The organism is Kitasatospora sp. NPDC058444 (genome assembly GCF_042721415.1).
In the GTDB taxonomy this organism is placed as follows: domain Bacteria; phylum Actinomycetota; class Actinomycetes; order Streptomycetales; family Streptomycetaceae; genus Kitasatospora.
This window is the reverse complement of sequence record NZ_JBHXLL010000045.1, coordinates 1-55,452: the sequence shown is the minus strand read 5'-3', so window position 1 is coordinate 55,452 and position 55,452 is coordinate 1. Positions and strand designations below refer to the sequence as shown.

General features: G+C 73.6%; 52 protein-coding genes, 2 tRNA genes and 1 rRNA gene (1 of these 55 only partly in view). 23 read left to right on the top strand and 32 right to left on the bottom strand.

Annotation, left to right across the window (positions count from 1 at the left end):
• From ACFWP2_RS32715 to ACFWP2_RS32665, 11 genes are all read right to left on the bottom strand, one after another.
• Positions 1-845, bottom strand: partial view of a nucleotide sugar dehydrogenase gene (locus ACFWP2_RS32715; RefSeq protein WP_380458250.1) — the 5' portion only. Its footprint begins 490 nt before the window's first position; 845 of the gene's 1,335 nt are visible here — the first part of the coding sequence; its start codon is at positions 843-845; its stop codon lies beyond the left edge, outside the window.
• 61 nt (positions 846-906) lie between these two features.
• Positions 907-1,098: a hypothetical protein gene (locus ACFWP2_RS32710; RefSeq protein WP_380458248.1), complete on the bottom strand. Its 192-nt coding sequence runs from the start codon at positions 1,096-1,098 to the stop codon at positions 907-909.
• Between the two features lie 295 nt (positions 1,099-1,393).
• Positions 1,394-2,398, bottom strand: a complete 1,005-nt coding sequence (locus ACFWP2_RS32705; protein ID WP_380458246.1) for a helix-turn-helix domain-containing protein — start codon at positions 2,396-2,398, stop codon at positions 1,394-1,396.
• Between the two features lie 1,093 nt (positions 2,399-3,491).
• A tRNA-Ala gene (locus ACFWP2_RS32700) sits at positions 3,492-3,565 on the bottom strand.
• Positions 3,566-3,656: 91 nt separating this feature from the next.
• Complete coding sequence (locus ACFWP2_RS32695; protein WP_380458244.1) at positions 3,657-4,661, bottom strand: hypothetical protein; 1,005 nt, start codon at positions 4,659-4,661, stop codon at positions 3,657-3,659.
• A 150-nt stretch (positions 4,662-4,811) separates the two neighbouring features.
• Positions 4,812-5,396, bottom strand: a complete 585-nt coding sequence (locus ACFWP2_RS32690) for a GNAT family N-acetyltransferase (RefSeq protein ID WP_380458242.1) — start codon at positions 5,394-5,396, stop codon at positions 4,812-4,814.
• 38 nt (positions 5,397-5,434) lie between these two features.
• Positions 5,435-6,001, bottom strand: a complete 567-nt coding sequence (locus ACFWP2_RS32685; protein WP_380458286.1) for a molybdenum cofactor biosynthesis protein B — start codon at positions 5,999-6,001, stop codon at positions 5,435-5,437.
• 14 nt (positions 6,002-6,015) lie between these two features.
• On the bottom strand, positions 6,016-6,456 hold the full coding sequence (gene moaC, locus ACFWP2_RS32680; protein WP_380458284.1) for a cyclic pyranopterin monophosphate synthase MoaC: 441 nt from the start codon (positions 6,454-6,456) through the stop codon (positions 6,016-6,018).
• 127 nt (positions 6,457-6,583) lie between these two features.
• Entirely contained in the window at positions 6,584-7,921 is a 1,338-nt protein-coding gene (gene glp, locus ACFWP2_RS32675; protein ID WP_380458240.1) for a gephyrin-like molybdotransferase Glp, read from the bottom strand.
• A 34-nt stretch (positions 7,922-7,955) separates the two neighbouring features.
• Entirely contained in the window at positions 7,956-8,876 is a 921-nt protein-coding gene (gene galU / locus ACFWP2_RS32670) for a UTP--glucose-1-phosphate uridylyltransferase GalU (RefSeq protein ID WP_380458238.1), read from the bottom strand.
• A gap of 51 nt (positions 8,877-8,927) precedes the next feature.
• Positions 8,928-9,863: a GGDEF domain-containing protein gene (locus ACFWP2_RS32665; RefSeq protein WP_380458236.1), complete on the bottom strand. Its 936-nt coding sequence runs from the start codon at positions 9,861-9,863 to the stop codon at positions 8,928-8,930.
• A gap of 63 nt (positions 9,864-9,926) precedes the next feature.
• Between ACFWP2_RS32665 and ACFWP2_RS32660 the strand changes: the two genes are divergently transcribed.
• Complete coding sequence (locus tag ACFWP2_RS32660) at positions 9,927-10,517, top strand: 5-formyltetrahydrofolate cyclo-ligase (RefSeq protein ID WP_380458234.1); 591 nt, start codon at positions 9,927-9,929, stop codon at positions 10,515-10,517.
• 84 nt (positions 10,518-10,601) lie between these two features.
• Here the strand turns inward: ACFWP2_RS32660 and ACFWP2_RS32655 are convergent, their stop codons facing one another.
• Positions 10,602-13,322 carry a penicillin acylase family protein gene (locus ACFWP2_RS32655; RefSeq protein WP_380458232.1) on the bottom strand — a complete coding sequence of 907 codons (2,721 nt, stop codon included), beginning with the start codon at positions 13,320-13,322 and terminating at the stop codon, positions 10,602-10,604.
• 251 nt (positions 13,323-13,573) lie between these two features.
• Here ACFWP2_RS32655 and ACFWP2_RS32650 point away from each other — a divergent pair, with 251 nt between their 5' ends.
• The 4 genes from ACFWP2_RS32650 to mscL all read left to right on the top strand — a co-directional run bounded on the left by ACFWP2_RS32650 (position 13,574) and on the right by mscL (position 18,235).
• The gene (locus tag ACFWP2_RS32650; RefSeq protein ID WP_380458230.1) at positions 13,574-15,058 is read left to right on the top strand and encodes a potassium/proton antiporter; all 1,485 of its coding nucleotides are present in this window, start codon (positions 13,574-13,576) and stop codon (positions 15,056-15,058) included.
• Between the two features lie 294 nt (positions 15,059-15,352).
• Positions 15,353-16,726: an MFS transporter gene (locus ACFWP2_RS32645; RefSeq protein ID WP_380458228.1), complete on the top strand. Its 1,374-nt coding sequence runs from the start codon at positions 15,353-15,355 to the stop codon at positions 16,724-16,726.
• 127 nt (positions 16,727-16,853) lie between these two features.
• Positions 16,854-17,159 carry an FmdB family zinc ribbon protein gene (locus ACFWP2_RS32640; protein ID WP_380458226.1) on the top strand — a complete coding sequence of 102 codons (306 nt, stop codon included), beginning with the start codon at positions 16,854-16,856 and terminating at the stop codon, positions 17,157-17,159.
• A 656-nt stretch (positions 17,160-17,815) separates the two neighbouring features.
• A complete protein-coding gene (mscL, locus tag ACFWP2_RS32635) occupies positions 17,816-18,235 on the top strand; it encodes a large conductance mechanosensitive channel protein MscL (RefSeq protein ID WP_380458224.1) in 420 nt (139 codons plus the stop codon).
• A 60-nt stretch (positions 18,236-18,295) separates the two neighbouring features.
• On the opposite strand, the gene ACFWP2_RS32630 is transcribed toward mscL, so the two are convergent.
• Together ACFWP2_RS32630 and ACFWP2_RS32625 are read right to left on the bottom strand one after the other, a co-directional pair.
• Complete coding sequence (locus ACFWP2_RS32630) at positions 18,296-18,505, bottom strand: hypothetical protein (protein ID WP_380458222.1); 210 nt, start codon at positions 18,503-18,505, stop codon at positions 18,296-18,298.
• A 153-nt stretch (positions 18,506-18,658) separates the two neighbouring features.
• On the bottom strand, positions 18,659-19,630 hold the full coding sequence (locus ACFWP2_RS32625) for a sigma-70 family RNA polymerase sigma factor (RefSeq protein WP_380458220.1): 972 nt from the start codon (positions 19,628-19,630) through the stop codon (positions 18,659-18,661).
• 423 nt (positions 19,631-20,053) lie between these two features.
• Between ACFWP2_RS32625 and ACFWP2_RS32620 the strand changes: the two genes are divergently transcribed.
• Together ACFWP2_RS32620 and ACFWP2_RS32615 are read left to right on the top strand one after the other, a co-directional pair.
• Positions 20,054-20,842, top strand: coding sequence for a phosphatase PAP2 family protein (locus ACFWP2_RS32620; protein WP_380458218.1), 789 nt, complete (start codon positions 20,054-20,056; stop codon positions 20,840-20,842).
• 36 nt (positions 20,843-20,878) lie between these two features.
• Complete coding sequence (locus ACFWP2_RS32615; RefSeq protein WP_380458216.1) at positions 20,879-21,778, top strand: carbon-nitrogen hydrolase family protein; 900 nt, start codon at positions 20,879-20,881, stop codon at positions 21,776-21,778.
• 345 nt (positions 21,779-22,123) lie between these two features.
• Here ACFWP2_RS32615 and ACFWP2_RS32610 read toward each other — a convergent pair whose 3' ends face one another.
• Both ACFWP2_RS32610 and ACFWP2_RS32605 read right to left on the bottom strand, forming a co-directional pair.
• A complete protein-coding gene (locus ACFWP2_RS32610; protein WP_380458214.1) occupies positions 22,124-24,610 on the bottom strand; it encodes an FtsX-like permease family protein in 2,487 nt (828 codons plus the stop codon).
• Positions 24,611-24,873: 263 nt separating this feature from the next.
• Positions 24,874-24,946: transfer RNA gene (locus tag ACFWP2_RS32605), tRNA-Arg, on the bottom strand.
• Between the two features lie 242 nt (positions 24,947-25,188).
• On the opposite strand from ACFWP2_RS32605, the gene ACFWP2_RS32600 reads away from it, so the two are divergent.
• Complete coding sequence (locus tag ACFWP2_RS32600) at positions 25,189-26,727, top strand: glycosyltransferase family 39 protein (protein ID WP_380458212.1); 1,539 nt, start codon at positions 25,189-25,191, stop codon at positions 26,725-26,727.
• A gap of 150 nt (positions 26,728-26,877) precedes the next feature.
• On the opposite strand, the gene ACFWP2_RS32595 is transcribed toward ACFWP2_RS32600, so the two are convergent.
• A complete protein-coding gene (locus tag ACFWP2_RS32595; protein ID WP_380458210.1) occupies positions 26,878-29,358 on the bottom strand; it encodes a D-alanyl-D-alanine carboxypeptidase in 2,481 nt (826 codons plus the stop codon).
• Between the two features lie 298 nt (positions 29,359-29,656).
• Here ACFWP2_RS32595 and ACFWP2_RS32590 point away from each other — a divergent pair, with 298 nt between their 5' ends.
• From ACFWP2_RS32590 to ACFWP2_RS32580, 3 genes are all read left to right on the top strand, one after another.
• On the top strand, positions 29,657-30,397 hold the full coding sequence (locus ACFWP2_RS32590) for a GPP34 family phosphoprotein (RefSeq protein ID WP_380458208.1): 741 nt from the start codon (positions 29,657-29,659) through the stop codon (positions 30,395-30,397).
• A 640-nt stretch (positions 30,398-31,037) separates the two neighbouring features.
• A complete protein-coding gene (locus ACFWP2_RS32585) occupies positions 31,038-31,901 on the top strand; it encodes a helix-turn-helix transcriptional regulator (protein ID WP_359899824.1) in 864 nt (287 codons plus the stop codon).
• Entirely contained in the window at positions 31,898-32,113 is a 216-nt protein-coding gene (locus tag ACFWP2_RS32580; protein ID WP_380458205.1) for a DUF397 domain-containing protein, read from the top strand. Before ACFWP2_RS32585 ends, ACFWP2_RS32580 begins: the two co-directional genes overlap by 4 nt.
• Before the next feature lie 123 nt (positions 32,114-32,236).
• Here the strand turns inward: ACFWP2_RS32580 and ACFWP2_RS32575 are convergent, their stop codons facing one another.
• Both ACFWP2_RS32575 and ACFWP2_RS32570 read right to left on the bottom strand, forming a co-directional pair.
• Positions 32,237-33,352 (bottom strand): ADP-ribosylglycohydrolase family protein, encoded by a 1,116-nt coding sequence (locus ACFWP2_RS32575; protein WP_380458282.1) that lies wholly within the window; start codon positions 33,350-33,352, stop codon positions 32,237-32,239.
• 242 nt (positions 33,353-33,594) lie between these two features.
• Entirely contained in the window at positions 33,595-36,183 is a 2,589-nt protein-coding gene (locus ACFWP2_RS32570; RefSeq protein WP_380458203.1) for a bifunctional FO biosynthesis protein CofGH, read from the bottom strand.
• A gap of 182 nt (positions 36,184-36,365) precedes the next feature.
• Between ACFWP2_RS32570 and ACFWP2_RS32565 the strand changes: the two genes are divergently transcribed.
• Genes ACFWP2_RS32565 through ACFWP2_RS32555 form a run of 3 tightly spaced genes read left to right on the top strand, consistent with a single transcriptional unit; the run spans position 36,366 to position 39,660 of the window.
• The gene (locus ACFWP2_RS32565) at positions 36,366-37,685 is read left to right on the top strand and encodes an outer membrane lipoprotein carrier protein LolA (protein WP_380458201.1); all 1,320 of its coding nucleotides are present in this window, start codon (positions 36,366-36,368) and stop codon (positions 37,683-37,685) included.
• Positions 37,686-37,745: 60 nt separating this feature from the next.
• Entirely contained in the window at positions 37,746-38,798 is a 1,053-nt protein-coding gene (locus ACFWP2_RS32560; protein ID WP_380458199.1) for an ABC transporter ATP-binding protein, read from the top strand.
• Positions 38,785-39,660, top strand: a complete 876-nt coding sequence (locus ACFWP2_RS32555) for an ABC transporter permease (RefSeq protein WP_380458197.1) — start codon at positions 38,785-38,787, stop codon at positions 39,658-39,660. Before ACFWP2_RS32560 ends, ACFWP2_RS32555 begins: the two co-directional genes overlap by 14 nt.
• Here the strand turns inward: ACFWP2_RS32555 and rarD are convergent.
• Both rarD and ACFWP2_RS32545 read right to left on the bottom strand, forming a co-directional pair.
• The gene (rarD, locus tag ACFWP2_RS32550) at positions 39,650-40,618 is read right to left on the bottom strand and encodes an EamA family transporter RarD (protein WP_380458195.1); all 969 of its coding nucleotides are present in this window, start codon (positions 40,616-40,618) and stop codon (positions 39,650-39,652) included. The two genes, ACFWP2_RS32555 and rarD, sit on opposite strands and share 11 nt — an antisense overlap.
• A 171-nt stretch (positions 40,619-40,789) precedes the next feature.
• Positions 40,790-41,638, bottom strand: a complete 849-nt coding sequence (locus ACFWP2_RS32545; protein WP_380458193.1) for an SDR family oxidoreductase — start codon at positions 41,636-41,638, stop codon at positions 40,790-40,792.
• 218 nt (positions 41,639-41,856) lie between these two features.
• On the opposite strand from ACFWP2_RS32545, the gene ACFWP2_RS32540 reads away from it, so the two are divergent.
• Entirely contained in the window at positions 41,857-42,201 is a 345-nt protein-coding gene (locus ACFWP2_RS32540) for a winged helix-turn-helix transcriptional regulator (protein WP_380458280.1), read from the top strand.
• On the opposite strand, the gene ACFWP2_RS32535 is transcribed toward ACFWP2_RS32540, so the two are convergent.
• A complete protein-coding gene (locus ACFWP2_RS32535) occupies positions 42,185-42,952 on the bottom strand; it encodes a TetR/AcrR family transcriptional regulator (protein WP_380458191.1) in 768 nt (255 codons plus the stop codon). The two genes, ACFWP2_RS32540 and ACFWP2_RS32535, sit on opposite strands and share 17 nt — an antisense overlap.
• Before the next feature lie 60 nt (positions 42,953-43,012).
• Between ACFWP2_RS32535 and ACFWP2_RS32530 the strand changes: the two genes are divergently transcribed.
• A complete protein-coding gene (locus ACFWP2_RS32530) occupies positions 43,013-43,306 on the top strand; it encodes a DUF6011 domain-containing protein (protein ID WP_380458189.1) in 294 nt (97 codons plus the stop codon).
• Between the two features lie 49 nt (positions 43,307-43,355).
• Here the strand turns inward: ACFWP2_RS32530 and ACFWP2_RS32525 are convergent, their stop codons facing one another.
• Positions 43,356-45,323 (bottom strand): tetratricopeptide repeat protein, encoded by a 1,968-nt coding sequence (locus ACFWP2_RS32525; RefSeq protein WP_380458187.1) that lies wholly within the window; start codon positions 45,321-45,323, stop codon positions 43,356-43,358.
• 230 nt (positions 45,324-45,553) lie between these two features.
• Here ACFWP2_RS32525 and ACFWP2_RS32520 point away from each other — a divergent pair, with 230 nt between their 5' ends.
• Positions 45,554-46,270 carry a chitinase gene (locus ACFWP2_RS32520; RefSeq protein WP_380458185.1) on the top strand — a complete coding sequence of 239 codons (717 nt, stop codon included), beginning with the start codon at positions 45,554-45,556 and terminating at the stop codon, positions 46,268-46,270.
• A gap of 152 nt (positions 46,271-46,422) precedes the next feature.
• Positions 46,423-46,821 (top strand): hypothetical protein, encoded by a 399-nt coding sequence (locus ACFWP2_RS32515; protein ID WP_380458182.1) that lies wholly within the window; start codon positions 46,423-46,425, stop codon positions 46,819-46,821.
• A 113-nt stretch (positions 46,822-46,934) separates the two neighbouring features.
• Here ACFWP2_RS32515 and ACFWP2_RS32510 read toward each other — a convergent pair whose 3' ends face one another.
• Positions 46,935-47,792, bottom strand: coding sequence for a hypothetical protein (locus ACFWP2_RS32510; RefSeq protein WP_380458180.1), 858 nt, complete (start codon positions 47,790-47,792; stop codon positions 46,935-46,937).
• Between the two features lie 115 nt (positions 47,793-47,907).
• Between ACFWP2_RS32510 and ACFWP2_RS32505 the strand changes: the two genes are divergently transcribed.
• Together ACFWP2_RS32505 and ACFWP2_RS32500 are read left to right on the top strand one after the other, a co-directional pair.
• Complete coding sequence (locus ACFWP2_RS32505; protein ID WP_380458178.1) at positions 47,908-49,257, top strand: tetratricopeptide repeat protein; 1,350 nt, start codon at positions 47,908-47,910, stop codon at positions 49,255-49,257.
• 359 nt (positions 49,258-49,616) lie between these two features.
• Positions 49,617-50,288, top strand: coding sequence for a DsbA family oxidoreductase (locus ACFWP2_RS32500; RefSeq protein WP_380458176.1), 672 nt, complete (start codon positions 49,617-49,619; stop codon positions 50,286-50,288).
• A 40-nt stretch (positions 50,289-50,328) separates the two neighbouring features.
• Here ACFWP2_RS32500 and ACFWP2_RS32495 read toward each other — a convergent pair whose 3' ends face one another.
• On the bottom strand, positions 50,329-50,583 hold the full coding sequence (locus ACFWP2_RS32495; RefSeq protein WP_380458174.1) for a hypothetical protein: 255 nt from the start codon (positions 50,581-50,583) through the stop codon (positions 50,329-50,331).
• Positions 50,584-50,634: 51 nt separating this feature from the next.
• Positions 50,635-50,988: an antibiotic biosynthesis monooxygenase family protein gene (locus ACFWP2_RS32490; protein ID WP_380458172.1), complete on the bottom strand. Its 354-nt coding sequence runs from the start codon at positions 50,986-50,988 to the stop codon at positions 50,635-50,637.
• A 75-nt stretch (positions 50,989-51,063) separates the two neighbouring features.
• Here ACFWP2_RS32490 and ACFWP2_RS32485 point away from each other — a divergent pair, with 75 nt between their 5' ends.
• The gene (locus ACFWP2_RS32485; RefSeq protein WP_380458169.1) at positions 51,064-51,447 is read left to right on the top strand and encodes a hypothetical protein; all 384 of its coding nucleotides are present in this window, start codon (positions 51,064-51,066) and stop codon (positions 51,445-51,447) included.
• A 68-nt stretch (positions 51,448-51,515) separates the two neighbouring features.
• Here the strand turns inward: ACFWP2_RS32485 and ACFWP2_RS32480 are convergent, their stop codons facing one another.
• The 5 genes from ACFWP2_RS32480 to ACFWP2_RS32460 form a co-directional block, all read right to left on the bottom strand.
• Entirely contained in the window at positions 51,516-51,818 is a 303-nt protein-coding gene (locus ACFWP2_RS32480; RefSeq protein ID WP_380458167.1) for a hypothetical protein, read from the bottom strand.
• A 110-nt stretch (positions 51,819-51,928) separates the two neighbouring features.
• Entirely contained in the window at positions 51,929-52,861 is a 933-nt protein-coding gene (locus ACFWP2_RS32475; RefSeq protein ID WP_380458165.1) for a GNAT family N-acetyltransferase, read from the bottom strand.
• A gap of 35 nt (positions 52,862-52,896) precedes the next feature.
• Positions 52,897-53,238 carry a hypothetical protein gene (locus tag ACFWP2_RS32470; protein ID WP_380458163.1) on the bottom strand — a complete coding sequence of 114 codons (342 nt, stop codon included), beginning with the start codon at positions 53,236-53,238 and terminating at the stop codon, positions 52,897-52,899.
• A gap of 105 nt (positions 53,239-53,343) precedes the next feature.
• Entirely contained in the window at positions 53,344-53,598 is a 255-nt protein-coding gene (locus ACFWP2_RS32465; RefSeq protein WP_360353973.1) for a hypothetical protein, read from the bottom strand.
• Positions 53,595-53,960: an ATP-binding protein gene (locus tag ACFWP2_RS32460; protein WP_380458161.1), complete on the bottom strand. Its 366-nt coding sequence runs from the start codon at positions 53,958-53,960 to the stop codon at positions 53,595-53,597. The genes ACFWP2_RS32465 and ACFWP2_RS32460 overlap by 4 nt, the downstream gene beginning before the upstream one ends.
• Before the next feature lie 182 nt (positions 53,961-54,142).
• Here ACFWP2_RS32460 and ACFWP2_RS32455 point away from each other — a divergent pair, with 182 nt between their 5' ends.
• Complete coding sequence (locus tag ACFWP2_RS32455) at positions 54,143-55,030, top strand: helix-turn-helix domain-containing protein (RefSeq protein WP_380458159.1); 888 nt, start codon at positions 54,143-54,145, stop codon at positions 55,028-55,030.
• Positions 55,031-55,041: 11 nt separating this feature from the next.
• A complete protein-coding gene (locus tag ACFWP2_RS32450) occupies positions 55,042-55,242 on the top strand; it encodes a DUF397 domain-containing protein (RefSeq protein ID WP_380458157.1) in 201 nt (66 codons plus the stop codon).
• Between the two features lie 123 nt (positions 55,243-55,365).
• Here ACFWP2_RS32450 and rrf read toward each other — a convergent pair.
• Positions 55,366-55,452 (bottom strand): 5S ribosomal RNA (rrf, locus tag ACFWP2_RS32445); the annotation flags it as partial.

The window sequence follows — 55,452 nt, the reverse complement described above, 5'->3', positions numbered from 1 at the left end:
CCGACGCCGGGGCGGAAGGGGGTGAACCCGAAGGGCTTGGTGGCGGCCGCGTCGATGGTGTCCCACACGTCGACGCCGAGCCGGTGGCAGATCTGCGCGAACTCGTTGATCAGGGCGAGGTTGACCTGGCGGTAGGTGTTCTCCAGGATCTTCGCGGCCTCGGCCTCGCGGGGGGAGCGGGTGACGTGGACCTGTTCGGTCAGCTCGCGGTAGAAGCCGGCCGCCCGCGTGCGGCACTCGGCCGTGAGCCCTCCGACGACCTTCGGGGTGTTGTGGAAGCCGAACCGCTGGTTGCCCGGGTCGACGCGCTCCGGGGAGAAGGCCAGGTGGAAGTCCTCGCCGGCCACGAGTCCCGACTCCTCCAGGGTCTCGCGGATCACCCCTTCGGTGGTGCCGGGGTAGGTGGTCGACTCGATGATCACCAGCTGGCCCGGCCGGAGGTGGTCGCGGACCGTGCGGGTCGCGGAGAGCAGCGGCCCGAGGTCGGGCACCCCGTGGGCGTCCACCGGCGTGGGCACGCACACGGCGATCACCGAGCACTCGCGCAGGTACGCCGGGTCGGTGGTCGCGTCCAGCAGGCCGGAGACGGCGGCGAGTTGTTCCTCGGTCACGGTGTCCACCGGCGGGCTGCCGATGTTGACCTGGGCCACCAGGAACTCGTTGAGGTCCAGTCCCCGGGTGCGGTGTCCGGCCTGCGCCGCCGCCACGGCGAGCGGCAGTCCCGCGTAACCGGTGCCGATGACGGCGACCTCGATGGTGCGGGTGCGGTCCAGGACCGCGGTCCGTCCGCGGCCGGGGGCGAACCGCGCCGCGGAGGCCGGTGGCGCGCTGTCGATCAGATCCATCGCTGGCTCCTCAGCTCCTCGAGAAACGGGGGATTGTGCGCGGGCACGAGGACCGTGCGCGCTACCACCAGCCGTTCTCGTCGAGCGGGGTGGTGCCGCCCGTCTGCGCCGTGGTGGGCTGGCCCGTGGTGGCCTCGGCGGCCGTGACGCTCGGGCTCGCGGGCCGGACGGTGGCCGCGGCGGTGGCCGTCGTCACCCCGGCGACGGTGAGGGCGAGGACGGCGGCGGTACACAGGCGGGCACGTGCAGACATGGGTATCCCCCGTACGGTTGGTCAGGAATTCGAGAGCGAGTCGGTTCCCGGCGTTCGATCCGCCGGCCCCTGTCCGATCTCGCACCACCAATCCTGTTGGACGGGCCCACGTGGATCAACGAATCCGAGCGGCAGCAACCCGTCATGACGGGGCTTTGCCACCCACCCGGTTTGTCTCACGATTCGAGACGGACGGGGGTGCGAACGGGGTCGAACCGTGCTGAACCGCCCGTTCCGGAACAGCGAAAGAGGCGGGCCACCGCAGTGACCCGCCTCCGCCGCTCCGCCCGCCGCGTCAGTCCAGCATCCCCAGCTCCGCGATCCGCATGGCGGCCTGGAAGCGCGTCTTCACGCCGAGTCTGTCGAGCAGAGCCGACACGATCCTGCTGAAGGTGCGCGGAGAGATGCCGAGTTGACGCGCTATCGCCTCGTCCTTGACCCCGTCCGCGAGCAGCCTGACCACCACGAGCTCCTGGCCGTCCAGCGCGACGGCCTGCTGCTCCGACGCGTGCTGCACCGGCGCGTGCTGAACGGGCGCGGCGTTGTGCCAGCAGTAGTCGTAGAACGCGTGCAGCGAGGCGACCAGCTCCTTCCCGTGGATCGCGAACGCCCCCTGGCTGCTGTCCTCCGGGTTGATCGGCAGCACGGCGAGCTCGTCGTCGAAGAGGATCATGCGCAGCGGCAGATACTCGGCGACGCGGACCCCCTTCCCCGGCCGGGCCGCGTCCGCCAGGTACGCCGCCATGTACGGGATCGCCGCGGTACGCCGCTGGTACAACCCCTCCACGACGATGCCCCGGCCCTCCATCTCCTGGTCCCGGAGCAGCATGTCGTCGATCAGCTCCTCGGGCGGCGGCCCGCCGGGGTGCATCGCGCGCAGCCGCGAGCGGACCATGCTCCCGGCGTCGTCCAGGAAGGCGTTGACCAGCGCCGGCGTGCCCAGCGTCTCGACCTCCACCGCCTCCCGGCGCTCGTCCCGCAGGTCCGGGAAGCCGTGCACCACGGAGGAGATGGCCGTACGGATCCTGGCGACGTGCTGGAGGTGCGCGGTGACCAGCCGCTCCTCCGCCGAGAACAGCCGGGACAGCGCCGCCTCCGGATCCACGGTGACGAATCCGCACGGCGCCCCCGGCGACGGGGCCAGCAACCCGGTGGCGCTGAGCCGCTCGCACGCCTCCTCCGCCTCCCCGACCGAGGACCCGGCCTCCAGCGCCACCTCGTCCAGCGACCAGCCCGGATTGCGGTAGATCAGCCCGTACAGCTTCCGGTCCGCCTCCGCCACGTCGTCGACACCACGCACTGCTCTCCCCCTGTTTCCTTCCGCCCTGACTCCGGGCCACATCCCGGCACCCGACTCGGAAAACACATCCTGCCCATGACCGCCGACAAAGGGACCGGAGACCCGGCAGGCACATCCCCCCCTCGTCGAACAAGGAACCCCAAGGCCGCCCGAGCATAACGGTCCACACCCGCGAACGGCGGCTCCCGGGGTATCCGGATCGAACCGGAGGCGCCCTCGACCACCGGAATTCGGTAGGAATCAGGCATCACACCGCCGGCCTCGTCGGCAATCCGCCGACGGCGGCGATTCCCCGCAGCCGCAGCACACGCGCCCGCCGGGCCGAACGGGCGCAAGGTGACGGGCCGTCCCTCCGGGGCGCGCACGGCGGGCGGCCGCCGGCGGCGGCCTCGCCCGGAGGCCCCGTTCCGGGCCACATTCGCCCAGCCCGCGGCATTCGCCGTGAAACACGGCCAAGGCCCCGACTCGGACGTGCCACCCGACGCCGGAATGCCCGCCGACCGAAGGTTCCGCGCGAAAGGTCCCGGGCGAATACCCGCGCGGCGATCCGGGGATTAACCGGGCGGAAAGCAGCGTGCTTCCGTGGATATTCCGAGCTATCCGATCCCCAAAAAGCGGCAAAGGCCGGGACCGGAGGCCGGTCGCCGCCGAAACGGCGTCAGGACGCACGCCCGGGGCCCGCGAGCCCGGCGACGGGCCCACGGGGCCCGCGCGGACCCCGGAGGGCCCCGACGGGCGCGCGAAGGACCGCCGGGCGCACGCGGGCCCATCGGGGCCGCCCATGCGCCCTCCAGGGCCTCCTCACGCCCCTCCGGCTGACGGTCGGGCACCTGCGCACCGTCGAGGCGCACCCGCGTGAGCGCCGCCGACACCCGGGGCCGCGCACCCTCCGGCCCCGCGACCGCTTCCGGCGCCGCCGGGCCCCGCGCGGCCACCCCGCGGGCCGGTGTGACCCTCCTCACAGGCGCCGCGTCCCGACCGGCCGGGGCCCGTCCGGACCCGCCCGACCCGACCGGACCCACAAAACGCGAAATCCCCCCGGGAGTTGCCTCCCGGGGGGATTTCGTCGACCGGCCTGAGCCGATCCGTTGGGTGGAGCTGAGGGGATTCGAACCCCTGACCCCCTCGATGCGAACGAGGTGCGCTACCGGACTGCGCCACAGCCCCAACGAGAAGAAACTCTAGCACCTTTCGGAGGGGGTCTGTGACCACCCCCCGGATCACGGTGCTGGTCGGGGGGTGGCCCGGGGCCGCTCGGCTACTCGTTGGCCGCGCGCGGGCGCGACTCGGGGGCGTGCGGCTCGGCGTACTGGTCGAAGAGCGGGGTCTTGCGGGACTCGGCGGGCCGCCCGGCGGTCCAGGTGCCGGGGGCCGACAGGTCGAGGCCGCGGGAGACCCGGGGGGCGACCGGGGCGGTCACGTAGGTGGGCAGCGGGACGGGCACCGGCTCCCAGGAGTCCGGGCCGGCCGCTCCCCGCTCGCGCATGCCGTCGACCCACTCCTCGTGCTCGGTCGCCTCGGCCACCGCGGAGGCGGAGGGCACCGAGACGGTGACCTGCTCCGGGTCGGCCGCCAGCCGCAGGTGCGGCCGGCGCGTGACCCGCTCCTCGGCGGCGGACGCGGCCGGGGCGGGCTCCGCGGCGGCGGGGGCCTCGGCCGGGGCGCCGCCGGGCTCCGGGGCCGCTGCCCGCTGCTGCTCGCGCTTGCGCAGCCGCTCGGCCGCCTGGGCGGCCCGGACCCGGTCCAGTTTCACCTCGTACCGCTGGCGCTCCAGCTTGCGCAGGTGGCCGATGTACCCGGTGAGGAGGACCGCCGGAACCGCGGGGACCCACAGGAAGGCCAGTCCGGCCACCGCGGCGACCACCGCGCCGAGCGCGAAGGAGAGGAAGAGGACGGTGACCATGCGGCGCCGGCGGGCCAGCAGCCGCGCCCGGCGTTCGGTTCCGGCCCCCGGTTCGGGGGCCGGCCGTTCGGCCGGGCGCCGCACCGGGGGTTCGGGCTCCCGCGCGGGGTCGCCGGAGGCGGTCTCGTCCCGTTCGGGAGGACCGTCGTCGTTCTGTTCGCCGTCACGCGGTTCGTCGCCCAGGGCCCGGGCTGCCCGCCGCTCCAGCGCCGATCGCCCGGCCAGCAGGCGGATGGCGGTGCTGAAGCGTTCCGTCGGGCGCGCCTCGTTGAGTTCGTCCTGCCTGCGGAGCCACATCGGCACCAGATAGGCGGCCCAGGCCCCTACGATGACGGCGTAGATAAGGCCGCTACTGCTCACGATTCACACCGTACGGGCGCCGGGGAAGGCCTGGCAGCAATTTGGCACGGCGTGTCGTGTGATCAAGCTGATTCTCCGACTATTTTGCCGCTATTTGTGGGGGTCCGGTGCCCCGTCGATGCCATATCGATATTTTATTCGAACATGTATTCAATTACTGGCCCCGCGCCCGGAACTGAGCGCCCGCCAGCGCTCCAGCATCCCCTCCGGGACCTCCTCGGCGGTCAGCGCGTAGACGAGGTGGTCGCGCCAGTCGCCGTCGATGTGGAGATAGCGCGGACGGATTCCCTCCGAGCGGAAGCCGAGCTTTTCCACCACGCGCCGGCTCGGGCCGTTCTCCGGGCGGATGCAGACCTCGATCCGGTGCAGTCCGAGGGTGCGGAAGCAGTGGTTCACCGAGAGCGCCACGGCGGTCGGGATGATGCCGCGCCCGGCCACCGCCTCGTCCACCCAGTAGCCGATGTTCGCCGAGCACATCGAGCCCCAGGTGATCCCGCCGACGGTCAACTGGCCGACCAGCCGGCCCTTGTGGAGCACGACGAAGGGCAGCATCCGGCCGGCCGAGGCCTCGCCGCGCAGGAAGCGGACCATCTGCCGGTACGTCGGCCGGGAGCCGGCCGCCTGGCCCGCCGGGCCGGGCGGCACGGTGGCCTCCCAGCGGCGCAGCCAGTCCCGGTTGCGGCGGCTCACCTCCTGCCACTCGCGCTGGTCGCGCGCCCGGATGGGGCGCAGCACGACGTCCCCCTCGTGGAGTTCTACCGGCCAGCCGGCGTTCAGTGCCCGCTCCTGGATGCTGGAGCCCCGGTTGCCGGGGCGTCGGGCCGGGGGTGGTCCCCGCCGCCGAGCTGGTCGACGGCGTGGGCGAGCAGCGGCTCCAGGACGGCCAGGCCGTCCTTGACGCCGCCGGTCGAGCCCGGCAGGTTGACGATCAGGGTACGTCCGGCGAGCCCGGCGAGCCCCCGGGAGAGCGCCGAGGTGGGCACCTTCTCCCGGCCGTACGCACGGATGGCCTCGGCGATGCCGGGGATCTGGCGGTCGATCACCCGGGCGGTCATCTCGGGGGTGAGGTCCATCGGCGAGATGCCGGTGCCGCCGGTGGTCAGCACCACGTCGTAGCCGGCCGCGACGGCCTCGCGCAGCGCGGCCTCCACCGGCTCGCCGTCCGGGACGACCCGGGGGCCGTCGGCGGTGAAGCCCATCGCGGTCAGGCCGGCCACCAGCAGCGGTCCGCCCCTGTCCTCGTAGACCCCGGCCGAGGCCCGGTTGGACACCGTGACGGCCAGTGCCCTCCCGGCGGGCGCCCCGCCGGGAGCGGGCGTCACGCCGGCCGGGGGCGTCACGCCGACCGGGGGCGTCACGCGTCCACCTCCGGGGCGAACCAGTCGCCGCTCTTGCCGCCGGTCTTGCTCAGCACCCGGACGGACTCGATCGTGGCGCCCTTGTCCACCGCCTTGACCATGTCGACGACGGTCAGCCCGGCCACCGCGACGGCGGTCAGCGCCTCCATCTCGACGCCGGTGCGGTCGGCGGTCTTCACGGTGGCGGTGATCTCGACCGCGTCGTCCGCGACGGCGAGGTCGACCTTGACGCCGGAGACCGCGATCGGGTGGCAGAGCGGGATCAGGTCCGGGGTCCTCTTGGCGCCCATGATCCCGGCGATCCGGGCCACCGCGAGGGCGTCGCCCTTGGGCACGCCCTCGCCGCGCAGCAGCTCGACCACCTGCGGGGAGACCCGCACCCGGCCGGCCGCCACCGCGGTGCGCGCCGTGGTGGCCTTCTCGGAGACGTCGACCATCCGGGCCGCGCCCTGGTCGTCGACGTGGGTGAGGCGGTCGCCGGGGGGAGGTGTCGTCACGGGTAACTCCAGGGGCGCGCAGGTCGAATACCGCGCTACCGTACCGTTCCCCGGTCCGGGGGGCCGATCAGGAGTCCAGCAACACCACGTCCACCTCGCCGCCGGCCGGCAGTGCGGTGGTGTCCTCGGGGACGGTGATCAGGCAGTTCGCCCGGGCCAGCGCGCCGACCAGGTGCGACCCGGCGCCGCCCACCGGCTCGACCGTGCCGTCCGCCGCCGAGTAGCGGCCGCGCAGGAACTGCCGGCGGCCGGCCGGGGAGCGCAGCGCCGCCGGGCAGTGCGCGCGGACGACCGGGCGGTGCACGTCGGCGGCGCCGAGCATGGTGCGGATGACCGGGCGGACGAAGAGCTCGAAGGAGATGTAGGCGCTCACCGGGTTGCCGGGCAGGGCGAGCAGCGGCACCCCGGTCGCGCCGCCGATCCGGCCGAAGCCCTGCGGCTTGCCCGGCTGCATCCGCAGCCGCCGGAAGTCGACGCCCCCGTAGGACTCGAAGACCTCCTTGACCACGTCGTACGCGCCGACGCTGACCCCGCCGCTGGTGACGATCAGGTCGGCCCGGCCGAGCTGGTCCTCCAGGACGGCACGCAGCCGTCCGGCCTCGTCCGGGACGGCGCCGACCCGGTAGGCGATGGCGCCGGCCTCCTGGGCGGCCGCGGTGAGGGCGAAGCTGTTGGAGTCGGAGATCTGCCCGGGTCCGACCGGCTCACCGGGCTGGACCAGCTCGCTGCCGGTGGACAGCACCACGACCCGGGGGCGCGGGCGGACCTTCACGGTGGGCCGGCCGATCGCGGCGAGCAGGCCGATCTGGGCGGCGCCGAGCCGGGTGCCGGCCTCCAGCACCCGGGTGCCGGCCGTGACGTCGCTGCCGCGGCGGCGGATGTGCGCGCCCTCGGCGACCGGGCGCAGCACCCTGACCTCCTCGTCCGGGAGGGGCGCGGTCATCGCGGCGGCGGCCACTCCGGTGCCGGTGCCGCCGTCGGTCCACTCGACCGGGGCGACGGCCTGGGCGCCGGGCGGCAGCGGGGCACCGGTCATGATCCGGGCGGCCTGGCCGGGGCCGACCCTGGGCAGCTCGTCGGCGCCGGCGGCGATGTCGCCGACCACCGAGAGCACCGACGGGTAGCTGTCGGTCGCGCCCTCGGTGTCGGCGGTGCGGACCGCGTAGCCGTCCATCGAGCTGTTGTCGAAGGGCGGCAGGTCGCCGTCGGCGGTCACGTCCTCGTCGAGCCGGCAGCCCCGGGCGTCGAGCAGCTGGAGCTCGATCGCGGGCAGCGGGCCGACCGCGGCCAGCACGTCGGCGAGGTGCTCGTCCACCGTCCAGAGGCGGGGGGCCGCCGGGGCCGGGTCCGCTCCGGCGTCGCAGCAGGCGCTGGGCGTGGTGCTGTGCTCGGTGGACCCGGTCATCGGCGACTCGCTCTCTGTCGTGGTCGGTCCTGCGTCAGTCCTGCATCTCGGAGCCGACGAACTCCCGCAGCCAGGACCGGAACTCCGGGCCCAGGTCCTCGCGTTCGGCGGCCAGTCGGACGATAGCGCGCAGGTAGTCGGCGCGGTCGCCGGTGTCGTAGCGGCGGCCCTTGAAGAGCACGCCGTGCACCTGGCCGCCGTCCTCGGCCTCGCGGTTGGTGAGCTCGCGCAGGGCGTCGGTCAGCTGGATCTCGCCGCCGCGGCCGGGCGGGGTCTCCCGCAGCACCTCGAAGACCAGCGGGTCGAGCACGTAGCGGCCGATCACGGCGTAGGTGGACGGGGCCTCGCCGGGCTCGGGCTTCTCGACCAGGTCGGTCACCTGGAAGACGTCCTCGTCGAGGCCGTCCGCCTTGACGGCGGCGCAGCCGTAGAGGTGGATCTGGGAGGGGTCGACCTCCATCAGGGCGACGACCGAGCCGCCGAGCCGCTGCTGCACCTCGATCATCCGGGAGAGCAGCGGGTCGCGCGGGTCGATCAGGTCGTCGCCGAGCAGGACGGCGAAGGGCTGGCCGGCGACGTGCTGCTCGGCGACCGAGACGGCGTGGCCGAGGCCCTTCGGGTCGCCCTGGCGGACGTAGTGCATGTTGGCCAGCTCGACGGACTCGCGGACCCGGGCCAGGCGCTGCTCGTCGCCCTTGCGGACCAGCAGCTCCTCCAGCTCGTAGGCGCGGTCGAAGTGGTCCTCCAGGGCGCGCTTGTTGCGGCCGGTGACCATCAGTATGTCGGACAGGCCCGCGGCGGAGGCCTCCTCGACGACGTACTGGATCGCCGGCTTGTCGACGACCGGGAGCATCTCCTTCGGGGTGGCCTTGGTCGCCGGGAGGAAGCGGGTGCCCAGTCCGGCCGCGGGTACCACGGCCTTGGTCACCGGAACTCGGGAGTTGCTCGTCGTCATGCGTTTACCTTACTCAGGCACGTTTTCGCCCGGCCGGGCACAGGCGGACGGCTAGGACAGCACGTCGCGGGGCCCGGCCACGGTGGCTGGCGTATGGGTCGCGACCGGCTGGGCGAGGGGGTCCCGGCCGACACAGGCCGACACACTACCCGCCTTTTCCGAACGGTCACGCTCGGCGTCTGGTCCGTGATCGGACGGGCAAGCGGCCTGTTCGGAGCGGTCGCCGCGGGGGCGGTCGGTGCGGGAACCGTCGGCCTCCCCGGGGTGGCGGGACGCGAGCCGCCAGCAGTCGCCGCCGGCCGCCCGGGCCGCGGCGAGCGCCGTGTCGGCGGCGCGCAGCAGGACGGCCGCGTGGGTGCCGTCCTCGGGCAGCACGGCGATGCCGGCGGCGGCGGTCAGGCCGTTGCCGGCGGCCGGGCGGGACTCGCGCGGGCCGGAGGACCAGTCCAGCAGCAGGTGCCGGCGGACCGACCAGACCAGCCGCTCGGCGACCTGCGCGGCGCCCTCGGCGCCGGTGTCCGGCAGCACCACCAGGAACTCCTCCCCGCCGTAGCGGCCGAGGGTGTCGGCCCGGCGGATCTCCATCGCGAGCCGCTGGGCGAGGTCGCGCAGCACGGCGCCCGCCCGGCCCCGGCCGTGCTCGTCGACGACCGCGTCGAAGCCGGTGATGGCCAGCATCAGCACGGCGAGCGGGCGCGGTCCCTCGGCCTGCTCGGTGTGCTCGGCACGGCGGGCGCGTTCGATCTCCCGGTCCAGGGTGAGCTGGAGGTGGCGGTAGTTCCACACGCCGGTGAGCGGGTCGCAGGAGGCGGTGCGCTCCAGTTCGGCGCAGCGCTCCTCCAGTTCGGCGATCCGCCCGCGCAGCCGCTGCGCCCCGGCGGCGGCCCCGGACCGCTCCCGTCGTCCGCGCAGTCCGAGGGCGGTGGCGCCGGCCAGTGCGGGGACGCTCAGTGCGGCCAGGGCCTGGACCAGCAGCGGGGTGGTCAATGGGGGGCGCCCCTTCGCGTGTCAGGCTCTGCGCGTCGAGGGTGCGCAGGCCAGGAGGATCGGATGAACGAGGATCGGATGCCCAACGAGAAGGGCGACCTGAGGACACGGCTGCTGACGCGGCGGCGCGAGCTGGCCGCCGAGGAGCGCGCGAGCGCGGCCGGCGCGCTGGCGGCGCACGCCGGGGAGCTGGCCGCCGCGGGCGCCACGGTGGCCGCGTACGTCTCGGTGGGCGCCGAGCCCGGCACCCGGCCGCTGCTGGACGCGCTGCGGGCGCGCGGGGTGCGGGTGCTGCTGCCGGTGCTGCTGGCGGACAACGACCTGGACTGGGCGGAGTACGCGGGGCCCGGGGCGCTGGCCCCGGCCGGCCGCGGGCTGCTGGAGCCGGTCGGCCCGCGGCTCGGGCCGCGGGCGGTGACGGAGGCCGCCGTGGTGCTGCTGCCGGGCCTGGCGGTGGACCGCTCCGGGCTGCGGCTGGGCCGGGGCGGCGGCAGCTACGACCGGGTGCTGGCCCGGCTGGAGCGGGCGGGCGCGCGGCCGGTGCTGGCGGTGCTGCTGTACGAGCACGAGCTGCTGGAGCGGGTGCCGGCCGAGCCGCACGACCGGCCGGTGGACCTGGCGGTGCTGCCCTCGGGGGTTCGCAGGCTGGGGTGACGACCGCGGCGGCGGACGCGGGAGAACGGCGGAGGCCCCGCTCCCTGGGGGAACGGGGCCTCCGCCGGCCGGACGTCACGGGCGTCAGCCGGTGGTGAGCACCAGCTTGTGCTTGGTGGCCTTCTCGACCGCGTCCGGCGAGTAGGCCCAGGTCAGCAGCTTGCCCTTGAGCCAGAGGTCGGTCTGGTCGTTGTAGTTGTCGTGGAAGGCGTGGCCGGAGGCGCCGCCGACGTTGACCCAGCGCGAGGAGTCGAGGTCGTTCAGGTCGACCACCATGCGCATCGACGGGATCCAGTCCACCTGGTAGCCGGCCGCCGCGTTCCAGCCGGCCGCGTCGACCGCCGCCGAGCCGCCGGAGAGCCGGTACGGGCCGCGGTTGAGCAGCTTGTGCACCGCGCCGGAGGCGATCGAGGAGTCGTCGGTGCCGAGGGTCTGCTCGCGCAGCTCCAGCTTGTGCAGGCGGCCCCAGCTCCAGGTGGAGACGTCCTTGCTGAGCAGCGAGGTCAGCTCCTGGCGGGCGTTCTTCATCGCCTCCTGGAGCAGGTTGTCCAGGCCCTTCTGCTCCTTGTGCTGGTCGTCGATGTACGTCCACCACGAGCTGTCGGGCTTATCCAGCTGCTGGCGCACCACCTCGGTCCAGCGGTCGCCGCCGTCCGGCTGGGCCTTGCCCGGCTCGCGGGTGCCGCACTCGGTGACGATCTTGGTGGAGCTGTCCGGCTTGGTGGGGTCGTCCTGCTGGCGGACCAGCAGGCAGTTGTCCTTGGCCCGCAGGTCGGCCGGGAACTTCTGGCCGAAGGCCAGGATCAGCAGCTGGCGCCAGACGCCGTTGTAGTAGGCGGCGGCCGCCGAGTCGGCGTCCTGGTGGAAGTTCCAGTCCTTCAGCAGGTCCTGGGCCTCGCGCACGTACGGGTCGCTGATCGGCTGCTTGAGCAGCAGCGGGACGAGCGTCTTGGCCATCACGCTGGTGTTGTCCAGCTGGAGGGTCTGCATGTCGTCCGGCGAGATCTTGCCGTTGTTCTTGAGCAGGCCCTCGATCTGGTCGGTGATCTCCTTGGCGCGGGTGCCGTACTCCCAGTCCTTGGTCAGGTTGTACTTGTAGCTCGGGTCCACCACGGCCTGGTTGGCGGTGACGATGTAGCCGGCCGAGGGGTTGAGGCTCCAGGGCAGCGCGCTGAAGGGGATCGGGTCCTTCCACTGGTACGCGGAGTCCCAGCCCAGCGAGGGGACGGTGCCGTCGCCCTTGCCGCGGACCGGGATGGTGCCCGGGGCCTGGTAGCCGATGTTCTTGGCGTCGGCGTAGATCAGGTTCTGCGCGGGGACGGTGAAGTCCTTGGCGGCGGCGCGGAACTCGTCCCAGTTCTTCGCCTTGTCCAGCTCGAAGACGGCGTCCATGGTCTTGCCGGGGCTGAGCGCCGTCCACTGGAGGGCGACGCCGTAGCCGCTGGTGCCGCGGTCCGGGGCGGAGGGGCCGTTGGGGGCGTACTTGCCGACGTTCTGCTGCTCGCTGCTCTGGTCGGAGATCAGCGGGGCGCCGGTCTGGGTGGTGCGGACGGTGATGGTGCGGTCCTCTCCGCCGGCGACCTTGATGGTCTCCTTGCGGAGGTCGAACTTCACGTCCTTGCCGTCCACCTGGTAGGTCTCCGGGCCGGTGACCTTCTCCAGGAAGAGGTCGGTGACGTCGGCGCCGAGGTTGGTGAAGCCCCAGGCGATGTCCTTGTTGTGGCCGATGACCACACCGGGCATCCCCGCGAAGGTGAAGCCGGAGACGTCGAACTGGCAGGCCGGGGAGTTCGTCCGGCAGTGCAGGCCCATCTGGTACCAGACCGAGGGCAGGCCGGGGCCGAGGTGCGGGTCGTTGGCCAGCAGCGGCTTGCCGGTGGTGGTGTGCGAGCCGGCGACCACCCAGGAGTTGGATCCGATGCCCTGGCCGGGGCGGCCCAGCAGCTGCGGCATCGAGTCGACCCGGTCGGTCAGGCCCTGCAGCATCGCCTTGGTGGTCGCCGCGCCCTGGGCGGTGGCGGTCGTCCCGGCGGCCGCACCGGACTGCGGGGAGCCGTCGGCGGGACGGTAGTTCTCGCCGGCCACGGCGCCGGTCTTCACGATGGTGCCGTTGCGGGCGTACGGGTAGTCCGGGTACAGCTCGGCGATCTTGTCCGGGCCGAAGTCCTGGGCCAGCAGCGAGCGGTCGATCTCCTCCTGGAGGTTCCCGGAGAGGTTCCAGGCCATCGCCTTGAGCCAGGCCACCGAGTCGACCGGGGACCACTGCTCGGGCTGGTAGCCGCTGTTGACGACGCCGAGCAGGCCGTACTCCAGCGAGGCCTTCGCGCCGCCGGGGTGCTCGGCGAGCCAGGCGTTCACGCCGTCCGCGTAGGCCTGGAGGTGCTTCTTGGTCTCCGGCGACAGCTTGGTGTCGAACTCCTTCTGCGCCACCTGCCGCCAGCCCATGGTGCGGATGAACGCGTCGGTGTCGACCTGGCTGTCGCCGAACATCTCGGAGAGCCGGCCGGCGGTGATGTGCCGGCGGACGTCCATCTCCCAGAAACGGTCCTGCGCCTGGACGTAGCCCTGGGCGCGGAACAGGTCCTCGTCGGTGTCGGCGTACAGCTGCGGGATGCCGTTGGCGTCCCGCTTGACGTCGACGGGCGCGCTCAGGCCCGCCACCTTGACGCTGCCGTCGACCTCCGGGAAGGAGGCGCGGACCGCGGAGACCCCGCGGTAGCCGCCGTAGCCGACACCGGCCACCAGCAGCACGACCAGCACCATCACGATCAGACGGGCGCGCCGGAACTTTTTCGAGCGGGGCATCTGGGTCCTTGCGGTCCTGACTTCGGGGCGGGCGGGCGTGTCCAGGGCCTGCGGCCGTGACAGAGCACCACATTAGGCCGAGTCGGCCGAGCACCGTGAACGGGGGACCAAGCTAAAGATATGGCAAAATGTTAGACTGCGTAACGATCCGCAAGAGGAGCATTGACGACTTCTTAACGGGTCGTCCCAGCAGCGATCCCCCAGCACCACCAGACACCCCGTCCGCCCCTGCCTGCCCGAGGTGCCCCTGCGTGAACGTCTCCCACCTGAACCAGCTCCTGCTTGAGTCCTCCGTGATCCTGCTGTTCGCGGTGGGCGCCGTACGCCTCTCCACCCGATCAGGGCTGCCCAGCCTGCTGATCTATCTGGGGATCGGCGTGGCACTGGGCCAGAACGGGATCGGCATCACGTTCAACAACGCCGAGCTCACCCAGGTGCTCGGCTACGCGGCGCTCGTGGTGATCCTCGCCGAGGGCGGCATCAAGACCAGCTGGCGGGAGATCAAGCCGGTGATGCCGGCCGCGACCGTGCTCGCCACCGTCGGCGTCGGCGTCAGCGTCTTCGCCACCGCCGCCGGCGCGCACTGGCTGGTCGGCCTGGACTGGCGCACCTCGCTGCTGCTCGGCGCCATCGTCTCCTCGACCGACGCGGCCGCCGTCTTCTCGGTGCTGCGGATGGTCCCGCTGCCGCACCGGCTCACCGGCCTGCTGGAGGCCGAGTCCGGCTTCAACGACGCGCCCGTGGTCATCCTGGTGGTCGCCTTCGCCACCACCGGGGAGCTGGACACCTGGTACGTCCTGATCGGCACGATCGTCGCCGAGCTGGCGATCGGCGCGGTGATAGGCCTGGCCGTCGGGAAGATCGGCGCCTACGGGCTCAAGCACGTCGCGCTGCCCTCCTCGGGCCTCTACCCGATCGCCGTGATGGCGCTCACCGTGCTCGCGTACGCCGGCGGCGCGCTGCTGCACGGCTCCGGCTTCCTCGCCGTCTACATCAGCGCGGTGATCCTCGGGAACTCCAAGCTGCCGCACGGCCCGGCCGTCCGGGGCTTCGCCGACGGGCTGGCGTGGATCGGGCAGATCGGCATGTTCGTGCTGCTCGGGCTGCTCGTCACGCCCGAGACCATGGGCGACGCGGTGGTGCCCGCACTGGTGATCGGCGGGGTGCTGGTGTTCCTGGCGCGGCCGCTGTCGGTGATGGTCTCGCTCACCCCGTTCAAGGTGCCGCCCCGCGAGCAGGCGCTGCTGAGCTGGGCCGGGCTGCGCGGGGCGGTGCCCATCGTGCTGGCCACCATCCCGGTGGTGTCCGGCGCGCACCGGGCCGAGGACGTCTTCAACATCGTCTTCATCCTGGTCGTCGTCTTCACCCTGCTCCAGGGGCCGACCCTGCCGTGGGTGGCCAAGCGGCTGCGGATCGACGAGGGCGACATGGGCCAGGACCTGGGCATCGAGTCCGCCCCGCTGGAGAAGCTGCACGGGCACCTGCTGTCGGTCGCGCTCTCCCCCGCCTCGAAGATGTCGGGCGTGGAGATCGGCGAGCTGCGGCTGCCCAAGGGGGCGGCCGTCACCCTGGTCGTGCGGGAGGGGAACTCCTTCGTGCCGGACAAGGCGACGGTGCTGCGCGGCGGGGACGAACTGCTGGTGGTCACCACCGACGAGGTCGGCGAGGCGGCGGAGCGGCGGCTGCGGGCCGTGGACAAGGGCGGCAAGCTCGCCGGGTGGCTGAACGGGCGCTGAGCGCGGGGCCGGAGGGGCGGGCGGCCCCTCCGGCCGGGGCCGGGGGTGGCCCACGGAATCTACGCGCGTAACTGATATGATGGTTCGATCACCTGTCTAACCACCGCTAGACCACCCCCAGCATCTGCCTGACGCAGAGTTGGCGCGACCGCTCGGCGGCCGCGGTCCGGCTCCCGGCCACCACGCCGGACCGGCCCGGTATCTACCCCGGTCGACGCGCGAGAGGACGACTCTCGGCGCCGTCGGGGCTTCACCATGCCCTGCCGCGCTACCAGGCAGCAGGAAGGACCGACCGTGACGGCGCGCCGAACGGTCGACACCGCCGCGGACCTCGCGGCCACCCCCGCAGCTCCGGCCCCCGCCCGCGTCGGGTACGGCGAGCTGCTGCGCACGCCCGGGGCCTGGACGTTCCTGTCCCCCGCCCTCGTCGCGCGGCTGCCGTACGCGATGCTCAGCATGGGCATCCTGCTGCTCGTCGCCCAGACCCACGGTTCGTACGGCACCGCCGGTACGGTCACCGCGGTCGCCGCGGTCGCCCAGGCCCTGATCGGGCCGCAGACCGGGCGGCTCGCCGACCGCTACGGCCAGGCCGCGGTGCTCGTCCCGAGCGTCCTGGTGCACGCGGCCGCCGTCGGCGCGCTGATCGCCCTCGCGCTCGGCCACGCGCCCGCCTGGAGCCTGTTCCTGACCGCCGTCCCGGCCGGTGCCAGCGTGCCGCAGGTCGGCGCGATGGTCCGGGCCCGCTGGGTCGCCACGTTCACCGCGGACGGCGCCTCCGACGCCTCCGCGGCCCGGGTGAGCACCGCCTTCGCCTTCGAGTCCGTGACGGACGAGTTCACCTTCGTGATCGGCCCGATCCTGGCCTCCGGCATCGCCGCCCTCGCCAACCCGGCCACCGCCCTGGCCGCCGAGGCCGCGCTGACCGTCGTCGGCGGCCTGGCCTTCGCCGCCCAGCGGCGCACCGCCCCGGCCCGGATCGTGCCGGAGCCCGGTACCAAGCGCGCCTCGGCGCTCGCCTCCCCCGGCGTCCGACTGCTGGCCGGCACCTTCCTCGGGGTCGGCGCGGTGTTCGGCGGCATGCAGGTGTCGGTGAACGCCTTCGCCGACTCGGTCGGGCAGCACGACGCCGGCGGCACCGTGTACGGGATCTTCGCCGGCGGCTCGATGCTGGCCGGCGTGCTGTACGGCGTGATCGCCTGGCGGCGGCCGGTGCAGCAGCGGATGCTGATCAGCTACGCGCTGCTGGTGCTGGGCTGCTCGGCGCTGTGGGCGATGCCCAACCTGGTCGCGCTGACCGTCGCCGGGCTGATCTGCGGGCTGGCCATCGCACCGACCCTGATCAGCGGCTACACCCTGGTCGAGACGCTCGTCGCGGACGGCGCCAAGACGGAGGCCTTCACCTGGCTGACCGGCGCCATCGGGCTGGGGCTGGCCGTGGGCTCGATGGCCGCGGGCCGGCTGATCGACGGGCACGGGCCCTCGACCGGGTTCCTGGTGCCGCTGGCCGGGGCCGGCGCCGGTCTGATCGTGCTGCTCTCGCTGCGGCACCTGCTGGTGGCGCCGGGGCACGGGGCGGCCGGCGCGGGCGCCGCCGCGGCCGCGGGTTCGGGCGACGTTCAGGCGCAGCACGGCGGTGCCGGGCGGCTGGTGGGCGCGGCCAAGGGCTGAGCGGGGCGGCGGCCCGCGGGCCGGGCCCGGCCCATCTCACACCGGAGTCGCTGGACTGATCCCGCGGAATGCCGCATCATTGACCATCGTTAGCACTCATCAGGCGAGAGTGCCAGGAGGAAGACAAGTGCCCACGTACCAGTACCAGTGCACCGAGTGCGGCAACGGCCTGGAGGCGGTGCAGAAGTTCACCGACGAGGCACTGACCACGTGCCCCGACTGCCAGGGACGGCTCCGCAAGGTCTTCTCGGCCGTGGGCGTCGTGTTCAAGGGCTCCGGCTTCTACCGGACCGACAGCCGCTCGTCCTCCAGCAGCACGGTGAGCGCCGGGTCGTCGTCGAGCCCCTCGACGTCGTCCTCCGCGTCCACGTCCTCCTCGTCGTCGAGCTCCGGCTCCTCGTCGTCGTCCAGCCCGGCTCCGGCCGCGAGCTGACCTCGGCGCCGGGCCATCGGCCCGGGACGGCCCGCAGACCTCGGTCAGGCCCGCCGGCCCCGCTTCCACGCGGGGGCGGCGGGCCTTTCCGCGTTTCCCCCGGGGTCCGGCCGCCCCCGCTCCCCTTCTCCCCCTCTCCCCTTCTCCCCCACCGCGGGGCCCGCTGGGCTTTCCGTCACCTCGGGCGGGTCGGAGTAACTCGTACGGGTGGACGAAGTTGTCCACAGGGGCGGGTTTTCCACAGGCTGGGGAAATCGCTTTCCGAGTTCGCCGGAAACGCTCCATCGTGTGGGCATCCGGTCCGCGACGGGCCGGCCCGCCGACACTCCGGAGGTGCGTCGATGACGACCACGAGCTTCTCCCTGCCCCTGCCCCTCCCGCTGCCCGCGCCCGCCGTACCGCCCCGGCAGGAGCTGCCGAGCTTCCCGCCGATCCGGCGCGGGTGCGGCGGGTGGCACCGCTGGCGCAGTGCGGTACGACGGCGCGCCGGGGCGCCGGTCCTGGTGCTGCTCGCGGTGGCGGCGGCGCTGGCCCTGGGGCCCGCGCGGGCCGGTCTGCCGCCGCCCCCGGGAGGCGCACTGGGCCGGACGGGTTGTCAATCCGGGCCTACGGAAGATCACCCGTAACCGGGAGGCGACTTCGTCGTTCGAGGCGGCATGAAAGGCTTCAAGGAATTCCTGCTGCGTGGAAATGTCGTCGACCTCGCCGTGGCCGTGGTCATCGGCGCGGCTTTCACCAACATCGTCAACGCCTTCGTCAAGGGCGTGATCAATCCGATCGTCGGCGTCTTCGGGACGAAGGACCTCGCGTCCTACAGCTCCTGCCTCAAGGGGCCCTGTGAGCTGAGCCCGACCGGCGAGGTCACGTCCGGAATCCTCATCCTGTGGGGATCGGTGCTCAGCGCCGCGCTCCAGTTCCTGATCACCGCGGCGGTCGTCTACTTCGTTCTGATCGTGCCCATGAACAGGCTGGCGGCCCACCGCAAGACCCTCGCCGAGAAGGCGGCGGACCTTGAGGCCAAGGAGGTCACCCTGCTGACCGAGATCCGCGACGCGCTGGTCGCGCCGCTGCGCTGACCGACGGACGCCGGTCGGCGCCCGGTCCCCGTTCCTCAGTTCCCGTCCGGTTCCCGTTCCTCAGTCCCCGTGGTGCGGCGGGCGCTGGCTCAGGTACCAGTCCAGCCCCCGTCCACCGCTCTCCGCCGCCCCGGGGCGGGCACCCCAGCCCGCGTCGGTGTCGTCCCTGGACTGCTGGTCCAACGGGTCCCGGAAGACCAGCCGGGCCTTGGCGGCCTCGGCCTTCCGGGGCTCCTGCGCCTGGTCCTTTTCCTGCCCCTGCTCGCTCAAGCCGTCCACTCCGTCCGTTCGTCCCTCCCCTCCAGCCTAAGAGCCCCGTGGCACGCCTCGGGCCCCGGTGCGGAACACTCCGCGCCAGGGCCCGGATGAGGGCTCGGCCACTCGGGCCGCCTGTCAGGCCTGTCGGGCCTGTCGGGCCGCCCGTCAGGCTGCTTCGAAGCCGGCGTGGTCGGCGATCTTCTTCAGCTCGGCCAGCGCGTGCTTCTCGATCTGACGGATCCGCTCACGGGTGAGGCCGTGCTGCTTGCCCACCTCGGTGAGGGTGCGCTCGCGGCCGTCCTCCATCCCGTAGCGGGAACGGATGATCGAGGCGGTGCGGTCGTCCAGCCGCCCGATCAGGTCGTCCAGTTCCTCGCGGCGGAGCATGACCATCACGGCGTCCTCCGGGGACGTGGCCCCGGTGTCCTCGACGAGGTCACCGAACTGGGTCTCGCCCTCGTCGTCGACCGACATGTTGAGGCTGACCGGGTCGCGCGCCCAGTCCAGCACGTCCTTGATCCGGGCCTCGGTGGTGTCCAGCTCGGCCGCGATCTCGGCCGGCTCCGCCTCCCGGCCCAGCTCCTTGGACTTCTCCCGCTGCACCCGCCGGATCCGCCCCAGCTCCTCCACCAGGTGCACGGGCAGCCGGATGGTGCGGGACTGGTCGGCGATGGACCGGGTGATCGCCTGCCGGATCCACCACGTCGCGTACGTGGAGAACTTGAAGCCCTTGGCGTAGTCGAACTTCTCGACGGCGCGCACCAGGCCGGCGTTGCCCTCCTGGATGAGGTCCAGCAGCGGCAGGCCGCTGCGCGGGTAGCGGCGGGCGACGGCGACCACGAGCCGGAGGTTGGAGCGGATGAAGACGTCCTTGGCGCGCTCGGCGTCGGCGGCTATCGCCTCCAGCTCCTCGCGCGTGACGCCGTCGGGGAGTCCGCCCTCGTCCATCAGGTGCTGGGCGTACACGCCGGCCTCGATCCGCAGCGAGAGCTCGACCTCCTCGGCGGCATCGAGCAGGGGCGTCCTGGCGATCTCGTCGAGGTACATGCCGACCAGGTCGCGGTCGGCCTCGAGGTTGGTCGGGCGGGCCGCGCGACTCCGGTCGGCCCTGTCGCGAACGACGGCACGGGTGGCCATGCTTGCTCCCTTTGCTGGTGTTGCCGAGGTCTGCCTGCCTGCCTCGTGAGGGCAAGAAGTGCGGGCCCCTGGAGGCTCACACGTAACGATCCAACGAACAGAATCCGGACAACATTCCCAAGTCACTCAGATTCTTCCCGGCGATGCAGTATCCTGCCGGTTTTCGCCCCGGCCCGGACACTGGGTGACCGACCGGGCACGCCGCGTGCCGTCGGGCGACCGTCGCGGCGGTGAGGTCTTCACGCGACCCACACGCGCCCGCCGCCTACCCGTTGAACCCGCGGACGGCCGCCGGCGTTCCCCGCGCTCCCCGCTTTCCGCCCGCGCCCACACCCCGGCGCACGCAGGTCCTCCCCACAAACGATGCCGAATCGCTATCACTCCGGCTCTTGCTCGGCCCGGGGCACTGGGAAGGTGTCAGCCATGCACCTGACCAACGGCACGACCCGCCCCACCGCGCACAACCGCAGCCTCCTCCGGGACGCCGCGCTCGCGCTGGGCTGTGCCGCGCTGTTCGGCCTGCTGGCGGCCCTGGTCACCGGCCACTGGCGACCGCTGGTCCGCTACGACCAGGAGTGGATCGGCGAACTGCACACCTACGCCCGGGAACACCGGATGTGGACCGCCTCGGTGCAGACGCTCTCGGACATCGGCGGCACCGTCACGATGCGTGCGCTGCTCGGGATCGCCGCCGGGTGGCTCTGGCTGATCGGCGCCCGGGTGCTGGCCGGCTGGGTGGCCGCCCAGACCCTGGTCGGCTGGGGCGCCCAGTGGGCGCTGAAGCTGGCGTTCGACCGCGGCCGCCCGTCCTTCCCCGATCCGGTCTCGCACGCCGGCGGGCCGGCCTTCCCCTCCGGGCACGCCATGGCCTCGGTGATCACCTGCGCCGTCCTGGTCGGCCTGCTCTGGTACCGGGTCCACCGGCGCGGCCGGACCGCCGCCTGCCTGGTGGCGGCGGCGACGGTGCTGACCATCGGCTGGACCCGGATCGCGCTCGGGGTGCACTGGCCCAGTGACGTGCTGGCCGGCTGGCTGGCCGCCGGCATCGTGCTGGGCACCGTGACCGCGGTGATCCAGGTCTGGCGCCCCGGGGCCCTGGCCCGCGACGTGCGGCGGGTCAACTGGCGCACCAGACCCCGGGTGCAGCGGGTCGTCGTGTCGGCCGGCCGCTCCCCCCGCACCGCCGCCCCGCCGGACGAGACCGCCCACTGAGGCTCCGTCACCCCGCGGCCCGCTAGCGTGACGGCCATGCCCGACACCACCACCCCCACCGCCCCCACCGCCCCCATCTCCCCCGACGCGCCCGCCGGTTGCCCCGAGCGCCCGCTGCGGATCGCCACCGTCCAGACCCAGGCCGTGCCCGGCGACATACCCGCCAACGTCGCCCAGGCCGCCGAACTGATCCGCGAGGCCGCCCGGGCCGGCGCCCGGCTGGTGCTGTTCGCGGAGAAGATCCTCTCCGGGTACGAGCCCGAGCTGATCCGCACCGACCCCGTCAAGTACGCCGTCCAGCCCGGCGATCCGCGTCTCGCGCCGATCGCCGAGGCCTGCCGCGAGACCGGCACCGCCGCCATCGTCGGCGCCGCCGTACGGGACGGCGCCGACCTGCGCGTCTCCGCCCTCGTCCTGGGCCCGGACGGCGGCTTCGTCACCCGCTACGACAAGCAGCACCTGTTCAAGTCCGAACGCGAGCACTACCGCCCCGGGACGGCCGGCTGCACCCTGGAGCTGGACGGCTGGCGGCTCGGTCTCGGCGTCTGCTACGACTCCGGCTTCCCCGAGCACGCCCGGGCCGCCGCGCTCGACGGCTGCCACGCCTACCTGGTCGGCGCGCTGTTCAGCATGGGCCACGGCCACCACGAGTCCCGCACGTGGTTCCCGGCCCGCGCGCTCGACAACACCCTCTACACGGTGCTCGCCAACCACATCGGCCACACCGGCGGCTGGCACACCTGCGGCGGCAGCGCGGTCTGGGGCCCGGACGGCCGGCTGATCGCCGAAGCGAGCGAGGACCGACGCGAACTCGTCGTCGTCGACCTCGACCCGGCCGTCCTGCGCCACACCCGCGCGACCGAGCCCCTCCTCGCCGACCTCGCCCGCGCCGCCGCCCACCCGCCCACGCCCCGGGCCCACTTCACCCTGGCCTGACCCCCCGACCGCCCAGGGCCGCCCGGCACCGGCACCACCGACAGGCCACCGGCCGGCCCCGGCCCGAGCCAGGCCGACCAGGCCCAGGACGGTCAGCACCGACGAGCCGGCAACCGCGCCCCCGAGTCCGGTCGGCGGCCCGGCCTCCCGACTCTGCCGCCGGGCCCCGGTCGGCCTCGCGCGCCGGCCGGTGCCGGCACCACCGACAGGCCACCGGCCACGCCCGGAGCAGGTGGGAGCCCCAGCCGGCCACCGGTCCCGACCACGCCCCGGACCGGGCCGTCCGTCCCGACCGCGGCCCCGGCCCCGGCCCCGGCCCAGCCCCCTGCACCGGCCGCGCTCCGGCTAGGAGGCCCGCATCGCCGCCACCGCGCTCATGCGGCCGACCCGGCGGGCCGGGAGGACGGCGGCGGCCAGGCCGACCAGGACGGTCAGGGCCAGGGCGGCCAGCACCGGCAGGACCGGCGGGGTGCCGACCGTGCCGACCGTCGAGGTGATCGAGCGGGCGGCGGCCCAGCCGTAGGCGGCGCCCAGGGCGGTGCCGACCAGCGCGCCTGCCAGGGAGAGCAGCAGCGCCTCCAGGGTGAGCATGCGGCGCAGTTGTTCGCGCGACATCCCGATCGCGCGCAGCATGCCGATCTCGCGGGAGCGTTCGCTGATGCTGAGCATCAGGGTGGCCGCGACGCCCAGGCCGGCGATGGCGACGGAGAAGGACAGCAGGGCCATGCTGACGGTCTTCAGCCGGTCCAGCAGCGAGCGCAGGGTGTCCGCCTGGGCGGCCGTGTCGGCGACGGTCACCTGCGGGTGGTCGGCGAGGGCGCGGTCCAGGGCCCGGCGGGCGGTCGGCCGGTCCTCGCCGGCGGCCGGGCTGATCCAGGCCGTGGTGACGGACGCTCCGGGGGCGAGGCGGTCCAGGGTCGCGGGCGTCACCAGCAGGGTGGCGTCGTTCTGCAGGGTGAACGGCAGGCTGCTGCGGCCGGGTTGGAGCCGCAGCTCGACGCCGCCGGCCCGGCGCACCCCGGTCTCGCCGAGTCCGCTCAGTGCGGCGCCCTCGGTGAGCGCGCGGGCCCGGTCCGCGTCGTCCGTCGAGGAGTTGAGCCGGGTGGGGTCGACGGCGGCGACCACGGTGGGCCGGCCGTCGAGGTCGACGGTGGCGGAGCGGACCGGGGTGACGGTCAGCCCGTGCTCGGCGCCGAGTGCGCCGAGCGCTCCCGCCGGCAGGGCGGCACCGCCGGTGGCGGCCGCCGAGAAGACGCCGGGCTGGCGGGCGGACACCACGGGCACCAGCGACCGCGAGGTGATGTCCAGCGCGGTGACCGCGCCGACCATCACGGTCACGCCGAGCAGCAGCGCCGAGCCGGTGGCCCCGGTGCGGCCGGGGTTGAGCCGCAGCTGCTGGGTGGCGAGCCGCCCGGCCGTACCGCCGAGCCTGCGGGCGGGCCGGCCCAGGACGGCGACGACCGCGGGCAGCACCCGGTGGGAGAGCCGCAGCACCCCGAAGAAGTTGGCGATGGCCCCGACGGTGACGGCGAGCAGCGACAGCGGCGGCGGGGCCACCGCCCCGGCCACCAGCAGCGCCGTGCCCGCGACCAGCAGTCCGGTGGTCCACACCGCGGCCCGCACCCTGGCCGCCCCGCCGGCCGGCGCGGGGGTGCCGCCGAGCGCGGCGATCGGCGGCACGGCCGCGGCGGCCTTCGCCGGGCCACGGACGGCCAGCAGGGTCAGCAGCACGCCGAAGAGTCCGGCCAGCAGGCAGGTCAGCGGGGAGGGCATCAGCGACAGGTGGACCGGTCCGAGGTCGAGGCCGCCGACCACGGCGGTACCGAGCCCGCCGAGGGCGACCCCCAGCAGCACGCCCGCCGCCGAGGCGCCCACGCCGAGCAGCAGCCCCTGGCGGCGGATCAGCCGGCGCAGCTGCTGCCGGTCGGCGCCCACGCAGCGCAGCAGGGCGAGCTGGCGGGTCCGCTGGGCGAGCACCACCGTGAAGGTGTTGCCGACCACCATCCGCGCCACCGCGAGCGCGATCAGGACGAAGGAGAGCGCGGCGATCAGCACCACGCCGTACAGGGTGCTGCTCTGCCGGGTCGCCTCGGTGACCGAGGCCTCGCGGGTGTGGACCTGGGCGCCGGCGCCGAGGGTGGCACGCAGGGCTTCGACGGTCGCGGTCCGGGAGGTGCCGGGGGCGACCCTGACGTCGAGTCGGTCGGTGGTGACGCCGGTCGCGTAGTCGGCGACCGCGCCCGCCGGGACGCCGATGATCGGGACTCCGGCGAGGCTCGGCGCGCCCCGCTCGTCGAGGGTGCCGACCAGCCGGGCGGTGGCGGCGGTGCCGTCGGCCCTGGTCAGGTGGACGTCGGCGCCCACGGCGGCGTCCAGCCGGTGCGCGGTCCCGGTGTCGAGCAGCACCTCGCCGGGGCCGGCGGGCCAGCGTCCGTCCTTGAGCAGTTGCCAGCGCAGCGCCGGGTCCTCGGCGACGGCGCTGACGGCGGCGCTGCGGTCGAGCGGGCGTCCGTCGGCGGCCAGCACCCCGCCCTTGCCGGTCAGCCGCGGGGCCACCGCGGCCACCCCGGGGGTCTGCCGCACCCGCTCGGCGGCGGCCGCGTCCAGCCCGCCGGCCGCGGTCTTCCCGCCGGCCGCGGCCTTCCCGGTCACCTGGATGTCGCCGGGGCCGACCTCGGCGGCCGCGGTCTGGCTGTAGGAGTCCACCAGTGCCCCGCTGCCGCTGACGGAGGCGATCAGGAAGGCCACCCCCAGCGCGATCGCGGCGCCGCTCAGGATCAGTTGGCGCAGCTGGCCGCGCAGCTCGGCCACGGTGTATCGGTACGTCGTCATCGGTCCCCGGCTCGTCCGCCCTGACCGGGAACGGTGCTCCGGCAGGGGTCTCGACGAGCCTAGGAGCGCGGCGGCCACGGCCCATCAGCTCGTGGTCTGCTCCATGATCACACCGCGGGCGGACGGCAGCCCTCCGCTCCTCCTCCCGGAGGAGTACGTCACCCCTGACACCGGTCGGACCCGATCGGGCGCCGACGGCCCCGGGAATGCCGCAGGCCCCCTGCCCGGTGCGGGCGGAGGGCCTGTGACCTGCTCTTTCGCTGTGCCCCAGACAGGAATCGAACCTGCGACACCGGCTTTAGGAGAGCCGTGCTCTATCCCCTGAGCTACTGAGGCGCGGCCCGGGTGCTACCAGGCCGTTCACAGCGTACCGGATCGGGGGTGGGGCGCGGGGTGACGGAGGGGGTTCAGGTGGGGACGGACAGGATCCGGGAGGTGTGCGGGCGGGATGCGGGCAGGATGCGGGAGGTGTGCGGGCAGGCTGCGGGCGGCCGACGGGCTGTCAGGGCGGGTCAAGTAGCCTGCCGGGCAGGGTGGGATCCGCCCCGTCGCGCCTCGTTAAGGAGACGAAGGACCTGATGAGACCTGCTGTGCACCCGGTGGGCCGGCTGTTGGGGCAGGTGTGGGTGTGGCCCGCGGTGGTCATGCTGGCCGTGGGCGGGTACCGGCTGGGGACGCCGGACCTGTGGCGGGACGAGATCGCGACCTGGACGGTGGCCACCCGCTCGCCGGGGGACCTGCTGCGGCTGCTCCAGCACATCGACGCCAGCAACGGCGCGTACTACCTGCTGATGCACGGCTGGACGGCCGTGTTCGGCGACTCGACGGTCTCCCTGCGAATACCGTCCGTGCTGGCAATGGCCGGGGCGGCGGCGTTCGTGGCGCTCACCGCCCAGCGGCTGTTCGGCAACCGGGTGGCGGCGGTCGGGGCCGGGCTGCTGCTCGCCGTGCCCCCGGAGATCTCCCGCTACGCCCAGGAGGCGCGCTCCTACGCGCTGGTGACCTGCGCGATCGCGGCGGCCTCGTACTTCCTGCTGCGGGCGCTGGAGCGGCCGACCTGGCGGCGCTGGGCGCCGTACTGCGTGGCCATGGCGCTGGCCGGCGCCGGGCACCTGGTGTCCTTCAGCACGGTCGCCGGCCAGGTGGCGCTCCTGGCGCTGCACCTGTGGCGCACCCGCCCGGAGGCGGACCGGCGGCTGCTGTGGCGGTACCCGCTGGCGGTCGCGGTGGCGGCGGTGCCGGTGCTGCCGGTGGTGCTGCTGGGCAGCCGGCAGTCGGACCGGCAGCTGGGCTGGATCCCGACCCCCTCCCCGCGCGATCTCGTGTTCTTCGGGGAGCGCCTGTTCGGCTCGGACGCCGTGTTCTACGCCTTCGTCCCGCTGGCGCTGCTGGCGATGGCGCTGCCCGGCCGGCGGGTGCAGGCCTGGCAGGCGCTGCTGCTCGCGGAGCTGCCGGTGGTGGGCGTCTGGCTGGTGTCAAGCCTGAGCGACACCTCGTACTTCCTCGGGCGGTACCTGCTGTTCACGGTGCCCGCCTGGGCGGTGCTGGCCGGCGGCGGCGTCGGGGCGGTGTACGGCGCGGTGCGGGCCCTGGCCCGGCGGCGCGGGCGGGAGCCCCGGGGGGCCGTCGTGGCGGCCGGGCTGCTGACGGTCGGGCTGCTCGCGGCACCGGCCGCGGTGGCGCTGCCGGAGCAGCCCGCGGTGCGGTACGTGGGCTCGCACAACGGCTCCGAGGAGCCGTTCAAGGCGGCGGCCCGGGAGATCGCGGCCGGCTACCGCTCCGGGGACGGGATGGCGGCCCCGCTGGGCGACCAGTCCTGGGCGATGGCCTGGCCCGGCGTCAGCTACTACCTGCCGTCGGACGTGCACCCCTATCCGGTCTTCGTCGCGGAGAGCGCCGACGACGCCGAGGAGCTCTCGCCGACGCCCTGCCCGCGGCCGGCGGACTGTCTGGGCGGGGCGTCCCGGATCTGGCTGGTGGTCCTCGGCGACACCCAGGACCCGCTGGGCACGATGCCCACCGACCAGGCGCAGGTGCTCCAGGCCCGGTACGGCGCCCCGGACCGGGTGACGCCGCTCGGCGGGCTCACCCTCGCGCTGCTCGACCGGGACGCCTAGGCCGCGGGGCCCACGGGAGCGGGAAAGGGGGAAGGGGAGCCGGTGCGGACCGGCTCCCCTTCTTCTTCGTTCGATGCCACAGCGCCTCAGCGGCTCAGTGCCTCAACGCACCAGCGCCACAGCGCCTCAGTGCCTCAGTGCCTCAGTGCCTCACAGCATGCGCAGCAGCCGGGACTGGATGGACGGCGGGTTCAGGTCGGCCTGGAGGGCCACCGGAACCTCCACCTTGTCGTCGCCCGAGCCCACCCGCAGCACGCCGACCTCCTTGCCGGCCGCCTCGGTGTGGCCGATCTTCGAGGTGTCCAGGGTGAGCGTGCCGCTGATGCCGGGGAAGCCCGCCACGACCAGGTCCTTGGTCGCGACGACCGGGACCTTGCCGCCGAGGCCGTCCTCCACCGAGCCGACGACGTCGCCCTTCTTCACCACGGTCTGGCCGGTCACGCCGTTCTGCGCGGCCTGGATCTGCTTGCCGCTGACCTTCAGCACGGTCGGCAGGATGCCGTCGCCCGGGTTGGGCGAGGTGGCCTGCTGGCCCAGCGTGACGCCGAGGATCAGCCGCTTCACGCCGCCGACCTCCTTGTAGGCGGCCCACATCAGGCAGCCGCCGGCCGGGGTGCTGGAGCCGGTCTTGACGCCGATGACACCGGTCTTCGGGTTGATCAGGTTGTTGGTGTTGGGGATCTTCACGTTGTTGAAGTTGGTCTCCGGGGTGGAGACGATCTGCCGGAAGATCTCGTCCTGCATGACCTGCTCGGCCAGCTTCAGCTGGTCCTTGGCGGTGGACTTGGTGTCGGCGTTGAAGCCCGCCGGGTCGGCGTAGATGGTGTTGGCCATGCCGAGCTTGGACGCGGTGTCGTTCATCAGCTTGACGAACTCGGCCTCGGAGCCGGAGTGGTAGCGGGCCAGCAGCCGGGCCACGTTGTTGGCCGAGGGCAGCATCAGCAGCTCCAGCGCCTGGTACTCGGTGAGCACCTGGCCCTCGACGAGCGTCACCTTGGACTCGTCGACGTTGCCGGACTCCTGCGCGGCCTGCTTGTCGACGGTGATCTTCGGGCCGCTCTCCCCCTTCTTCAGCGGGAACTTCTGGAGGATCAGGTAGGCGTTCATCACCTTGGTGACGCTGGCGATCGAGGCCGGCGTCTCCGGGCCCGAGGTGCCGAGGCTGCCGACGCCGACCACCTCGGCGGCGGACTGGCCCTTGGCCGGCCAGGCGAGGTCGAGCGCGTCGCCGGAGAAGCTGTAGGTGCCCGCGGCGGTCGACTTCAGCGTGGGGTCGGGCAGCGGGCGCAGCAGCTGGGCCACCGCGAGCGCGCCGAGCACCACGGCGAAGAAGACCGTCCAGATGGTCACCCGCTTGAGGGCCCGCCGAAGCGGCGAGACCGGGCGGGCGTTGAGGGAGGCCAGGACCTCCATCGCCTCGGCGGTGGTCTCCGGCGACGGCAGCGGCGCCGGTGCGGGCAGCGGCTCGGGCTTGGGCAGCGGCGGGACCGGCGGCACCGGCCGCGGGTCGGGCTCCGGCAGCGGCTTCGGGGCCGGTACGGGGGCGGGCGCGGGGGTCGGCTTCGGCAGCGGCGCCGGGGCGGGGGTCGGCTCGGGCTCGGGGACGGGCTCGGGCTTCGGGCTCGGCTCGGGCTTCGGCTCCGGCACGGTGCCGGCCGGGGGAACCGTTCCGGCGGGAACGGCGCCGGCGGCCTCGGAGGCGCCCACCGGCGCGGGCTTCTCCAGCTTTTCGGCCCGGCCTGGCTGCTGACCAGGCTGCCCGGTCTTGGTCAGCGCGAGGGTCATGGGGCCGCTGGCGGGAGCGTCCTCGGCATCGACGCCCTCGGCGTCCTCCGGGTCGTCCTGGGTTCCGTCGTCCTCGGCCTTCTCAGCCTGCGCGACCTTCTCGGCCTTCGCGGTCCGCTCCGCGCCGTCGGCCTTGTCGCTGCCGTCGGCCTTGCGAGCGTCCTCGGCGTGGTCGGCCGCCTCATCGGCCGCCTCCTCCACCTTCTTCGCCGTCTCGGCCGGTGCGACCACGGGTTCGGAGCCGGCCTCGGAGCCGGCCTCCCCGGCGGGCTCGGCCGCCTTCTCCCCGGCCTTCCCCACCGCCGTGGCACCCGTCCGCATGGCGAGACGCGGATCGGCCGCGGCCGGAGGTCCGGCGGGCTCGGTCACCTCGGCGGTTTCCGGCGAGGACCCCTTCTCCCCTTCCCCACCTTCGGCACTCCCCTTGCCCGCGGCCTTCACCAGCTCGTCGGGCAGCCGCAGCGCGGTGGTCCGGTTGTCCACCGGCAGCCGCAGCATCGTCGTCTGGCTGTCCACATCCCGGACGCGGAGCTGCACGGTCGAGCCGCCCTTGGGCGCCGTCTCCGGAGCGTCGGCGGGCGCCTTCGGGGCCGCCTCGCCGGAGGTCTCCGCAGGGCTGTCCGAGGAGGTGCCCGAGGCGGAGGGGGAGGCGGAGGAGGTCTCGGCGGTCGCCTTGGCGGCGGCGGCCGCTGACGCCCCGTCGGCCGCCGTACCGGAGCCGCCCTCGGCCGCACCGGCCGCACCGGCCGCACCGGCGGTGCCGGCCGCCGTAGCGGTCCGTTCGCGCTCGCGGTCCCGCTGCCGCTCGTCGCCGTCCCTCAGCACCCTGTCGGGGGACTCGCCCACGTATCCCAGCCTCCTCAACGCCCGGCGGGGCACCGGCGAACCCGATTTCGGGAAGCCGACGCCCCGCCCCGTGTACCTGTACAGTCTCCGCCACCGGCGGCCGTTCCGGCCGCACACACCCCGCCCGACCGGCGCTTATTGTCGTCGCCCGGTCGTGCTGCGGCCTGTTCACCGGTCAGACGCCAGGCCCGCCACCGCCGGTTCCGTGCCTTCACCGCAAGGTCACGATTCGGAGGCGTACTCGACAAGCCCGTGTGAGAGGCGTCACCCTGTCTCTCATCCACGCGGGGAGGCTTGGATGGGCAAGAGCCGCAGAACTGTTCCCGAGGAACTCTTGCTGCTCGCTTTGGACCCGACCACGGGTACCACGGCGCAGCCGCAGACCCTCGACCTCGGACTCGCCGGGGCGCAGCTCGTCGAGCTGTCCCTGGCCGGACGGATCGTACCGGAGGGAGACCGGATCGCCGTCGTGCTCGCACGACCGACCGGCGACCCGACCCTTGACCACGCACTGGAACTGCTGCGCCGACGCGGCAGTCCGGTACGCGCGGCGCACTGGATCGGCGGGCCCCGGCTGGGGCTGCGTCAGACGTATCTGGCGCACCTGGAGCGCTGCGGCATGGTCACGGCCGTGCCCGGCCAGGTGTGCGGGGTGCTGCCGACGACCCGGTACCAGGCGTCCGACGACTGCACCAACGCCGCGATCAAGCAGCGGCTGGACACCGCGATCCGCACCGGCGTTCCGCCGGACCCGCGGACGGCCGCGCTCGCCGCGCTCGCCCACTCGGTCGGGCTGGGCAAGCACCTGTACCCGGGCAACGAGGGCCGGTCCTCGCGGTCGCGGCTGCGCGACCTGATCCGGTACGACCCGCTGGGCGGGATGGTCGCGCACGCCGTGATGGACGTGCAGAACGGCCTGCCGGCACAGCAGAACCGTTCTTCCCAGGGCTCCGGGGCCGCCGCCGGCCGTCCCGGCGCCCGTACGGCGGGCCAGGGTTCGGGCGGGCGGGTCTCCGCCCCTCGGGTCGGCGTCCGCTGACCGGGGAGGGCACAAGAGCCCGGGCGGGTACGAGGGCCCGAAAGGGCACGAGGGCCGGGCAGGCCGGGCGGACGGGGTAGCCCGGGGAGTCCGGCAGGCCCGGGAGGCCCGGAAGGGCTTCGACGGCCGCAGCGGTCCACACGGCCCGGCGGGCAGCCACCACGGCGCCCGACACCACCGGCCGCGCGTCCGGCGGCGCACGCCGCCTCCCGCGCACCGCCCGAGGGCGCTGAGCGACCCGACGCACCTCCGGTGCCACCGGCACCACCGACAGCACCACCAACAGCACCGAGGGGCGGTCGCCCCGCGACGCGAGTCGCCCGGCGACCGCCCCTTCGCCGTCCCCGGACGCCCGGCGTCCGCCCGCCCCCGCACGTGCCGGGGGCAGGTGCGGGCCGGTCCGGGGGCGGCCTCCGCAGTACCTGTCCGAGTCGTCCGAGCCGCATTACCACCTGGGGGATCTCGCTGTCTCGCGGAAGTGCTTTTCCGATGATCTGTTCTACCGCGCTGCTGTGATTCCCCCGCGCCGACCTGGCCCAAGGTGACATGCTGCTCCAAGTCAGGGGGGTTGGTCCCAATGTCCGAAGTGTTCCGAGGACTGCAGGTTCAACGAGCACCAGAGGTCCGGCCGGAGGTCGAAGTGTCCGCCAACGTCAATCCCACCGTGCGTCGCCGGCGGCTCGGTTCGGAGCTGCGCAAGCTCCGCGAGGGCCTGGGCATGACGGCGGAGGAGGTCGCCGGCCGCCTGATGGTCTCCCAGTCGAAGATCAGCCGGCTGGAGAACGGCCGCCGCAGCATCAGCCAGCGCGACGTGCGCGACCTCTGCGACGTCTACAACGTGCCCGACGACCAACTGCGCGCCAGCCTGATGGAGATGGCCAAGGAGTCACGCCAGCGCGGATGGTGGCACGACTTCAACGACATGCCGACCCCGTACAGCGTCTACATCGGGCTGGAGGCCGAGGCCTCCTCGATCCGCGCGTACGAGTCCTCCTTCGTCCCCGGCCTGCTGCAGACCGAGCACTACGCCCAGGCCGTCGTCGAGGGCACCCAGCCGGACACCGACGCCGTCGCCGTGCAGCGCCGGGTGCAGGTCCGGATGAAGCGCCAGGAGCGCATCCACGGCGAGAACCAGCTGGGCAGCCTGTGGACCGTCATAGACGAGGCGGTGCTGCGCCGCGAGGTCGGCAGCAAGGCCGTGATGGCCCAGCAGCTGCAACAGATGCTGGAGCTCAGCCAGCGCGCGAACATCACCATCCAGGTGATCCCGTTCTCGCACGGCGCCCATCCCGGCATGACCGGGACATTCTCTCTGCTGGAGTTCCCGGAGTCAGCCGATTCCACAGTTGTCTACTTCGAAGGTGTGACGAGCGATCTCTACCTGGAGAAGGAGGCGGACGTGCGCCGCTATACCGGTCTGTACGACTACCTGAGAGCGGCCGCGCTCGGTGTCGCGGAGAGCCGGTCGCTGATAGCCGACATCGAGAAGGAATTCCACGAATGATCACCCCGTCCGAGTACGGAACCCGTTGGCGGAAGAGCAGTCACAGCGGGGGCCAAGGCGCCTGCGTGGAGATCGCCGTCCCAGGCGCGGGGGAGGTGGCCGTCCGGGACTCGAAGGATCCCCGGGGCCCCCAGCTGCGCTTCTCGTCCGAGGCCTGGAACGCCTTCGCCTCAGCGGCGGGGGACGGCGCCTTCGGCGAGCTCCCGGACTGACCCTCCCGCCCGGTTCCGCACTCGGACCAGTTGCCCGTAGCGGTGGCCGTCGCCCCTCGGCGGCGGCCGGCGCTACGGGCAACTCCCGTTCCGGGCAACCCCCGTTCCGGAGGGCGCCCGGGTTCAGCCCACCACCGGGTAGCGGGCGGTCCAGTTGGCGCCCTCCGGGGTCCGCCGGTCGTGCAGTTCGGTGCCGTGCGCCAGCTCCAGCACGAAGTCGTCGGCGAGTTCGAGGATCGCCCCGCGCCCTTCGAGCCCGGCCAGCAGGCCCGGCGGCAGCGCGGTGTCCCCGTGCAGCGCCCCGAGCAGGTTGCCGCAGATCGCGCCGGTGGAGTCGCTGTCCCCGGAGTGGTTGACCGCGAGCAGCAGGCCCGAGCGCACGTCGTGCGCGACCAGGGCGCAGTAGACCCCGATCGCCAGCGCCTCCTCCGCGACCCAGCCCTCCCCCAGCGCCTCGACCCGGTCGGCGGAGGGCTCGCCGGCCCGCACCGCGTCCAGGGCGGCCCGCAGCGCGGCGGTGGTCTCCTCGTGCGCCGGCCGCTCGGAGAGCAGGGCGAGCGCGAGGTGGACGCCCTCCTCCAGGGTGCCGCCGCGGGCGACGGACTGGACGATCACCGCGAGCGCGCCCGCCGCGAGGTAGCCGGTGGGGTGGCCGTGGGTGAGCACCGAGCACTCCACCGCGAGCTGGAACACCAGGCCCGGCTCCCAGGTGGTGAGCAGTCCGAAGGGCGCCGCCCGCACCACCGTGCCGCACCCCTTGGAGTGCGGGTTCTTGGGGGTCTCCAGGGTGCCGAGCCACTCGGCCTCGGCCCCGCTGAGGCCGGACAGGCAGCCCTGGCCGGGGGCGCGCTGGGCGTACAGCCACTCCTCGCGGCCGAGCCAGCCGAGGTCGGGGCGGCGCTCGTCCGGGCCCCAGTCGCGCTGGGTGACGGCCCAGCGCAGGTAGGCCAGGTGCAGGTCGGTGGGCGGGTGCCAGCTGCCGGTGTCGCGCCGGATGTGGGCGCGGATCAGGCCGTCGACGGTGAAGAGGCTGAGCTGGGTGTCGTCGGTGACGGCGCCGGTGCGCCCGTAGGCGGGGACGTAGCCGGTGACGCCCTGCGGGCCGTGCTGGGCCCGGATCTTCTCCAGCGACTCGAACTCCACGCCGGCGCCGAGCGCGTCCCCGATGGCACCGCCGAGCAGACAGCCCCGCACCCGACTGCGGTAGTCCTGCTGCTGGGCGCGGGACCACAGTGGCATCACGACGGGGCGCCTTTCCTCGGGTGCGGGGTCCGCGCGACGCTCGGCCGGGCGTCGCGCCCTGGCACTGTATTCGAAGAGCCGATCGAATCGGCCCCTCCCCCGGAGTTCGGTGCCCCCGCCCCGACCCCGTCCCGGACCCGCTCCGCCCCCGCCCCCACCCGCGCCCGCGCCCGTCCCGGACCCGCCACACCCCCGTCCCGGCCTCCGCGACGGACGGCGGCCGGGACGGGGCGCGGGTCTCAGTCCACCACCGGCAGCAGCTCCGGCAGGTGCCCGTCCGAGGCCAGCGCCGCGGCCCGCCGTTCGGCCGGCACCTCGCCGTAGGTGGTGGTGCGCTGGCGGTGCGGGCGCCCGGCCGCCTCGGCGATCGCCTGGAGGTCGCGCACCGACTTGTAGCTGCCGTACGCCGAGCCGGCCATCCGCGAGATGGTCTCCTCCATCAGCGTGCCGCCGAGGTCGTTGGCGCCCGATCGGAGCATCTCGGCCGCGCCCTCGGCGCCCAGCTTGACCCAGCTGGTCTGGATGTTGGGGATGTGCGGGTGCAGCAGCAGCCGGGCCATCGCGATCACCGCGCGGTTGTCCCGGGCGCTCGGGCCGGGCCGGGCGATGCCGGCCAGGTAGACCGGCGCGTTGGTGTGGATGAACGGCAGGGTCACGAACTCGGTGAAGCCGCCCGTCCGCTGCTGGATCTCCGCGAGCAGCCGCAGGTGGCCGAGCCAGTGCTTCGGGGTGTCCACGTGCCCGTACATCATCGTGGACGAGGAGCGGATGCCCAGCTCGTGCGCGGTGGTGACCACCTCGACCCAGGTGGCGGCCGGCAGCTTGCCCTTGGTGAGCACCCAGCGGACCTCGTCGTCCAGGATCTCGGCGGCGGTACCGGGGATGCTGTCCAGGCCCGACTCCTTGGCCCGCTGCAGCCAGTCCCGGATCGACAGCCCGGTGCGGCTGGCGCCGTTGACCACCTCCATGGGCGAGAAGGCGTGCACGTGGATGCCGGGCACCCGCTCCTTCACGGCGCGGGCAATGTCGAAGTAGGCGGTGCCGGGCAGGTCCGGGTGGATGCCGCCCTGCATGCAGACCTCGGTGGCGCCCACGTCCCAGGCCTGTGCGGCCCGGTCGGCGACCTGCTCCAGGGAGAGGGTGTAGGCGTCCGCGTCGGTGCGGCGCTGGGCGAAGGCGCAGAAGCGGCAGCCGGTGTAGCAGACGTTGGTGAAGTTGATGTTCCGGGTGACGCAGTAGGTGACGTCCTCGCCGACCGCGTCGCGGCGGACGTCGTCGGCGATCCGGCAGAGGGCGTCCAGGGCCGGGCCGTCCGCGTGGAACAGGGCCAGTGCCTGGTCGTCGGTCAGCTTGGTCGGGTCGTCGGCGGCCACCGCCAGGGCCTGGCGCAGGTCCCCGGCGAGGCGCTCGGGCGCGCCCTTGGCGAGCACCTGCTCGCGCAGCACCTCCCAGTCGCCGTACACGTCCTCGAAGTCGGCCCGGCGGTCGCCGGTGCGGCCCTCGGTGTCGATGGTGGCGTGCAGGTCGGTGCGGCCGTACGACTCCGGGAGGTCCTCGGGCTCCTGCCAGGGCAGGCCGCGGACCACCGCGTCCGGGTCGGCCAGGCCGGTGGCCGGGTCGGCCAGGGCGCGGACGTGCGGCAGCACCCGCGGGTCCAGCCAGGGCTCGCCGCGGCGCACGTACTCGGGGTAGACGGCGAGGCGCTCGCGCAGTTCGAAGCCGGCCGCCGCCGAGCGCTCGGCCAGCCGCTCGATCTGCGGCCAGGGGCGCTCGGGGTTGACGTGGTCCGGGGTGAGCGGGGAGACCCCGCCCCAGTCGTCGATGCCGGCCGCGATCAGCCGCTCGTACTCGCCGTCCACCAGGTTCGGCGGGGCCTGGAGGCAGGCGGCCGGGCCCATCAGGTGCCGGGCGACCGCCACCGTGGCGACCAGTTCGTCCAGTTCGGCGTCCGGCATGCCGCGCATGGCGGTGTCCGGCTTGGCCCGGAAGTTCTGCAGGATCAGTTCCTGGACGCCGTGGTAGGCGCGGGAGACCTTGCGCAGCGCGAACAGCGACTCGGCGCGCTCCTGGTACGTCTCGCCGATGCCGATCAGCAGGCCGCTGGTGAACGGGACGGAGCTGCGCCCCGCGTCCTCCAGCACCCGCAGCCGGACGGCCGGCTCCTTGTCCGGGGAGCCGAAGTGCGGGCCGCCGGGTTCGCTCCACAGCCGGGTGGCGGTGGTCTCCAGCATCATGCCCATGGAGGCGGAGACGGGCTTGAGCCGCTGGAAGTCCGTCCAGCTCAGCACCCCGGGGTTGAGGTGCGGCAGCAGGCCGGTCTCCTCCAGGATGCGGATCGACATGGCGCGCACGTAGGCGATGGTGTCGTCGTAGCCGTGCGCGTCCAGCCACTCGCGGGCCTCGGGCCAGCGGTCCTCGGGCTTGTCGCCGAGCGTGATCAGGGCTTCCTTGCAGCCGAGTTCGGCGCCCCGGCGGGCCACCTCCAGGACCTCGTCCGGGGACATGTACATCCCGTGGCCCTCGCGGCGCAGCCGGCCGGGGACGGTGGCGAAGGTGCAGTAGTGGCACTTGTCGCGGCAGAGTCGGGTGAGCGGGATGAAGACGCTCTTGGAGTAGGTGATGACGCCGGGGCGGCCGGCGGCTTCGAGGCCCGCGTCGCGGACGCGGGAGGCGCTCGCGCAGAGGTCCTGCAGGTCCTCGCCTCTGGCCTGGAGCAGCACGGCGGCCTCGGTCACGTCGAGGGCGACGCCGTCCCGGGCGCGGCGCAGGGCGCGGCGCATCGCGTTCGCGGTCGGCGGGGTGCTGGAGTCCATGGCGGTTCCGTCCATGGCGCGACGATACGCCAGGGGTGGTACCGCGGGTGGAGCGAACCCTGAGGCCGCCTCAGGGTCGGCGTACCCATGAAGGCCAACCCGATCTGACCCCACAGGGCGATGACGGCGGCGGCGCGGCGGCCTCTAATGGAAGCGCAAGGCCAACCACACGTGTTCGCGGAGGAGTTGAGGACGCCATGACCGATGAGAAGGCGGCGGGGGACGATCTGGACGGCGGTGCGCCGTACCGCTCCCGGCGACGCGTCCTGATGCGCGCCGGGGTGCCGGTGGCGGTGGTCGCGGTGATCGCCGCGGGGGTGGGCCTGGTCCCGGCGCTGGCCGCCGACGGCGCGCCCGACCTGCCGACGCTGACCGCGGAGCAGCTGGTCGCCAAGGTGCTCGGCTCCGAGGCCCAGACGCTGTCCGGCACGGTCTCGATCAGCACCGACCTCGGGGTGCCCGGCCAGCTGCTCGGCGCGGCCGGCGGCCTCGGCGGGGCGGTCGGCGGGCACGGCGGGGCGGTCGGCGGGCACGGCGGGGACGGCGGGGGCTCCGCCGCGGACCCGCAGTCCAAGCTGCTCGGCCTGCTCGGCGGGGACCGGACGCTGCGGGTCGCGGTGGACGGCCCGGACCGCCAGCGGGTGGACGTGCTGGAGAACATGGCCGGCTACACCCTGGTCCGCAACGGCGACCAGGCCTGGGCCTGGGACAGCTCGACCAACAGCGCGGTGCACCTGATCGGAGCGGCGGGCCAGCCGGCCCGCAAGCACGCCGACCAGCGCCCCGGTGCGCCGCTGTCCGAGCTGCCGACCACCCCGCAGGAGGCCGCCCGGCAGTTCCTGGCCGTGAGCGCCGGCACCACCTCGGTGACCGTCGCCGGGACGGCCAAGGTCGCCGGGCAGAACGCCTACGAGTTGAGTGTGAAGCCCACCCAGTCCGGTTCGACGCTGGCCGAGGTCCGGATCGCGGTGGCCGCCGACAACGGGGTGCCACTGGCGGTGGCGGTGAAGTCCGTCGACGGCGACACCGTGCTGAACGTCCGCTTCACCCAGGTGTCCTTCGCCAAGCCGGCCGACAAGACCTTCGACTTCACCGCCCCCAAGGGCGCCAAGGTGACGGAGCGGAAGGCGGACGACGTGGCCCAGGGCGCGCCGGGCGAGGCCCGGGAGCACAAGGGCACCGAGCTGTCCGAGGGCCTGAACGTGATCGGCGAGGGCTGGACGACGGTCGTCTCCACCCGGCTGCCCGGCCAGGCGGGCGGGGCCGCGGACGGAGCCGTGGACGGGGCCCCGAAGGGCGACGCCAAGGGAGACACCAAGGGTGGTAGGCACGGCCGCGGGGCCGGGGCCGCGCAGTCGCTGAACCCGCAGGCGATGGTGAAGTCGCTCGGCAAGCCGGTCGCCGGCGGCACCCTGGTGAGCACCAAGGTGGTCAACGTCCTGCTCACCGACGACGGCCGGGTCCTGGCCGGCGCGGTGACCCTGCCGGTCCTCCAGCACGCCGCCGGGGTGAACTGACGGATGACCAAGGCTCCCGTAACGGGGGACGTTACGGAGCCGGCCGGGGGTACGGGCGCGGTGCCGCGCCCGGCCCCCGCGCCCGTTCCCGCTCCTTCCGGTCCTTCCGCCCCTCCGGTTTCCGCGTCCACCGATTCGACCGATCCGACCGCTTCGACCGCTTCGACCGCCTCCGACCACGTCATCCGGACCCGCGGCCTGACCAAGCGCTTCCGCGGCGGCCAGCTCGCCGTGGACGGCCTGGACCTGGCCGTGCCGCGCGGCTCCGTCTTCGGTTTCCTGGGCCCCAACGGCTCCGGCAAGACCACCACCATCCGGATGCTGATGGGCCTGATCGCCCCCACGTCGGGCGTGGCCACCGTCCTCGGCGAACCGATGCCGCGGTCCGTCGCCACCGTGCTGCCCCGGGTGGGCGCGCTGATCGAGGGCCCGGCCCTGTACGGCTTCCTCTCCGGCCGGGACAACCTGGTGCGCTTCGACGCCGCCGACCCGACCGCCGACCCCCGCACCCGCCGGCAGCGGGTCGACGCGGCGCTGGAGCGGGTCGGTCTGAGCGCCGCGGCGGGCAAGAAGGCCCGCGCGTACTCGCTGGGCATGAAGCAGCGCCTGGGCCTGGCCTCCGCGCTGCTGCAACCGCGCGAGCTGCTGGTGCTGGACGAGCCGACCAACGGGCTGGACCCGCAGGGCATGCGGGAGATCCGGACGCTGGTCCGGGAGGTCGCGGCGGAGGGCACCACGGTGTTCCTCTCCTCGCACCTGCTGGACGAGATCGAGCAGGTCTGCACCCACGCCGCGGTGATGTCCCGGGGCCGGCTGGTGGTGCAGGGCACCGTCGCCGAGCTGGCCGCCCGGGCGCAGGGCCGGCTGGTGGTCCGCACCCCGGACGTGGCGCGGGCCGCCGAAGTGCTGGCGGCCCACCGGGTCACCGCCCTGGTGCCCGGCGAGGACCGGGTGGACGGCGAGCCGGGCGTCCTGGACGAGGAGGCGCTGCCCAGGCTGTGCGCGGCACTGGTCGGGGCCGGGGTGCGGGTGCACGGCTTCGGGCTGGAGCGGGGCACGTTGGAGGACGCCTTCGTGGCGCTGACCGGGGAGGGCTTCGATGTCGCGGGCTGAGGCGGTCGCACCGGTGACGGGCCGGCGGCCGCGGACGGCGGCCGGGTTCCTGGCGCTGTTCCGCAGCGAGCTGCACCTGACCTTCCGCCGGATGCGCACCAAGGTGCTGCTGGGCATCCTGGCGCTGCTGCCGATCCTGATCGGGGTGGTGGTCAAGCTCAACACGGACGGTCCGCACGAGGGCGGCGGCGGTCCGAGCTTCATCGCGCAGACCACGCAGAACGGGCTCTTCCTGGTGTTCACCGCGCTCGCGGTGGCGCTGCCGGTCTTCCTGCCGATGACGGTCGGCGTGGTCGCCGGGGACTCGGTGGCGGGCGAGGCGTCCGCCGGGACGCTGCGCTACCTGCTGGTCGCCCCGGCCGGGCGGACCAGGCTGCTGGCCGCCAAGTTCACCGCCGGTCTGGTGTTCTGCCTGGCCGCCACGGCGGCGGTCGCGGTGACGGCGCTGGCCGCGGGCGCCACGCTCTTCCCGCTCGGCCCGGTCACGCTGATCTCCGGCGACACCATCGGCCTCGGCGACGCCCTGCTGCGCGCCCTGCTGGTGGCCCTGGTGGTCGCGGCCTCGCTGGCCGGGCTGGTGGCGATCGGGCTGTTCGTCTCCACCCTCACCGGCAGCGGCATCGCGGCGATGGCCACCACCGTCGGGCTGGTGGTCACCGTCCAGATCCTGGACGCCTTCCCCCAGCTGCACGCCATCAGCCCGTTCCTGTTCTCGCACTACTGGCTGAGCTTCGCGGACCTGCTGCGGGCGCCGATGTACTGGGACGGCGTGCTGAAGGACCTCGGCCTCCAGGCCGCCTACGTCGCCGTGTTCGGCTCGGCGGCGTGGTCCCGCTTCACCAGCCGGGACATCAGCGCGTGACGGCCGCCTCCGCGGGTGCGGGCTGCGGCACGGCCGCGGCCCGCACCGCGCGGTCGGCCCGCACCTGGCGCAGCGCGTCCCAGGTGAGCACCGCGAGCGCGACCCAGACCAGGGCGAAGCCGGCCCAGCGGGCGGGCGGCATGGACTCGTGGAACACCGCGACGCCGATCAGGAACTGGAACACCGGCGCCAGGTACTGCAGCAGCCCGAGCACGGTCAGCGGCACCCGGACGGCGGCCGCGCCGAAGAACAGCAGCGGGATCGCGGTGATCACCCCGCTGAGCATCAGCAGCCCGGAGTGCCCCCAGCCGTACGAGCCGGCCACCGTGTGCCCGAAGGTGCCGCGCCCGCTGACCTCCAGGTAGACCAGGTAGCCGAGGGCGAACGGGAACATGAAGGCGCTCTCGGCCGCCAGGCTCTCCAGCCCGCTCAGCCCGACCTGCTTCTTCAGCAGGCCGTAGGTCGCGAAGGAGAGCGCCAGGGTGAGGGCGATCCAGGGCAGCTGCCCGTACGCGACGGTCAGCACCGCGACGGCGGCGGCGCCGATGCCCACCGCCGTCCACTGCGCGCTGCGCAGCCGCTCCTTGAGCACCAGGACGCCGAAGGCGATGGTGACCAGGGGGTTGATGAAGTAGCCGAGGCTGGCCTCGACCACGTGCCCGGCGTTGACGGCCCAGATGTAGACGCCCCAGTTGACCGAGATCACGGCGGCCGCGCCGGCCAGCATGGCGAGTCGGCGGGGCTGGCGCAGCAGCGGGCGTATCCAGCCCCAGTGCCGCTGGGCGATCAGCAGCAGGACGACCGCGACCAGGGACCAGACCATCCGGTTGGCCAGGATGTCGTCGGCGGCGCCGGGTTCCAGCAGCGGCCAGAACAGCGGGAACAGCCCCCAGATGCCGTACGCGGCAACGCCGCACCAGAGGCCTCGGCCGTTGTCCTGCTGCTCTGTTCCCGCCATGGCCGAGTGCCCTTCCGCGCGCGTGTGTCGAGGCGACGGTAGCGGGCGGGAGGGCGGGCTGTCATCTCCGTTTTCGGATTTTGGTCATGACATTGCTGGAAATCTTGAATACCGGACGGGTCCGGACGGCGACGGGCGGGCCGCCACGCCGGGGAGCGGGCGGGCGGCCGGTCAGGCGTCCAGGGCCGCCCGGACGGACTCGGCCAGCGGGACGGTCGGACGGCCGATCAGCCGGGCCAGGTCCCCCGGGGTGCCGGCCAGCTCGCCCCGCGCGATGCCCGCGTCCACGTCCACCAGGACCTCGGCGAAGCCCTGCGGCAGGCCCGCGCCGACCAGCGCCTCCAGGTGCTCGGCCGGGGTGACGTCCCGGTGCTCGACCGGCTTGCCGGAGGCCTTCGCCAGCTCGGCGGCCAGCTCGGGCAGGTTCCAGGCGGCGTCGCCGCTCAGCTCGTACACCCGGCCCTCGTGCCCCTCGCCGAGCAGGACGGCGACCGCCGCGGCCGCGTAGTCCCCGCGCGGGGCGGTGGCGATCCGGCCCTGGCCGGCGCTGCCGAGCACCACGCCGCGCGCCACCGTGCCGGCCGCGTCGCCCAGGTAGTTCTCGGTGTACCAGCCGTTGCGCAGGAAGGCGTGGGGCAGGCCGGAGGCGAGGATCAGCTCCTCGGTCGCCTTGTGCTCGTCGGCCAGCCGGAAGGTGGCCGCGCCCGGTGCGCTGGTGTAGGCGAGCAGCGCGACCCCGGCGGCCTTGGCGGCCTCCACCACGGCCCGGTGCTGCGGGATCCGGCGGCCGACCTCGCTGCCCGAGATCAGCAGCACCCGGTCGCCCTCGGCGAAGGCGCCGGCCAGGGTCTCCGGCTTGTCGTAGTCGGCCACCCGGACGGCCACGCCGCGCGCGGCCAGGTCGGCGGCCTTCTCGGCGGAGCGGACGGCGACGGCCACCTCGCTCGCGGGGACCTCGGCCAGCAGGCCCTCGACGACGAGACGGCCGAGCTGGCCGGTGGCACCGGTGACGACGTACATGGTGTGCTCCTCAGGGATTGCTACGCGGTTCTGACCTCGAAACTCACCCTAGGGGTGGCACTAACCTTTCGAAAGTACGCACTTCAAAGTAGGGTACTGACATGAAGGTAAGCGAGTCGAGGACCGGCGACCCGAAGACCGGCGGGCCGAACGTCGGCGGACTGAAGATCGGCGGGCCGAACACCGTCGGGCTGCCTCCCGCCGACGTGTTCGACCGGATGTGCCCGTCCCGGGGCGTGCTGGAGCACGTCACCAGCCGCTGGGGCGTGCTGGTGCTGGGCGCGCTGAACGAACGCGGCTACCGGTTCAGCGAGCTGCGCCGCAAGGTCACCGGGGTCAGCGAGAAGATGCTCGCCCAGACCCTCCAGACGCTGGAGCGCGACGGCTTCGTGCTGCGCGAGGCCCACCCGGTGATCCCGCCGCGGGTCGACTACAGCCTCACCCCGCTGGGGCGGGAGGCCGCGGAGCTGGTCGCGGCGCTGGCGCACTGGTCGGAGCGGCGGGTGCCGGAGGTCGAGGCGGCGCGCCAGGAGTACGACGGGCGGGCTACCGCCCCGCGATGAGGGCGTCGAGCCCGTCCAGGACCCGGGCCAGGCCGAAGGCGTAGGCGTGGTCCGGGCTGTAGGCGCCGCCGTGCGCCTCCCCCGCGGCGGCCCCGACCCGGGCGGCGACCGGGTAGCGCTCGGGGTCGAAGACCCGGGCGAGCAGGTCGGCGTTGGCGGCCCACCACTGCTCGTCGGTCATCGCGCTGTCCTGCCGGGCGGCGCGCTCGTCGGCGGCCATCCGGGCGCAGGTCTGGACGAAGCCGAGCAGGTGGGTCAGCGCCGCGTCCAGGTCGACGTCGGAGAGCCCGGCGCCCTCGAAGGCGCGCAGCTCGTACTCGTACTTGGCCATCAGGCCGGGCCCGAGCGGCGGACGGCTGGTGGAGACGGCGGCGACCCAGGGGTGGGCGCGGTGCAGCGCCCGGTTGTCGTCCGCGACGGCGGTGACCCGGGAGCGCCAGCCCTCGTCGGCGGGGGTGCTGCGGGGCATCGTGGCGTAGACGGTGTCCAGCATCAGGTCGAGCAGCTCGGCCTTGCCCGGCACGTAGGTGTAGAGCGCCATCGGGGAGAGCCCCAGCTCCTGCGCGACCCTGCGCATGGTGACGGCGTCCACGCCCTCGGCGTCGGCGAGGGCGATCGCGACGGTGGCGATCTCGCCGGTCGAGCGCGCCTGCCGCGGCCCGCGCCGACCGGGCTTCTCCTCGGCGGTGAGCCCCCAGAGCAGGGCGAGGGTGCGCGCCGGATCTCCTGCGCTGCTGCGGTCGCTGGCCATGGGGCCATCGTTTCACGCACCGGCGGGGGCCTTGACGGGGTGGGCGGCTACCGTCTCAGCATGACCAGCCCGACCAACCATTCCGGCTCGACCGGGGCGTCCGGAGCGTCCGGCCTTCCCGGCCTGACCGGCGTTTCCGGCCCGACCGGCGTTTCCGGCCCGACCGGTCCCGAACCGCTTCCCGGGACGGACACCGCGCAGACCCTCCGCCCGCGGGTGACCTGCCGCCGCTGCCACCGGCCGCTGCACGACCCGGAGTCGCGGATGCTGCGGCTGGGGCCGGAGTGCCGGGACCCGGCGGAGCGGGTCGCGCGGTTCGACGTCGACCAGGAGCCGCTGCCCGGGCTGGGCTAGGACCCCTGGCCGGTCTCAGCCCCGGCCCCCTCTGGCGCCGGCCCCGGCTTCAGCCCCGGCCGAAGAGGCGGCGCAGGCGGCTCGGGCGGGGCTGCTCCTCGGCGGCCCCCTCGGCCTCCGGCTGTCCCGCCGACCCCCGTCCGGCGTCCGGACGGGCCTCCGGTCCGGCCTCCGGTCCGGCCTCCGGTTCGGCCTCCGCCCCCGCGTCGGCGGCGTCCTCCCGCTCCGTCAGGTGCCGGGCGAGCGCCCGGTCCTCGCCGGACATCCAGGGCGCGGCGAGCACCAGAGCGGACAGCGACCGGAGGATCGTCACCACCCGGGTGCGGCGGGCCCGGGCGCCGTGGTGCAGCCGCTGCCGGAGCAGGGCGGCGACGTCGGCCCGGGTCTGCGGCTGGGTCCAGCCGATCGCGACGAGGGCGAAGCCGGCCGCCTCGACCACCCAGTCCTCCGGCCCGAGCAGCAGGTCGCGCAGCACCCGGCGGCGCTCGGAGCCCTCCCAGGGCTGGTCGGTGCGGTGGTGGGCGATGCCGAGGCAGGCGAAGACCTGGACGGCCCGCACCCAGAGTTCGGGCTGGTGGGCGAGCAGGGCGCGGCCGAGTTCGTCCTCGCGCGGCATCGGCGGGTGGACCAGGACGCCGAGCAGGTCGTCCAGCGGCAGCCCGGCCAGCCGGACGGCGTGGTCGTAGGCGGCGGGGACGGTCGGCCAGTAGATCTCGGCGGTGGCGCGGACGAGTTCGGCGCTCCGCGGCTCGGGCGGGGCGACGGCCGGGCGCGGGTCGGTGCCGTCCCAGGCCCAGATCCGGGTGGTGGGCTCGGTCAGCGGCAGCCGGGGGTCGGGCTCGCCGACGGCCTGGTAGCCGACGGTGGAGCGCGGCAGCGCGAGCCGGACGGCCAGCACCGAGCTGGGCGGCTCCAGGGTGGAGGCCGTGCAGTCGACCTCGGTGTCGCGGCCGGTGTCGGCGCCGGCGAGCACCTGGTGGAGCACGTTGACGGTGGCCTCGGTGGCGCCGGAGACCAGGCCGAGCCAGGGCTGCCGGTGGCTCAGCCGTTCCAGCAGCTCCTGGGCGTACTCGTGCTCGGGGTGGGCGCGGTGGTGGTCGGCCAGGCCGAGCAGGTGGGCCGGGTCGCCGTCGAGGGCGTGGCGCAGCCCGTACCGGGCCGGGCCGGCCTTGGGGTGGTCGGGATCGGCGGCGAGCACCCGGTCCAGCCAGGGCAGGCCCTCGGCGGGGCGGCCGAGGGCGCCGTACAGTTCGGCGACGTCGACGGCGAGGTGGCTGCTGGAGTCGTCGCGGCCCGGCGCCGCCCTCGCCAGCTCGGCCTCCCAGACGGCGAGTGCCTGCTCCGGGCGGCCGGCCGAGCGCAGGGCGTTGCCGAGCATCACGGCGGGCAGGTAGCCGGGGGCCGACCGGTGGGCCCGCTCGGCGAGTCGGACGGCGTGTTCGGTGTCGCCGAGCCGGCGGGTCAGGCCGGAGGCCATCGCCAGCAGCGGCACGTGGCCGTCGTGACGGGCCAGTACGGCCTGCACGAAGTCGTGGAACGGCCGTACGGCGTCGGCCGGTTCGGCCGGGAGCGGGTCGGGCAGCGCGCCGGTGGCGCGGGCCACCGCCTGGGCGACGGCGTCCGGGTCGACCAGGCCGGGCAGGTCCTCGCGGGCGAGCCAGGCGGCGTGCGCCCAGGGGCGGGCCGGCTCGTACTGGATGGCGGAGGCGAGCAGGCCGACGGCGGCGTCCCAGTCACCGGCGGCGGCCTCCACGTGGGCCCGGCAGACCACCGTGCCGAGGTACACCTGACCGTCCAGCGGGAACAGCTCGCGGGCCGCGGCCGGACCGCCCGCCGCCGCGCACAACTCGGCCAGTGCCTCGTGCAGTTCGGGCAGCTGGGGGTCGGCGAGGATCGCGTCGCAGAGGTGTTCGGCGGCGTGTGCCAGGTCTCCGGAGTCGATCGCCAGCCGGGCGACCGCGACCTCGCCCTCGGCGGCCAGGCGTTCGTCGCCCGCGTCGTCGGTGTGACCGCTCATTCGCCCCTGCTCCCCCGGTGGTGCCGTCCCGCTCGGAAGGAGGCTATCCGGTGCCACCGACAGCCCGGTGGGCCCCTCGCGGGCGCGCGAAGTCCACGGGCTGGATCGGATACGACCCGTACGAGTGGTTTAGACCTCAGCTGAGCATATTTGACGCTTTCCGACCGCGAGGATGGCGGAGCCGCTTCGCACCCGAAGTGCCAATCCCGCTACCGGAATCGAGGAGATCGATGAAGCTCTCGCGCGCCCTGTCCCTGACGGCCTCCGCCGCCGTGCTGAGCACCCTCGCCATCACGGGCCAGACCGCCCCGGCCTCCGCCGCCGGCTCCTTCGTGGTGAGCGAGTCCCAGTTCAACAAGATGTTCCCGAGCCGGAACCCCTTCTACAGCTACAAGGGCCTCACCGACGCGCTGAGCGCCTTCCCGAAGTTCACCACCACCGGCAACGACGCCACCCGCAAGCGCGAGGCGGCGGCCTTCCTCGCCAACGTCAGCCACGAGACCGGCGGCCTGCGGTACGTCGTCGAGCAGAACACCGCCAACTACCCGCACTACTGCGACACTTCGCAGCCGTACGGCTGCCCGGCCGGGCGGGCCGCCTACTACGGGCGCGGGCCGCTCCAGCTGAGCTGGAACTTCAACTACAAGGCGGCCGGCGACGCCCTGCACATCGACCTGCTGCACGACCCGTCCCAGGTCGAGAAGAACCCGGCGACGTCCTGGAAGACCGCCCTCTGGTTCTGGAACACCCAGAACGGCGCCGGGCGGATGACCGCCCACGACGCCATCGTCAACAACAAGGGCTTCGGCGAGACCATCCGCACCATCAACGGCGCGCTGGAGTGCGACGGCAAGAACCCGGACCAGCGCAACAGCCGCATCAACCTCTACAAGCAGTTCGTCGGCGTCCTGGGCACGGACGTGGGCGGCGGCAACATCTCCTGCTGACGGGCGCTTCGGCCGCTCGGCGCGCGGAGTCCCGGCGCGCCTGACCACCGCGTTCATCGAACGTCGATCACCCGTCGACCGCTTGTCCACACCCCGCCCGGATCGTGATCACCTGCCGGCCACCGGGGCCGGCCCCCTCCAAGGAGCTGAAAATGATCACGAAGCGGATCGCACGGGCGTCGACACTGGCCCTGGCAACCGCCGCACTGGCCGGCACGTTCACCGTCGGCGGCGCGGGGAACGCGTTCGCGGCGTCGGGCGGCGGCTGCAACGGCGGCACCCAGCAGGCGTGCATCAGCGTCAACGGGAGCACCCTGGTCGCCGACGCGTACACCAACTTCGCGAACTCCAACTGCACGGTCGACCTGGTCCTGTACGACCGGAGCACCGGCTACCGGTGGGACACGATGGCAGGCTGCGGGCTCGGCTGGTCCCACTACGTCGGCACGCAGGTCCCCAACCCCACCCCGGGCCACGTCTACCAGACCCAGCTCATCGTCAACTGGGGCGGGAACGTGGGCGTCACCTGGAGCCCCGAGCTGACCGCCTGACGCCTCCGGGCCGTCGCGGAGCGGGAAGTCGGCCGGGCCGACTTCCCGCTCCGCGTCGCTGCCGCCCCCACCGGGCTCCGGGACCCGGCGGCGGATTCCTCGTCCTCCCCCGCTCAGTCCTCCTCGTCCTCGTCGTAGGGCGGGATCGTCCAGCGCAGGACCGTTCCGCCCGCCCCGTCGGCTTCGAGGGTGACCGGGTAGACCATGTCGCAGTCCCGCCCGCCGTGGTGCCGGACGGCGTGGTCGCCCTGGCACCAGTCGATCCCGAGCACCGGGCAGCCGCCGACCTCGATCCCGCCCACGTGCAGCGGGTGGTCCAGGCCGGCCCGCCGGAAGCGGAAGTAGTCGACGTGCTTCTCCACCATGGTGGCCACCCCCTGGCCGTACAGGCCGCCCCGCCAGGTGCTGATCTCGGCCTCCCGCGCGGCCGCCTCCGCCACCGGCAGGTCCAGCCAGCCGTACGGCCCGTCCTCCCCGCCGTACGGGGACATCCGCTCGCCGCCGAACCGCTCGTGCGCGTCCTTCCCGTGCCGGCCCCAGTAGGAGAGGTCGGCGAGCCCGTCGGCCGGCTCGTCCTCCAGCCCCGTCCAGGCGTCCAGTCCCACGGAGTCGCCGACCACCATGCCGCCCCGGTCGACCGGCAGGTCCCCGAGCAGGACCGGGCTGTCCACCCCCTCGGGCCAGGGCAGGCCGAGGGCGACCTCCAGCGTCGCGATCGTCGGCTCCTCGTCGAACAGGGACGGCTCGGTGGTCGCCCGCACCGCCAGCGGCCGGTCGGCGGCGGCCGGAACGGCGACCGCCTCGTACTCCCACTCCCGCAGGTGCCCGCCGCCCGCCTTCGCCGCCGCCGCGGCCCGCACCGACAGCGGCTCGCCCACCCGCGGCCACTCGTCGATCCAGGTGGCCATGCCGAGCACCACCACCCCGGACGGCGCGGTGACGAATCCCAGGTCAACGAAGGTTTCGGACATGCACCGATGATCTCAGGCCACACCGACACCGCCTCAACGGGCGCCGGTTGCACCCCGGCCGGGGATCCGCGGCGGTCGGCTGCGGGGACTCGACGGCGTCGCATAGCCTGCCCTGGTGAATCTTGACGATCTCGCGTGGCAGCGGCAGTTCGACGGCGGAATCGACGTTCCCATGGCGGAATACTTCGCCAAGCAGGGGCAGTTGGAGCTCCTGATCAAGACCGCCGTGGACCGCGGCGAGTGGTTCTGCGCCGAGGTGGCGGTCCGCGAGCTGTCCGAGGCGGGGGAGTTCGAGCGGGCTCTGACGGTCCTGGAGCCGTTCGTCGCGGTCGGCTGGCCGTTCGCCGTGCGGAAGTCCGCGGAGATCACCATCCGGCAGGGCCGGATCGAGGACGGGCTGGCGCTGGTGCGCCCGGACGCGGCCGGCCTGGAGTCGGCGTTCGAGTCCCGGTGGTTCGCCGAGGCGCTGGTGACGGCCGGACGGGTGGACGAGGCCATCGAGGTGCTCACGCCCCACCTCGGCGAGCCCTGGATCCTGGAGTCCCTGGTCGATCTGACCAACGGGGAGCACCGGGACGCCCGCGTCCTGGAGCTGCTCGCCCCCTGCGCCGAGCGGGCCCGGGGCGGCACGGCGGACTGCCGCTGCTCGACGGACGAGGGCCGGACCGGGTGCCGGCACCAGCCGTCGGCGGTGCTGGTGCTGCACGCCCGGGTCCTGGAACGCATGGGCCGGGCGGACGAGGCGATCCGGATGCTGGGCTCGGTCCTGCCCGACGTCCCGCGGGTGGCCTGGCTGTACGCGGGACTCCTCGCCGGCCAGGGCCGGATCGAGCAGCTGCGCGAGCTGGCCACCGGCGAGCACGTGAAGCTCGCCCTGATCGGGTGCGCGGACGCGCTGGAGGGGCAGGGGCGGTTCCAGGAGGCCGAAGCCGTCCTGCGCGAGGCCCTCGAGGCGGACCCCGAGTACGCCCGCCGGCGCCTCATGACGTTCCTGGCCCGCCGGGGACGCCTCGACGAGGCCGTCGAGGTCGGACGGCCCACGTACGAGTTCCAGGACAGCGGGAACCTCTTCTACGAGGCGGTCGACCTGCTGATCAAGGACGGCCGTCCGGAACGGGCGCTGGAGCTCCTGGACGGCCTCGGTGCCGCGTACGTCGACGCGCACTCCGCCCACCTGCGCCACACCCGGATCCGCCTGCTCGCGAAGGCCGGGCGCTACGCCGAGGGCGTCGCGGAGGCGAAGGCGCTGAGCGCGCAGGAGCCCGACCAGTGGGACACCACGCTGGCCTGGCTGCTGGATCTGGACGGCCGCACGGACGAGGCCCTCGACCTGCTCCGGTCGTCCACCGAGTTCGGGGTTCACCGAGCCGTCTCCGAGATCCTGAGCAGGCACGGCCACTACGCCGAGGCCATCGCCGCCATCCCCACGGTGTCCGCCCAGCGCGAGGCGTGGGAGCGGCGCTGAGCCCCGGGGCCGGGGCCGACACGCCCCGGCCCCACGCACCGCCCCGCACCTCACGCCCCGCGCCCGCACCTCCCCCGCGCACCATGCACCGCCCCGCTCACCGGCCACCACACCGCGCACCTCGCCCCAGCCCCACGCACCCGCCCCGCGCCGCCCCCACCCACCGCGCCCCCACGCACCGTCCCCGCCCCCGGCCCTACGCGCCGCCCCGCGCCCGCGCCCGCGCCCCGGCCCCACGCCCCCACGCCTCAGCCCCACGCGCCTGAATATTTCAGCGTGAGAAATATCCAGGCATCCAAAGGTGTTCCGATGGGCGTCGGCGCGGGAGGTCCGCGCAAGGCTGGAAGGAGTGCGGCGCCGTGCGCGTGGAGATCTGGAGCGACATCAACTGCCCGTGGTGCTACATCGGCAAGGCCCGGTTCGAGCAGGCGCTGGCGGCCTTCCCGCACCGCGAGGAGGTGGAGGTCGTCCACCGCTCCTTCGAGCTGGATCCGAGGGCGCCGCAGGAGGCCCGTCCGGTGGTGCCGCTGCTCGCCGCCAAGTACGGGATGAGCCTGGAGCAGGCGGAGGCGGCGGAGGCCCGGATCGCGGAGAACGCGCACGCCGAGGGCCTGCCGTACCTGCGCGAGGGGCGTGACGCGGCCAACTCCTTCGACATGCACCGCCTGCTGCACTTCGCCGAGGAGCAGGGCCGGCAGGGGCAGCTGCTGGACGCGTTGTACCGGGCGAACTTCGCCGAGGAGCGGTCGGCTTTCGAGGCCGGGCGGCTGGTCGAGCTGGCCGTCGGGGCCGGGTTGGACGGCGAGGCGGCCGCGGCTGTCCTGGCCGATCCGGAGGCGTACGCGGAGGCGGTGCGCGAGGACGAGGCCACGGCGAGCGCCATGGGCGCGACGGGCGTGCCGTTCTTCGTCCTGGACCGGAGGCTCGGCGTCTCGGGCGCCCAGCCCGCCGAAACGTTCACCCGCGCACTGGAGCAGGCCTGGGAGACCCGGGTCGCCCTGCCGCTGACGCCGCTCTCGCCGAAGGGCTGAGGGCGGCGGAGCAGGAAGTCGGCCCGTCCGACTTCCTGCGTCAGCGGTCGAGGGAGTTGAGGAACTCCGGCCGCAGCCGCCAAGGGCTGCCGTCCTCCGTCTCGACGTAGTAGACGGGCCCGACGTGGCCGCCGTCGCGGTCGTCGGCCTCGACGACGCATTCGAGGACCACACCCCGGGTGCCCAGGATCTCCCCGCCCAGGTGGCCGAGTTCCGGGCGGGGCGGATCCGGGGTGGTCAGCTCCACCCGCTCGCCGTGGGCGAAGGTGGCTTCGTCGGGCCAGGGAGTCGTCATACCGGCAGGTTACGGGCCCGCTCGGCGGCCGCTGCCGGGCTCCGCGTCGGGCTACTCCCGCACGAACCCGTGGCTCCGCTCCACCTTCGCCACGTGCAGCGTGTAGTTCTCGTACCACTCGGCCCGCCCGCGCTTCTGCGCCGCGCGGTGCTCGGCGTTGGTCCGCCACTCGGTGAGGGCGTCGGCGTCACGGAAGTACCCGACGGTGATGGACAGCCCGCCGGGCGTCTGGGCGTGGTCCATCCCCAGGTACCCCGGGACGTCCTTCACCAGGTCTTCCATGCGTGCGCTGGTCTCGCCGTAGCCGCTCTGGTCCTGGGTGCGCACGGTGGTGAAAACCACGGCGTAGTAGGGCGGTTCAAAGGCCTGGACGGGCGTGACAGGTGCTTCGGACTGGTTGCTCATGGCGCCACCGTAAGGCGGGACAAGCCCGAGCAGCCATCGACTTTGCCGAACGGGATCCACAAGGGATCCAGCCCTTTGCCAACCAGCGTCCGCGCTCCCCCCGACGAGGAGCCCCGCCGCCGACGGCAGCCGTCCGGGCACCTGATCCTGCACGTCGCCGTGGACGAGGACCTGCCCTCGATGTCCGCGGACCGTCTGATGCAGGTCCTGCTCGGCGAGGAGGTGAAGCTCGGCCCGAGCCACCCGAAGGTCGGGATGCTCGCCCTGCACGCCACCGCCCATGCCGACACCATCGCCCGACTGGACCGCCAGGGCCTGGACACGGTGCGCCACGACGCCGAGTCGGGCCAGGTCCGGGTGATCTCCCGCGAGTACGACGACCCGTCGGCTTCCCCGACGAACGGCCCCGCGCCCCTGTCTCAGCCCCGGCCCAAACGCCGCTGGTTCGGCCGGTCCTGACCGGAGGGCGTCCAGAAGCCTCCCGGGCGGTGGCGCGATCACAGGCGAGTGATCGACGGGATCACGACTCAGCTCACCGAGGCACCCGGCGCCAGCGCCAAGCCCGCTGCCGCGAGGAAGTCCTCGAGGCTGATGTCGCCGCCCTTGGTGCCGTCGTCCCATTCGACGAGCAGCCCCGAGCGGCCCTCGTTCCAGGACTCCGGCGTTTCGGTGTCGGCTTCAGGTCCGGGGTGCCACTCGACGCAGCCCTCGCCATGCCGGTATCGGAGGTACAGGTACTGGCCGTCCGCCGTCCAGGCGTCCCACTGTGACGGGCAGGCAGAACACGTCTGCACGACCCGGGTCAGCTTCCGTCCCTCATTCGTAGCCATCCGATGATGGTCGCGCAGCGGCAGGCCTCCGGCAATCGACTTCGGACCGCCACCACGGGCACCCTCGAGCAGCAATCAGAGCACGCCGTCCATGACCGGCCGGACGGCTCCTAGTCGTAGAAGAACTGGCGGAGGTCCTCGACCGAGCCCGGGCCGTACAGGAAGGCCTCGGCGGCAGCCAGCCCCCGGGGTGGTGGCGGCCCGTCAGAGCCGAGCTGCCGTCGCCAGATCTCGCCCTGCTCCCCCACCGCGTGGACGGCGGAGAGCAGTTCGGCCATCCCGGCGGGGCGGGGCGGGGTCACTCCGGTGACGGGGACGAGCTCCCAGCCGCCGGCCCGGGCGGCGAGCCTGAGGATGCCGGCCCAGGTCGCGATGCGGCAGAGCCGGTTGCGCAGGGGCAGTTCGACGGACGGGTCGAGGTAGCCGATTCCGACGGTCGCGGCGGCGAGGTCGTCCATCACCTGGCGCTCGACGGAGGTGCGGATCCAACGCCCCTCCTGGGCGTCCTCGATGGCGGCGTGCCACCAGTCCCAGGCGCTGTCGAGGCGGGTCTGCGCCTCGGTCGGCGAGGGAGGTTCCGGTGTGCCGGTCCGCGTCCGGTGGAGGTGGAACAGTTCCGGGTCACCGTCGTCGAGGCCGTGGACGAGGCCGGCCGGCTGCCACCCGGCCCGGTGCAGCAGTCGCCGCATCGGACGGTTGGAGACGTTGGTCGAGGTGAAGAGCTTCGGGGTTTCGCAGGAGGCCGCCGCCGCGTCCAGCAGGCGACGGCCGACTCCCCTGCCGCGAGCGGACGGCGAGACCATCAGCATCGTCACGAAGCCCTGGTCGAAGAAGGTGTACTCGACGACACAGTAGCCGAGCGGCCCGGACGCGCCTTCCGCCACGAAGATGGGGCCCAGGCCCTGGCGGCACCACCGCCGGATGCTCGCCGCCCGCTCGCCTTCGCCGTCGCCGGCCGCGACCGTGTCGATGCCGACCAGTGCGTCCGCGTCGGACTCCCCACCGCGGCGCACGACGAACTCGCCCGGGTCCACTGCGTCCATGGGGACATGCTGCCAGTTCGCACTGGTGCCGGCGTCTACCTCGGTCCGGGGACCGCCTCGGAGCGGGGGTTCAGGCGGGTGGCCTGCCAGGGGGAGTTGCGGCCGGCGGCCTCGCGGTAGGCGATGCGCTGGACGGCGAAGAGCAGGCGGTAGAGGTTGAGGGCGGTGTCGGAGTCGTCGGCGGCGAAGCCCAGGTGGTGGACGAAGGTTTCGAGCTGGGGCCAGTCGAAGTCGTCGGGGGCGGGCGGGGCGACGGCGACGCCGAAGACCGAGTTGAAGGCGGCGGCGACGGCATAGTGGGCGGCGGCCAGGGCGTTGGCGACGCCGGGGTCGGCGGCCGGGTCGGGGGTGGGGGCCGGGTCGGTGGGGGCCGGCATGTCAGGACTCCTCTTCGTCGGGCTTTGCAAGGTTGAGCGTGGTGATGACGCCCAGGGCGACGGTGGCGATCGCGAGGGCGAGGAGGGTGAGGAGGGCGGCGGCGATCAGGAACCGCACGAGCGCTCGCGGTCGGCGTCGAAGAGGAGGGTGAGGAGGTTGAAGAGGGTCGAGGCGGGCGCCGTGTTGAAGCGGACGAGGACCCGGCCGTCGAGCGTCTTGTCCGTGCTGGCGGAGGGGAAGATCAGGCCGAACTCGCGGCCGCGCTCCTGGAGTTCCCCGAGGAGGCTGCGGACCTGGGCGTCGGTATAGGCCCGGATGCGGGGGTCGGTGGGCTGCATGGGGTAGCGGCGACGGTTCACGCGGAGGCCTCCAGCTCAAACCAGACGACCTTGCCGGTCTTGCGGGGGTCGGCCCCGAAGCGGTGGGTGAGGGCGCGGACGAGGAAGAGGCCTCGACCGGAGACGGCGAGCGGGTCCGCGGGGAGGTCGGGTTCGGGGAGGACGGGGCTGTTGTCGGAGACCGAGACCCGGAGCCGGTGGCCGGCGAGGGCCAGGACCACCAGGGGCGCAAGGGTGTCCCCGTGCCGCCAGGCGTTGAAGAAGACTTCGTGGAGGGCGAGTTCGGCGTCGGAGATGACGGAGGGTCGCCACCCCGCCGAGGTGAGGAGGTCGGAGAGCTCGGCACGAGCGGCGGACCAGTCGGGAGGGTTGCAGGCACGCATGAGAGACCCCAGGGGAGGAGGAGGGGAATCGAGAAAGGTGACGCTCCACCGTGTGATCGGTGCAACACTGAGAGTAGGGCGATAGGTGTTACGCGTGCAACCAGATCGCCGAGATATCCGGCCCAGCTTGGCCAAGCTCACTCGTGTGGGTGGAGACTGGCCCGACACGAAAGGAATCCCCCTTGGCACTCAGGACCCAAATCAGCGAGCGACAGCGGCGGTTCGGCGCTGAGCTGAGGAGGTTGCGTGAGGCGGCAAGCTTGTCGGTCAAGGATGCTGGTGCGCTCATCGGCATACTCGGCCCGCAGCTCAGCCACATCGAGGCCGCTCGAACGGCGCTCGACCCCGAACGGCTCACTACTTTGCTCGCGGCCTACGGGTGCACGGATGAGACCTATACCAAGCTCCTGCATGATCTCGGCGCGAGCACCGGCAAGGGCTGGTGGAGCGACTTCAAGGGCAAGGTCCCCATGCTCGCCCTGGATCTCGCAGAAGCGGAGGACCGAGCCGAGTCCTTCTCCGTCTTCGATGCGCTGTACATCCCCGGAACACTCCAGGTGCCAGGCTACGTCGAAGCCATCTACAAAAACGCTTACAAGGATGGCCGTTGGGACGCCGCCACAGCCGTTGAGTTCCGCCTGCAACGTCAGCGCATCATGACCGACGACAAGCAGCGGCAGTTTCGGTTCGTTATCCATGAGGCAGCACTTCGCATGCAGTTCGCTGGCAAGACCGTGATGCGCGACCAACTGCACCACCTGGTAGACATGGCCGAGCTACCCAATGTCACGATCGAGGTCTTGCCGTTCGATGCCCCAGGGAGGGCGCCATACGCTGGCGCGTTCCTCATCTGCGACCCTGGGTGCACGGCTCTCTCGACCATCATCTTGGATGGACCGAAGCGGGCGGTTCACCTTGGTGACCCGGAGGACGTCGCGGCCTACCACCAGAAGTTCCACGAGGCCCGGGATCTCGCACTACCGGCTGTCGACACCAGCCAGCCCCGGCGTGACAGCTCTCGTGACTCCTGGGGGCTGCTTCAACACCTTCTCTACGAGCTCCAGCACTGAAAGGGCACCCGATGTCCCACCTCGCCTGGCAGAAGTCGTCCTTCAGTAACGCCGATGGCGGCAGCACCTGCGTTGAGCTGGCCACCGGAGAAGGCGGCATCCGCCATCTCCGAGAATCCGATGACCCCTCCGTCATCCTCACCACCTCGACCACCCAGCTCCGCACCTTCCTTCTCGGTGCCAAGGCCGGCGAGTTCGACCGCCTGACCTGAATCACCACGCTGCCTCTCCGTCCGCTCGCCGCGCAGGCGAGCGGACGGGCGACGTTCCGCGGCCGGCCCTGAAACGCGAAGAACCCCCATCCGGAAACCGGATGGGGGTTCTTCTGAATAATTGTTCGGCGGCGTCCTACTCTCCCACAGGGTCCCCCCTGCAGTACCATCGGCGCTGTGAGGCTTAGCTTCCGGGTTCGGAATGTAACC

Bases quoted from the DNA above. Each gene is read 5' to 3' on its own strand.
- ACFWP2_RS32710 (WP_380458248.1), bottom strand. From the start codon at position 1,098: ATGTCTGCACGTGCCCGCCTGTGTACCGCCGCCGTCCTCGCCCTCACC.
- moaC (WP_380458284.1), bottom strand. From the start codon at position 6,456: ATGGTCGACGTCTCCGAGAAGGCCACCACGGCGCGCACCGCGGTGGCG.
- glp (WP_380458240.1), bottom strand. From the start codon at position 7,921: ATGACCGGGTCCACCGAGCACAGCACCACGCCCAGCGCCTGCTGCGAC.
- galU (WP_380458238.1), bottom strand. From the start codon at position 8,876: ATGACGACGAGCAACTCCCGAGTTCCGGTGACCAAGGCCGTGGTACCC.
- ACFWP2_RS32660 (WP_380458234.1), top strand. From the start codon at position 9,927: ATGAACGAGGATCGGATGCCCAACGAGAAGGGCGACCTGAGGACACGG.
- ACFWP2_RS32655 (WP_380458232.1), bottom strand. From the start codon at position 13,322: ATGCCCCGCTCGAAAAAGTTCCGGCGCGCCCGTCTGATCGTGATGGTG.
- mscL (WP_380458224.1), top strand. From the start codon at position 17,816: ATGAAAGGCTTCAAGGAATTCCTGCTGCGTGGAAATGTCGTCGACCTC.
- ACFWP2_RS32625 (WP_380458220.1), bottom strand. From the start codon at position 19,630: ATGGCCACCCGTGCCGTCGTTCGCGACAGGGCCGACCGGAGTCGCGCG.
- ACFWP2_RS32620 (WP_380458218.1), top strand. From the start codon at position 20,054: ATGCACCTGACCAACGGCACGACCCGCCCCACCGCGCACAACCGCAGC.
- ACFWP2_RS32615 (WP_380458216.1), top strand. From the start codon at position 20,879: ATGCCCGACACCACCACCCCCACCGCCCCCACCGCCCCCATCTCCCCC.
- ACFWP2_RS32610 (WP_380458214.1), bottom strand. From the start codon at position 24,610: ATGACGACGTACCGATACACCGTGGCCGAGCTGCGCGGCCAGCTGCGC.
- ACFWP2_RS32600 (WP_380458212.1), top strand. From the start codon at position 25,189: ATGAGACCTGCTGTGCACCCGGTGGGCCGGCTGTTGGGGCAGGTGTGG.
- ACFWP2_RS32590 (WP_380458208.1), top strand. From the start codon at position 29,657: ATGGGCAAGAGCCGCAGAACTGTTCCCGAGGAACTCTTGCTGCTCGCT.
- ACFWP2_RS32580 (WP_380458205.1), top strand. From the start codon at position 31,898: ATGATCACCCCGTCCGAGTACGGAACCCGTTGGCGGAAGAGCAGTCAC.
- ACFWP2_RS32575 (WP_380458282.1), bottom strand. From the start codon at position 33,352: ATGCCACTGTGGTCCCGCGCCCAGCAGCAGGACTACCGCAGTCGGGTG.
- ACFWP2_RS32570 (WP_380458203.1), bottom strand. From the start codon at position 36,183: ATGGACGGAACCGCCATGGACTCCAGCACCCCGCCGACCGCGAACGCG.
- ACFWP2_RS32565 (WP_380458201.1), top strand. From the start codon at position 36,366: ATGACCGATGAGAAGGCGGCGGGGGACGATCTGGACGGCGGTGCGCCG.
- ACFWP2_RS32555 (WP_380458197.1), top strand. From the start codon at position 38,785: ATGTCGCGGGCTGAGGCGGTCGCACCGGTGACGGGCCGGCGGCCGCGG.
- rarD (WP_380458195.1), bottom strand. From the start codon at position 40,618: ATGGCGGGAACAGAGCAGCAGGACAACGGCCGAGGCCTCTGGTGCGGC.
- ACFWP2_RS32545 (WP_380458193.1), bottom strand. From the start codon at position 41,638: ATGTACGTCGTCACCGGTGCCACCGGCCAGCTCGGCCGTCTCGTCGTC.
- ACFWP2_RS32540 (WP_380458280.1), top strand. From the start codon at position 41,857: ATGTGCCCGTCCCGGGGCGTGCTGGAGCACGTCACCAGCCGCTGGGGC.
- ACFWP2_RS32535 (WP_380458191.1), bottom strand. From the start codon at position 42,952: ATGGCCAGCGACCGCAGCAGCGCAGGAGATCCGGCGCGCACCCTCGCC.
- ACFWP2_RS32530 (WP_380458189.1), top strand. From the start codon at position 43,013: ATGACCAGCCCGACCAACCATTCCGGCTCGACCGGGGCGTCCGGAGCG.
- ACFWP2_RS32525 (WP_380458187.1), bottom strand. From the start codon at position 45,323: ATGAGCGGTCACACCGACGACGCGGGCGACGAACGCCTGGCCGCCGAG.
- ACFWP2_RS32520 (WP_380458185.1), top strand. From the start codon at position 45,554: ATGAAGCTCTCGCGCGCCCTGTCCCTGACGGCCTCCGCCGCCGTGCTG.
- ACFWP2_RS32515 (WP_380458182.1), top strand. From the start codon at position 46,423: ATGATCACGAAGCGGATCGCACGGGCGTCGACACTGGCCCTGGCAACC.
- ACFWP2_RS32510 (WP_380458180.1), bottom strand. From the start codon at position 47,792: ATGTCCGAAACCTTCGTTGACCTGGGATTCGTCACCGCGCCGTCCGGG.
- ACFWP2_RS32495 (WP_380458174.1), bottom strand. From the start codon at position 50,583: ATGACGACTCCCTGGCCCGACGAAGCCACCTTCGCCCACGGCGAGCGG.
- ACFWP2_RS32490 (WP_380458172.1), bottom strand. From the start codon at position 50,988: ATGAGCAACCAGTCCGAAGCACCTGTCACGCCCGTCCAGGCCTTTGAA.
- ACFWP2_RS32480 (WP_380458167.1), bottom strand. From the start codon at position 51,818: ATGGCTACGAATGAGGGACGGAAGCTGACCCGGGTCGTGCAGACGTGT.
- ACFWP2_RS32475 (WP_380458165.1), bottom strand. From the start codon at position 52,861: ATGGACGCAGTGGACCCGGGCGAGTTCGTCGTGCGCCGCGGTGGGGAG.
- ACFWP2_RS32470 (WP_380458163.1), bottom strand. From the start codon at position 53,238: ATGCCGGCCCCCACCGACCCGGCCCCCACCCCCGACCCGGCCGCCGAC.
- ACFWP2_RS32460 (WP_380458161.1), bottom strand. From the start codon at position 53,960: ATGCGTGCCTGCAACCCTCCCGACTGGTCCGCCGCTCGTGCCGAGCTC.
- ACFWP2_RS32450 (WP_380458157.1), top strand. From the start codon at position 55,042: ATGTCCCACCTCGCCTGGCAGAAGTCGTCCTTCAGTAACGCCGATGGC.